At 62.1% G+C, this 57,671-nt stretch carries 39 protein-coding genes and 1 pseudogene (2 of these 40 only partly in view); 25 read left to right on the top strand and 15 right to left on the bottom strand.

Features of this window, described 5'->3' with window-relative positions; all coding sequences use genetic code 11:
* The 5 genes from ACFVTG_RS02585 to ACFVTG_RS02565 all read left to right on the top strand — a co-directional run.
* Positions 1-227, top strand: partial view of a DEAD/DEAH box helicase family protein gene (locus ACFVTG_RS02585; RefSeq protein ID WP_390277702.1) — the end only. Its footprint begins 3,190 nt before the window's first position; the window shows 227 of its 3,417 coding nt (coding positions 3,191-3,417); its start codon lies off the left edge, out of view; the stop codon is at positions 225-227.
* 48 nt (positions 228-275) lie between these two features.
* Positions 276-1,019, top strand: coding sequence for a hypothetical protein (locus tag ACFVTG_RS02580; RefSeq protein ID WP_390277700.1), 744 nt, complete (start codon positions 276-278; stop codon positions 1,017-1,019).
* A 269-nt stretch (positions 1,020-1,288) separates the two neighbouring features.
* Positions 1,289-2,101, top strand: coding sequence for a Hachiman antiphage defense system protein HamA (locus ACFVTG_RS02575; protein WP_390277698.1), 813 nt, complete (start codon positions 1,289-1,291; stop codon positions 2,099-2,101).
* A complete protein-coding gene (locus ACFVTG_RS02570) occupies positions 2,098-5,064 on the top strand; it encodes a DEAD/DEAH box helicase (RefSeq protein ID WP_390277696.1) in 2,967 nt (988 codons plus the stop codon). The genes ACFVTG_RS02575 and ACFVTG_RS02570 overlap by 4 nt, the downstream gene beginning before the upstream one ends.
* 651 nt (positions 5,065-5,715) lie before the next feature.
* Complete coding sequence (locus ACFVTG_RS02565) at positions 5,716-6,003, top strand: helix-turn-helix domain-containing protein (RefSeq protein ID WP_390277694.1); 288 nt, start codon at positions 5,716-5,718, stop codon at positions 6,001-6,003.
* 357 nt (positions 6,004-6,360) lie between these two features.
* Here ACFVTG_RS02565 and ACFVTG_RS02560 read toward each other — a convergent pair whose 3' ends face one another.
* Positions 6,361-6,705, bottom strand: coding sequence for a hypothetical protein (locus tag ACFVTG_RS02560; protein WP_390277692.1), 345 nt, complete (start codon positions 6,703-6,705; stop codon positions 6,361-6,363).
* A gap of 271 nt (positions 6,706-6,976) precedes the next feature.
* Here ACFVTG_RS02560 and ACFVTG_RS02555 point away from each other — a divergent pair, with 271 nt between their 5' ends.
* From ACFVTG_RS02555 to ACFVTG_RS02530, 6 genes are all read left to right on the top strand, one after another.
* Complete coding sequence (locus tag ACFVTG_RS02555; RefSeq protein WP_390277690.1) at positions 6,977-7,747, top strand: TnsA-like heteromeric transposase endonuclease subunit; 771 nt, start codon at positions 6,977-6,979, stop codon at positions 7,745-7,747.
* The gene (locus ACFVTG_RS02550) at positions 7,740-9,794 is read left to right on the top strand and encodes a Mu transposase C-terminal domain-containing protein (protein ID WP_390277688.1); all 2,055 of its coding nucleotides are present in this window, start codon (positions 7,740-7,742) and stop codon (positions 9,792-9,794) included. The genes ACFVTG_RS02555 and ACFVTG_RS02550 overlap by 8 nt, the downstream gene beginning before the upstream one ends.
* On the top strand, positions 9,791-10,846 hold the full coding sequence (locus tag ACFVTG_RS02545) for a TniB family NTP-binding protein (RefSeq protein WP_390277686.1): 1,056 nt from the start codon (positions 9,791-9,793) through the stop codon (positions 10,844-10,846). Before ACFVTG_RS02550 ends, ACFVTG_RS02545 begins: the two co-directional genes overlap by 4 nt.
* A gap of 15 nt (positions 10,847-10,861) precedes the next feature.
* On the top strand, positions 10,862-13,051 hold the full coding sequence (locus ACFVTG_RS02540; RefSeq protein WP_390277941.1) for a zinc-ribbon domain-containing protein: 2,190 nt from the start codon (positions 10,862-10,864) through the stop codon (positions 13,049-13,051).
* Between the two features lie 167 nt (positions 13,052-13,218).
* Complete coding sequence (locus ACFVTG_RS02535) at positions 13,219-13,650, top strand: hypothetical protein (protein WP_390277684.1); 432 nt, start codon at positions 13,219-13,221, stop codon at positions 13,648-13,650.
* Positions 13,651-14,285: 635 nt separating this feature from the next.
* Positions 14,286-18,116 carry an AAA family ATPase gene (locus ACFVTG_RS02530; protein WP_390277682.1) on the top strand — a complete coding sequence of 1,277 codons (3,831 nt, stop codon included), beginning with the start codon at positions 14,286-14,288 and terminating at the stop codon, positions 18,114-18,116.
* A gap of 461 nt (positions 18,117-18,577) precedes the next feature.
* Here ACFVTG_RS02530 and ACFVTG_RS02525 read toward each other — a convergent pair whose 3' ends face one another.
* From ACFVTG_RS02525 to ACFVTG_RS02515, 3 genes are read right to left on the bottom strand one after another with little or no spacing between them, the layout of a single operon-like run.
* A complete protein-coding gene (locus ACFVTG_RS02525) occupies positions 18,578-21,487 on the bottom strand; it encodes a TIM-barrel domain-containing protein (RefSeq protein WP_390277680.1) in 2,910 nt (969 codons plus the stop codon).
* Positions 21,484-24,819: a TIM-barrel domain-containing protein gene (locus tag ACFVTG_RS02520; RefSeq protein ID WP_390277678.1), complete on the bottom strand. Its 3,336-nt coding sequence runs from the start codon at positions 24,817-24,819 to the stop codon at positions 21,484-21,486. Before ACFVTG_RS02520 ends, ACFVTG_RS02525 begins: the two co-directional genes overlap by 4 nt.
* Before the next feature lie 30 nt (positions 24,820-24,849).
* Positions 24,850-26,052 carry an ROK family protein gene (locus ACFVTG_RS02515; protein ID WP_390277676.1) on the bottom strand — a complete coding sequence of 401 codons (1,203 nt, stop codon included), beginning with the start codon at positions 26,050-26,052 and terminating at the stop codon, positions 24,850-24,852.
* Positions 26,053-26,227: 175 nt separating this feature from the next.
* On the opposite strand from ACFVTG_RS02515, the gene ACFVTG_RS02510 reads away from it, so the two are divergent.
* The 8 genes from ACFVTG_RS02510 (at position 26,228) to ppgK (ending at position 35,954) form a co-directional block, all read left to right on the top strand.
* The gene (locus ACFVTG_RS02510; protein WP_284756323.1) at positions 26,228-27,442 is read left to right on the top strand and encodes an ROK family transcriptional regulator; all 1,215 of its coding nucleotides are present in this window, start codon (positions 26,228-26,230) and stop codon (positions 27,440-27,442) included.
* Positions 27,439-28,404, top strand: a complete 966-nt coding sequence (locus ACFVTG_RS02505; RefSeq protein WP_284756325.1) for a sugar ABC transporter permease — start codon at positions 27,439-27,441, stop codon at positions 28,402-28,404. The genes ACFVTG_RS02510 and ACFVTG_RS02505 overlap by 4 nt, the downstream gene beginning before the upstream one ends.
* Positions 28,397-29,212 (top strand): carbohydrate ABC transporter permease, encoded by an 816-nt coding sequence (locus ACFVTG_RS02500; RefSeq protein WP_284756326.1) that lies wholly within the window; start codon positions 28,397-28,399, stop codon positions 29,210-29,212. The genes ACFVTG_RS02505 and ACFVTG_RS02500 overlap by 8 nt, the downstream gene beginning before the upstream one ends.
* A gap of 41 nt (positions 29,213-29,253) precedes the next feature.
* On the top strand, positions 29,254-30,504 hold the full coding sequence (locus ACFVTG_RS02495; RefSeq protein ID WP_390277673.1) for an ABC transporter substrate-binding protein: 1,251 nt from the start codon (positions 29,254-29,256) through the stop codon (positions 30,502-30,504).
* A gap of 96 nt (positions 30,505-30,600) precedes the next feature.
* Positions 30,601-31,788 carry a glycoside hydrolase family 15 protein gene (locus tag ACFVTG_RS02490; RefSeq protein WP_390277671.1) on the top strand — a complete coding sequence of 396 codons (1,188 nt, stop codon included), beginning with the start codon at positions 30,601-30,603 and terminating at the stop codon, positions 31,786-31,788.
* The gene (locus ACFVTG_RS02485; RefSeq protein ID WP_390277668.1) at positions 31,785-34,037 is read left to right on the top strand and encodes a TIM-barrel domain-containing protein; all 2,253 of its coding nucleotides are present in this window, start codon (positions 31,785-31,787) and stop codon (positions 34,035-34,037) included. Before ACFVTG_RS02490 ends, ACFVTG_RS02485 begins: the two co-directional genes overlap by 4 nt.
* Before the next feature lie 40 nt (positions 34,038-34,077).
* The gene (locus tag ACFVTG_RS02480) at positions 34,078-35,076 is read left to right on the top strand and encodes an aldo/keto reductase family protein (RefSeq protein ID WP_390277666.1); all 999 of its coding nucleotides are present in this window, start codon (positions 34,078-34,080) and stop codon (positions 35,074-35,076) included.
* A gap of 65 nt (positions 35,077-35,141) precedes the next feature.
* On the top strand, positions 35,142-35,954 hold the full coding sequence (ppgK, locus tag ACFVTG_RS02475) for a polyphosphate--glucose phosphotransferase (protein WP_390277664.1): 813 nt from the start codon (positions 35,142-35,144) through the stop codon (positions 35,952-35,954).
* On the opposite strand, the gene ACFVTG_RS02470 is transcribed toward ppgK, so the two are convergent.
* The 8 genes from ACFVTG_RS02470 to ACFVTG_RS02435 form a co-directional block, all read right to left on the bottom strand.
* On the bottom strand, positions 35,923-36,591 hold the full coding sequence (locus ACFVTG_RS02470) for a DNA alkylation repair protein (RefSeq protein WP_390277662.1): 669 nt from the start codon (positions 36,589-36,591) through the stop codon (positions 35,923-35,925). The two genes, ppgK and ACFVTG_RS02470, sit on opposite strands and share 32 nt — an antisense overlap.
* A gap of 117 nt (positions 36,592-36,708) precedes the next feature.
* Positions 36,709-38,346 carry a DUF222 domain-containing protein gene (locus tag ACFVTG_RS02465; RefSeq protein WP_390277660.1) on the bottom strand — a complete coding sequence of 546 codons (1,638 nt, stop codon included), beginning with the start codon at positions 38,344-38,346 and terminating at the stop codon, positions 36,709-36,711.
* Between the two features lie 82 nt (positions 38,347-38,428).
* The gene (locus ACFVTG_RS02460; protein ID WP_390277658.1) at positions 38,429-41,605 is read right to left on the bottom strand and encodes an efflux RND transporter permease subunit; all 3,177 of its coding nucleotides are present in this window, start codon (positions 41,603-41,605) and stop codon (positions 38,429-38,431) included.
* Position 41,606: 1 nt separating this feature from the next.
* Positions 41,607-42,071 carry a hypothetical protein gene (locus ACFVTG_RS02455; protein WP_284752706.1) on the bottom strand — a complete coding sequence of 155 codons (465 nt, stop codon included), beginning with the start codon at positions 42,069-42,071 and terminating at the stop codon, positions 41,607-41,609.
* Positions 42,068-45,271 (bottom strand): efflux RND transporter permease subunit, encoded by a 3,204-nt coding sequence (locus tag ACFVTG_RS02450; protein ID WP_390277656.1) that lies wholly within the window; start codon positions 45,269-45,271, stop codon positions 42,068-42,070. Before ACFVTG_RS02450 ends, ACFVTG_RS02455 begins: the two co-directional genes overlap by 4 nt.
* Before the next feature lie 275 nt (positions 45,272-45,546).
* The gene (locus ACFVTG_RS02445; protein ID WP_390277654.1) at positions 45,547-46,539 is read right to left on the bottom strand and encodes a hypothetical protein; all 993 of its coding nucleotides are present in this window, start codon (positions 46,537-46,539) and stop codon (positions 45,547-45,549) included.
* Between the two features lie 424 nt (positions 46,540-46,963).
* Positions 46,964-50,077: a PAS domain S-box protein gene (locus ACFVTG_RS02440; protein ID WP_390277652.1), complete on the bottom strand. Its 3,114-nt coding sequence runs from the start codon at positions 50,075-50,077 to the stop codon at positions 46,964-46,966.
* Between the two features lie 140 nt (positions 50,078-50,217).
* Complete coding sequence (locus ACFVTG_RS02435; RefSeq protein WP_390277650.1) at positions 50,218-51,108, bottom strand: ribonuclease Z; 891 nt, start codon at positions 51,106-51,108, stop codon at positions 50,218-50,220.
* Between the two features lie 104 nt (positions 51,109-51,212).
* Between ACFVTG_RS02435 and ACFVTG_RS02430 the strand changes: the two genes are divergently transcribed.
* Both ACFVTG_RS02430 and ACFVTG_RS02425 read left to right on the top strand, forming a co-directional pair.
* Entirely contained in the window at positions 51,213-52,196 is a 984-nt protein-coding gene (locus ACFVTG_RS02430) for a dienelactone hydrolase family protein (RefSeq protein WP_390277648.1), read from the top strand.
* Positions 52,197-52,223: 27 nt separating this feature from the next.
* Positions 52,224-52,898: a DNA alkylation repair protein gene (locus tag ACFVTG_RS02425; RefSeq protein WP_390277646.1), complete on the top strand. Its 675-nt coding sequence runs from the start codon at positions 52,224-52,226 to the stop codon at positions 52,896-52,898.
* On the opposite strand, the gene ACFVTG_RS02420 is transcribed toward ACFVTG_RS02425, so the two are convergent.
* From ACFVTG_RS02420 to ACFVTG_RS02410, 3 genes and pseudogenes are all read right to left on the bottom strand, one after another.
* Entirely contained in the window at positions 52,871-53,593 is a 723-nt protein-coding gene (locus tag ACFVTG_RS02420) for an S-layer homology domain-containing protein (protein ID WP_390277939.1), read from the bottom strand. The genes ACFVTG_RS02425 and ACFVTG_RS02420 overlap by 28 nt on opposite strands.
* 240 nt (positions 53,594-53,833) lie before the next feature.
* A pseudogene (locus tag ACFVTG_RS02415) lies at positions 53,834-54,343 on the bottom strand (polysaccharide deacetylase family protein); the annotation flags it as partial.
* A 96-nt stretch (positions 54,344-54,439) separates the two neighbouring features.
* The gene (locus ACFVTG_RS02410; protein WP_390277644.1) at positions 54,440-55,591 is read right to left on the bottom strand and encodes a YhcG family protein; all 1,152 of its coding nucleotides are present in this window, start codon (positions 55,589-55,591) and stop codon (positions 54,440-54,442) included.
* A 207-nt stretch (positions 55,592-55,798) separates the two neighbouring features.
* Here ACFVTG_RS02410 and ACFVTG_RS02405 point away from each other — a divergent pair, with 207 nt between their 5' ends.
* The 4 genes from ACFVTG_RS02405 to ACFVTG_RS02390 all read left to right on the top strand — a co-directional run.
* Complete coding sequence (locus ACFVTG_RS02405) at positions 55,799-55,993, top strand: DUF1918 domain-containing protein (RefSeq protein ID WP_059389323.1); 195 nt, start codon at positions 55,799-55,801, stop codon at positions 55,991-55,993.
* A gap of 88 nt (positions 55,994-56,081) precedes the next feature.
* On the top strand, positions 56,082-56,570 hold the full coding sequence (locus ACFVTG_RS02400; RefSeq protein ID WP_390277642.1) for a DedA family protein: 489 nt from the start codon (positions 56,082-56,084) through the stop codon (positions 56,568-56,570).
* Between the two features lie 32 nt (positions 56,571-56,602).
* The gene (locus tag ACFVTG_RS02395) at positions 56,603-57,406 is read left to right on the top strand and encodes a thioesterase family protein (RefSeq protein WP_390277641.1); all 804 of its coding nucleotides are present in this window, start codon (positions 56,603-56,605) and stop codon (positions 57,404-57,406) included.
* On the top strand, positions 57,406-57,671 hold the beginning of the coding sequence (locus ACFVTG_RS02390; protein ID WP_284752716.1) for a lipoate--protein ligase family protein. The gene runs 511 nt beyond the window's last position; only the first 266 of its 777 coding nucleotides appear in the window; the start codon lies at positions 57,406-57,408; its stop codon lies beyond the right edge, outside the window. The genes ACFVTG_RS02395 and ACFVTG_RS02390 overlap by 1 nt, the downstream gene beginning before the upstream one ends.

The following is a 57,671-nucleotide window of genomic DNA, read 5'->3' as shown; positions in this document are numbered from 1 at the left end:
TGTCTGAGTTCGTGGAGGACAAGACTCTCAATGCGAATCAGCTGCATTTCGTTGACATGATCGTCCAGCAACTCACCGAGAACGGCGTCGTGGACATCGGCGCGCTGTACGAGTCTCCATACAGCGACGCTGCCCCTGCTGGGCCGGAGAGCTTGTTCCCGGAAGAGGATGTGGATCTGCTGGCCGAGGCGCTGAACCGGGTGCGCGTTTCGGCTATGGCGGGGTAACGGCGCCTTGCTCAAGCCTGAAGCAGTTTGATTGGGAAGGAAGTTTCTGTGGAAGCTGTGCCGGGACTTGCCATGTCCATGGTCGGGAAGCTGCTTGAGGAAGTCTCGTGGGAACACGCCACCAGTTACCGTCAAGGCGGCCGGGGACGCGAGAACGTACTGAGCGCAGAAGTGATGATGGCCCTGGACTTACTTCCTCGCGATCGCTTCCTCGGTGCCGCAATTCGTGCCGCCAGGGGTGCCGAACGCGCTAGGAATGTCCTGATCAGTGAGATCGAAGAGGCCGAACTTCGTTTCCTGCCCGGGGATATGACGCTCACCCCGAGCCGGGCAGGAAATGACCAGCTGGTGGTGCAGCCAGACGCTGTCATTACGTCTCCGAGCTCTTTTGTCCTCGTTGAGGCCAAGCGCGTTAGAGCAAGTTCATTCCAGCCGGAGCAGCTGGCAAGGGAATATGTGGCAACGTTGGCGCATGCCGGAACTCGTATTCCTTTGATTTTGCTGCTTGGTGCAGAGCCTCCGGTTCTGGTTCGAGGCCGAGGCCGGATGAGCCTCGAACAGGCCATCTCGTCGGAACTTGAGTCCGTTCTGTTTCGCGCCAAGAACGAGCAGCTAATGATGGACCGGATGGTTGATCAGATTCCCGAAGCATTCTGCTGGATCACCTGGGCGGAACTATCTGCCGTGATTGCCAGTCAGGCTGCGGGCTTCTGGACGACGGACCCATCTGTCGACGCCTCTGTCCAGCGCCTCGCGAAATCCATAAGTTCGTCGATTGCGTGGCACGCGTAGGTCGCCTCAGGATACGAAAGACAATTCCTCTCCTATGGCAAAACTCTGCGGAATGGAAAAGCCGGACGTTCGAACGCCGAGGCCCGGATCTTTCCTAAGGCGGGGGGGCAGGCGAACGCTGCTACTGTGGCGAACGCGGTTTCCCAGCGTGCCGCAGGAATTCACCGTCGGCCGCTAATACACTTGGTTGGCAATGGCATGCGAGTTTGCTTTTGCAACTCGGCTCGTGTCCACGACCGCCGGGCTAACGGCGGTCAACGAGGAGAACTGTGCAAGAGCTTGGGCTTGACGTAGGGGCTGTCAAGGCCATGTTCGTGGCGGTTCAGGAAACCCCGTATCTGCTGCTAGAAGTCCCCGCAGAGCATGCCGCGCAGCTGGCGGAGCAGCTCAACGTTCCGGTTCGCCGCTATTACGTGTCCGATGCAGCTCTGCAAGAGAGTCACAAACGAACTGGGCTCCTACAGACGGACCTATTGCGCGCAAAGCTGCCAGACAGAGGCTCCGTCATGTCCGGTGACTTTGGAGAAATCCTTACCGCTATCTTCCAGGCAACCACCGAGTACCCGGTCGAGGTAATCGATCCGAAGAAGTGGCGCCTCAAGCAGGATCGCACCAAGCCCGCGCCTCATTCCGACGTCGTGCAGTTCATCTTGCCGGCGTGGCCGGAAGCAACGACGCAGGATCGTATTCTCTGTGCAGAGGTTAAGACGAAGGCGACAAACGGAAGTTCCACGCCAGTTGTGTCGGCTATCGCTGATTCGAGGAAGGACCGAGATGGGCGCCTGATCAAGACGCTGACGTGGCTGCGTGAGCGCGCGCTATACGAAGACCTCGGTACGACAAGCATCGAACAAATCAATCGGTTCATCAATGCAATCGACCACCCCGTGGCCACGCATGATTACAGGGCGGTTGCTGTCATTTGCTCCAGTCTGGTCGTAGCCGAAACTGCCGAGGTCAAGCCGCCCGGGGCAGATGAGTGTGCGTTGATAGTCATATCCGTCCCCGACTTGAAGCTCAACTACGAGGCCGTCTTTGATGCCGTCCTTTCAAGTGCGGGCGTTGTGGGAGTCGATGAATGAGAGAGTCACTTCGCAGGTGGGTCGCTGACATAGAGACGCGCTACAGCATCGAGGATTTCGCGCTGGAATCCCATCTCAGGCAACTCAACTACCTTGACGGCCGGTCGACCGATCTTTACTTCTCGCTCGTGGGAGAACTTTTCGATCGAGTACGTGACCGTTCTGAAGACCAACGCGGTTGGGCAACACTTGGGAACGCCCTGGCCTCTATTAGCCGCGATCTCCAAGGAGTCAGTCGATCGGACGCCCTGTTCTTCTCTGCGGCAGCCTTTTACAGCGGAGGATATTCTGCCTCTGCATACTTGACAATGCGACAGACCTCTCCGAATTCCTGGAACGATGAAGCACACCGGGCTTGTTATGACCTCCTGGCACGTCCGTCTGAGCCGGCCTCCAAAGTCGTACGAGATCTAATCTCGGCCGTTCGCGAAGGCACTCTGGAAAGCGTTGAGCGTGCCGTCGTGGACGCAGAGCGGAACGCCGAGGTTGCCTTGGTAACAGGGCCAGACGAATGGATCCCGCGGAGGCTTTTTGCCGCGCTGGTCCGGCAGTTCGGCACCGTGAATCTTAGATCAGCTCTCCCTGATGGTGGCTCGCAGCGTTGGACACCCTTGGTCCAATCGTTCTTGGATCGACGGCCGCCGGTTTGGGAATTCTTCCCCTCGCAGGTCGAAGCAATTGATGCGGGATTGCTGACAAGTACCGAGACATACTCGCTCCAAATGCCGACAGGTGCGGGTAAGACAGCGTTGACGGAGACTCTGCTGTTCAGCCACTTGACCACAGCCAGTCCCGACAGCAAAGCGGTGCTCTTGGTGCCGTATAGAGCTCTGGCGAGAGAGCTTAGGCATTCGCTCGGACGTCGACTTTCGCGTCTCGGGCTGCCAACAAAGACCATCTACGGCGGTACGGTTCCAAGTCTTGAAGAGAGCGAGGACCTCGAGAACGTCCGGGTCCTCATCGCGACTCCCGAGGCGTTGACCGGCCTGCTGGGGGCCCACCCGGAGATCCTTTCGCAGCTGTCCCTCATTGTCTGCGATGAAGGACACCTGCTAGACGGCGGGTCCCGAGGCATAGGCCTTGAACTTTTGCTGGCTAGGCTCAAAAGCAGGGTCCAGAGGCCGCGGATGGTCTTTGTCTCTGCGATCGTTCCCAACGTGGAAGAGATCAATACGTGGCTAGGTGGCTCCGACTCGACTGTCGTGCGGAGCGATTTCAAGCCAGCCGTGGCCGAGTACGCCGTCCTGCGCCCGGTCGGAGCCGGCACGACGTTGTCAGTCGGTCTCGAACTGCAAGAACTTTCAACGACTCTGCCCGCGCACACTTTGTCGGAATTCCTTCAGCGATCAGATTTCCAGTACGTGAAGCGCGAAACCGGTCGGCTCAACACCTACCCATACAGTTCCGCGAAGACGCAGGCGGTCGCAGCCGCTCGGAAGTCGCTCGCACTGGGTACCGTGGCAATATTCGCAGCGACGAAAACGGGCGATCAGGGCGTGTTGGCGCTTGCGAATGAGCTGATCAAGCAAATCGAATCAGACCTTCCTCTGCCTGCACCCGTGGAGTACGTCCGGGACCGATCCGAGGTAGATGGAGCGGCGGCGTACCTTGCTCAGGAGTTCGGCAGTGGTTGGACCGGCACCAAAGCACTGCTTGTGGGTTTGGTCGTACACCACGGTGATATTCCACAGGAGGCGCGGGAGGTTCTGGAAGAGCTAGTCTCCGCACGTCGTATACCGATGGTTATGTGCACGAGCACGTTGGCTGAGGGGGTGAACCTGCCCATCCGAACGCTAGTGCTGTATTCCGTGAGACGGGGGTCGGCATCTGGTCGGCCGGTCCCCATGCTCGCCCGCGACATCAAGAATCTTGTAGGGCGCGCTGGTCGCGCCGGGAACTCGACCAAGGGTCTCGTGATCTGTGCAAACCCGAACCAATGGGATGATGTCCTTCCGGTTGCCGCCGGACAGCCGGGTGAACGCGTTGAGGGTGCACTGATCGACCTCTTGAGGCGATTGCAGGCTGCGCTGACGCGTGAAGGGCTGGACCTCACAAACCAGATCCTTGAGGACGAACCTGAACTTTTCCCGCTGGTGGACGGAATTGATTCCACCCTTGTCGAACTGATCCATGGTGAGCTTGGCCAGGAGGAGTTTCTAGAGATCGCGGAGTCGCTCGCTTCATCGACGTTCGCCGCGCAACAGATCGACGATAGCGATAATCAATTGCTCCAGGGGGTGTTTACACTCCGTGCGAGCCGTGTCTACGAACTGCAGTCCTCAGGTCGCTTGTCATGGATCCGCGACACAGGAGCGAGACCCCGCATTCTCGACTCGGTGCTGAACGATCTCTATCCCACACTCGCTACGTGGGACTCCGTCGATTCGCCGCTAGATGAGCAGTTGCTTGACGCTGTACTTGGGTGGGTTTTCCATCAGGGTGACTTTCAACGAGAACTGGCTGCCGCGTATAGACGCGAGAAGATTCCTGATGCGGCTTCATTACGTGAACTCGTCACAGCCTGGCTGGACGGAAGGTCATTCGCGGAGATGGCCGAGGTGACCGGGCTCGATATCGACACGCTGCTTCGAGTACACGCGAAAGTCGTTATGCACGCGCTTGTGACGCTCGTGGAGCAGGGGGTTGCTCTGCTCCAACGGGTTTCGGCTGAATCTGGCGCCCCCGTGTCTGACTCTGTGGTTTCGCTGCCGGGCTACCTACGATTTGGAGTGTCCACTTCTTCGGCGCGTGCGCTCATGGCCGGTGGGCTGAGACACAGGCGATCCGCGGTGGCTCTTGGAAATCACGTCGAGATGTCGTCCGCGGCCAACATATTCGCTAGCCCTATGGATATTGCTCGCCAGCTTCTGCAGGATAGCGACGACTGGAACCGGAGGCTCGGCACATATGTGTACCAGCGAACGCTCCAAGACGTGACGGACGAGGGCCCGTCTCAGAGGTAGTGAATCCTGCCGGGAGTCCGTCTTGACAGCTCGCTGTTGGTGCACCTCGCGGTCTGATAGGCCTAGGTTACGAGGATGCACCTGAAGCGGAGTCAGAGTTCTGGAGCTATTGGTGCCTTTATAGCCTTTTATATCTTTTATAGCCTTTATACTTTTGCGGCCGTGGGATCGTACGGGGTCACCTGGTGGCTGAGCTGTTGGTGTCCGAGTGAAACGCTTGGGCGTCAGCGCCAAGGCTGGTTGCAGCCGGTCGCGACTTACGGTGGCTCGCCCTCATCCGTATCCAAGGCCCGACAGATCTTTGGGCCATTGATCGACTCCTTTCTGGTACGACTGTGCTCAGTGCACGTGGGTGCAATCCTGTGCCGTCACGGTTGCCGAGCGTCACCCTCCGGCACTGATAACTCAATCTCTAGATATCGGGTAGCAAGGCCCCGGACGTCGGTTGCCCTGATGTCTTTGCCTTCGTCGTACCAATGTGGGACGAAGGCAAGAAACCGCCATAAATCCTGCACCGAAACCGCCTCGGTCAGATCCAAAACCACGTGTATAGCCATTGAGACACCGCCGGTTGATTACCTAGGGGCTAGGAGGTGATTCACCTCACCTCCTATGTATCACTAGTGGAGCAGACAATCATGCTGTCGTCTAGTGACATGGAGTGTGCCCATTCGTCCTTCGCAGACCCCCGACGCCCGCCTGGAGAAGTGGACCGCTAGGCGGACGCAGGTCGGCGGCCGGATCCGCTACCTCCGACTCGAGCGTGGGCTTAGCCAAGAAGCACTGGCGTTGGAGGCGGGCGTGAGCAGAAATATGATCATCGGTGTTGAGTGGGGCCGCAAGAGCATTGCCTACGAACGATTATGGGACTTGGCGGATGTTCTGGAAGTAGACGTAGCTGAACTTTTTAGGCCTGTCGTTCCCAATTCCGACGCCTAGGCCATTCACGCCCCGGGTTCGCTAGGCAGCGCTTGCCTGCGGGCGTGCGAGGGCCTTCCCCAAGCTCCACTCAGGGGTGATCATTGGCGTGGGTCGGTGATACACGGACGCCCGCCAGTCGGTTGTTGCAGGGGCCGCTCGGGGACCGCAGAATGTTCCCGCCCCGAGCCTGTCCTCGGAAGTTGCGTGTTAATCTCGGTACCGAACGAGCCCGTGCCGTGTATCGCCGGCCTCGCGGGTGCTAGACCTACTTTCAACCGTAGCCGGGTCGATCCGCACCTACGGTTCACTGTTGCGTTCAGCGCTCTGAGATCTGCCGATGGTCCGATGAGTGGAAACGTCCAGGTTCGAAATGACCTATTTGTGCACAGTTTCGCCTAAAAGGGGATGAACAATTTCTCCGAGTAGGCGTTCGGCATCCGAGACGTCCTCTAGTCGCATTACGGCTTCACCTCGAAGCACCTTGGCCATGCGGTCGTAGCCAATGCCTGTGAGCGCTGCGTAGCTGCGGATGCTATGCCCTTTGTCCCGGAGTCGGCCTGTGATCTTCCGCGCCAGGTCATGTTGAAGACGAGCTGCGTTGATCCGGGAAACTTCCAGCTCTGTGGTGCCGTCCAGCCACGTGATCTCCGCATCCTTGCCGAAATTTAGTCTGTCCGATGGAACGGCCATGAGTCGGGGGTGGAAACGGGGGTCGCTCATAGCTACACACTATGCAGTTTCCCGTCAAAAGGTGCATCCGTTGGCCGCATCCGGGCGACCCTGAACCTTGTGGGCCCTCTAGGCCCTTTCTTTGAGGGGGTGAAGTGCTTCCGGTTCGGCGACGCCGCCGCCGGCCGCCGGATGCTTTTCTCATACCCCGACCAAAAGGCTTGTGGTGGGGAATCTGCGCCGAGTCGCCAAGAGTATATGTCTAATAGACATATACTGTGGCGGGCGACCAACCGCCCAGCCTATGTTGCAGAGGTAGGACATGAAGACGAAGAATCTACGTGGAACAGCGGACCCATACCGAAATCTAGTTAATGCTTCGGACCGTGCTGTCATTGCGTGGACGGATCTCAGCGGTGTGGCGCGTACTTCAGTTGCGGACCAGCGGTGCCTGCAGCACGGTCTAGAGTCCGCCCGAATCCTGCGGCGACCCGTGAAGTACCAACACCGCCGTAACTACGAGGGTTACTACTGGTGTTCAGGTAGCGGTGAAAGCGTCTGGTACGAGTCAATGACGGAGTATTCCGCGCTGATGCATCTCGACCACACTCTGAATTTGATCAAGGTGGCGGCGCAGCCCTTGTGCATTCTGTTCACCGACGGTACCCGCCACTACCCGGACTATTTCGCGCTACATGAATCCGGCAGGCAGGTCCTATACGACGTGCGCCCTGCGGAACTTGTGGATGAAAAGGCGGAGATACAGTTCGCCAAGACAAGGGAAGTCTGCGCGAAAATTGGTTGGGGCTATGAGGTCCTCCACGGGCTCACCGGGATGCCGAGACATAACCTTGAATGGCTGGCCGGATATCGACATCCATATATCGACCTTGGGCTCCAGATGCGCACCCGCATCCTTGATGAAGCCTCCGAGCCCTCTCCTTTGGCGCAACTGGCTGTCGCCCTTGATTCGACGCACCCGGTCAGATTCTTACCGGGCATATATCACCTCCTCTGGCGAAGGGACCTTACTTATGACCCGTCCAGACCTCTCGGATGGCACACGATCGTTGAACGGAGAAAGCGTGGATAGCGTCCAGCTAGGTGAAATTTTGAGTTTTGAGGATGGGGATTACATCTTCGAAAGCGTCCACGGGGCAATCCTTGGTCTGCGAAATACTCAGACAGGTGAACGAATGTCCGTTCGTGTCAGTGCGTTGCCTGCCCTGCTGACCGCACCACAGCAGTTTACTGTCGAGAACCCCGGCCCGCGCTCTCTTGAGTGGGCAGCGCCACAAGACTCAGAGCGTGTAGTCATGCTGGCTGCCCATCTGGAGGAAATGACGTACGGGACACCGCTAGACGGACTAGAACGGCGATCCGAATACGACACTGACATAACGTCTCTAGCGCAGCGGATTGGCAGCAAGGTCATAGAGCTCACTGGAATGGGAATCAAGTGCTCGAGGCGAACTCTGTCGAGATGGGACCGCGATTACAGGGAGGGGGGCTATGAAGCGTTACTGGATAAACGACAGGAGCGCCGCGACGAGCCTCTGGGCCGCTTGGATGAGAGGGTAAAGGGAGTCCTGATCAGCGTGATAGCCGACCAAACGAATCGGTCGACTGGATCGGTGGCTCGACTCATTCACAGCTTTAAAGCGGAGCTGATCAGAACCTACCCCGGGCAAGACATCCAGGTTCCCTCAGACCGAACTTTGAGACGCCTAATCGATGCTTTATCCCGGGGAAAGTACACCACCGGGAACGCACCAAACCGCCGGACCGCCGCCAACGCGCCCAAGCGCATGTTCAGCCCACGGCCAGCCATCGCACCCGGACACGAGGTACAGGTGGACTCCTCACCGTTCGATGTGATGGTCGTGATCGGAATCGACCAGGAGAGCGGAAAACTAAGGGTCGGACGGGCAAATTTAGTCATCATGCTGGACAAGGCAACGCAGAGCATCATCGCCACCAGCGTGCGACTTCAAGGCGTCAAGGGAGTGGACCTGGCCTTCATGCTTGCCCAGTGCCTGACTCCTCGCCGGCTGCGGCCCGAAGGACTGGTCGCATTCAATGAGTACGAGTTGGCCGAGATGCCATGGGCAAAATTCCTCTCTGCGGATGAGGCTGCCAGATTTGAGACGACCCGGCCATTCATCAAGCCTCAGCGCATCATGAAAGACAATGGCTCCGACTATGCATCTGCCGTTTTTGAGTCAGCCTGCAGCCAATTTGGGATCGACACTACAAGTGCGGCCATCCACACGCCCACCGACAAGCCAAATGTGGAGAGGGCCTTCCACACGATCAAGACCAAGTTCGCTCAGTACCTGCCGGGTTATACCGGTGGCAGCGTTGACCACCGCGGAGAGCATCCCGAGAAGGAGGACCTGCTCGACGTATACACACTGGCGGAACTGTTCGAACGATGGGTAGCGATTGTCTGGCAGAACATGCGGCACGAATCCCTCCGCGACCCCCTCGTGCCGTCTATCGTCCATTCTCCAAACTCGATGTACATGGCGATGTTCCCGATGACTGGGTACGTGCCGCTGCCCCTTTCCGCAGACGACTACATCGCCTTGCTCCCTACAGAACTGCGAACCATTCAGATGGACGGTATTCAGATCGACTACCGGCGCTATGACGCGCACGATCTTCACCCCTACAGATTGCAGGGCTCGCCTGACGCCAGCCGGGGCGGAAAATGGACGGTCCACTACAACCCGCACGATCCCAGCGCGGTGTGGATTCGTGATCCGGAAGGAAGCGGTTGGATCCAGTGCGACTGGATGAACCGTGACGCGTTCGCCCGGCCCTTTTCCGCCAGCATCCGCCGCGCCGCCCGGGAAATTACCGCTGCCCAGGGCGTCCTGGGAGACGAGGCGAGCACCAAGGCTGCGATTGAGCTGATTGGGCACACAGCGGCGGCACGCAAACGCCACGCGGTAAAACAGGCACGCCAAGAGTCCGCGCGGAACCTCGCATTACTGTCAGGGGCGAAGCTGCCTCTCCCGGTTGTGCTGCCTGTGGTAAAGGTAGTCGAGGAACAAGACGTCGACGACGTCGACGACGTCGACGAGGAGTACGACGAGATCGAGATGTTTGACCCGATGAAGGGGCTGACAGATTGATCTTTACCGAAGTCGACGCTGTCAGACTGGATCGGCACGAGGATTTGAATGCGCTGTTGGCCGCCAAGCCAGCCAAGCCTGAATTGCCTAGCTTCGAGCTGCATGCTGCCCTTCCCAGGCAACAGCGCCAGGACTTGGACACCCGACGGCTTGACTATCTGGCTGGTGGGCTCACGGCGTCTACACCTCAGGTCCTAACTCTCATCAAGAATGTCCGCCTTGCTGTGCTGGGCAACAGGGGTCGCGCCTCCGGCCGAACCGGCGTCATGGTGTCGGGTCAATCCACAGTTGGCAAGACCACGGCATGCATTGCAGTCATGCGCGGCCTCCGAGCCATGTACTCGCATCAGCATCCCGAATTCGAAAGCCGAGGCGAGATCCCGGTGGCTTACGTCGAAGTGCCCGCTGGCTCTTCGGCGAAGGCAATGATCGGAAGATTCGCCCACTTCTACGGACTTGAGTTGCCCAGAAGATGCACGCTCGAGGAAATACTCAACGCTGTCGTCACGGCCATGCGTACTTGCTCCACGCAGCTGGTAGTAGTTGACGAATTGCAGAATCTCAGCCGAGTAAGCCAGGGAAACGGTGAGTCGGTCGACGTACTCAAAAGTCTGTCCAATCAAGTTCCGTCGACATTTGTGTACTCCGGTATAAACATCCACCAGGGCGGCCTGCTCCTGGGGGAGCGGGGCAACCAGATTAGTCGACGTTTCACACTGCTCGAAATGCACCGTTATGGCAACGCCACGAAGGAGGAGGTGAAGGCCTGGAACGGCATCGTCATGGCCTTCTCGAAACAGCTGCCGCTATTGGCTCATGACCCGGAATCAATACTTAGAGATGCTGCATGGCTTCACAAGCGTAGTGGCGGCAACATCGGGACTCTTCAACGCATTCTGGTGGGTGGGGCACAATTGCGAATCCTCGATGGCGACCCCGGAAAAGAAGCTCTTACACGCGAGTTCATGGAAGCAATTCCCGTAGACATGGTGGCGGAAAACGATGGTGCCGTGCTGCAAGAAAGCCCCGCCTTGCGGCAGCTGGTGGGCTGAATCGTGGTCCCCGACATGAGCCGAGCGTTTCCCGTCAGGATCCGCCCCCGGCATTTGGAGACACCGGAGAGCTATGGACGACGGCTGAGTCTAGCAAACGGTCTGCCCGCAGACTCCTCAACAAAAGCAGCCCGCCAGATCGCCGGGGAGTCCGAAGCTCCGGTGCTCAGCGGAGCAATCGCCCAGTGGTGCGAGATCAAAGGAGACCTTCAGGCCGGGCACTTCCAGCGTCAAGCCCAACGTGCCAGCGAGGGCCTCCCAACGCGCACAATGTGCCGACTCTGTGCCTACGGTGAGGCCGTAGAGCAATTCGGTCATGCAGAATCATACTGCTGCCTACGGCACGGTTTATGGACCGGTTCGCAGACAGGTTCCCGCCCTCAGACTCCCATCGATGATCAGGTCCGAGCCTCCGAAATCCGGTACCGCCGGTTGCGTCGTTCCGGCCGGGCGCCTATCGCCTTGGTGCAGGAACTGGCCGTCATCGTGAACCGGCATCATGATGAGTATGGAATCGAAGACAGACTCGATACTTCCAACTACTGCGAAGTAGTCGATCTTGCCCAGCTTCTGACGAACCGGTCCTTTCAACGGGATCTCCTTCGACCTACACTGACGTTCGCCCAGGCACGCCGGCTGCTCGAAGTAATGGTCGCCGCGCAGCTAGCGGGCAGCGGCGTGATTCTCATTGACGGACTGTGGAGGCTGCTTCGACCTGCTTTCCTGGCGGTGCGTGACAAAGTTGACGGCCGGAACCACCCGGCACCAGCCATCTGCCGACTTCTCGGCATCGATCCGGGATGCTTGGCAGGTACGACCGAGATCCATCGACCACTGGAACCATTCAACCGCTACCTTGACATGCTTGCGTCCTCACTTGCCGACTCGTGGGCAAATGCTTGCGAGCTGACGTTGGTGGCAGGGCAGAATGACCGTCCCCGTGCCGCATCCAAGCAGGATGTCTGGATAGCTTCCTTCATATGTAAAGAGGGCCACTGGCACAGACGCACTCTGAATACTGCGTTCAGCGCGTTGAAGCACGGCCGGGACGGCTGCCCATACTGCGCCGGCCTTCGTGCGCTGGCTGGATATAACTCCATGACTGAAACTCACCCACGCCTGGCCAGCGAATGGCATCCGACCATGAACGGAGACACGACGCCGTCGCATGTCACCGGAGCAGGCAACTCGTCGTCCTATTGGTGGATGTGTCGCTCCGGACATGCGTGGCAAGCCACGCCCAATAACAGGGCGAAAGGACAAGGTTGCCCTTACTGTTCGGGACGGAGATGCCTGCCGGGGTTTAACAGCCTCGATGTGACCCACCCGCGCATTGCTGCAGAATGGAACCATCGACTCAATGTAAACAACGTACCCTCAATGATCACGGCGGGCAGCGGTGCTCACATCGAGTGGATCTGTCCCCGCGGCCACGAGTATGCAGCACCGCTGGTAGCCCGGACCGGGGCCGGAAAGGGATGCCCAATCTGCGCCAACTTGAAGGTCTTAGCGGGATTCAACGACTTGGCCACCTCGCATCCACACATCGCAGAACAGTGGCACTCTACCCAGAACGGCACTGTGACACCCCAAACCGTTGTGGCTGGATCCGGCAAGAAATACTACTGGCTCTGCCCAGCAGGCCACGACTACCTTGCCGCGGTATCAAGCCGAACGAACGGAAAAGGCTGCCCTGCCTGTGTAGGACAGCGCGTAATTGTCGGGTACAACGACCTGCGCACAACGCATCCACACGTCGCGACAGAGTGGGACTATGAGAGAAACGGGGATCGCACCCCTGAAGGCATCATCGCCGGAAGTGCTTGGATGGCACAGTGGATTTGTCCGCTTGGACACAGCTACGCAAAACCGGTTAACAAGAGGGTCGTTGGCTCGGGCTGCCAATATTGTTCCAACCGCAGGCTCTTGCGGGGTTTCAACGATCTGGCAACGAGATACCCAGAAATCGCCCGGGACTGGCACCCTGAAAAGAATGAGTCATTGGCGGCCAAAGACGTAGTTCCAGGCAATGCCAAGCGATGGTGGAAGTGTTCCGCTGGCCACGAACTCTCGGGAACAGTGCCGAACAGGATCAAAACCAAGGGCTGCTCCCGGTGCACTCCAGACAGACGCGTCCTCAGGAGTGAATCATCAGCTACCCGGCAAGGCACGGATGCTGATCGCCAAACGCGTGGAGTTCACTGACCACCCGGTTGGCCATGCAGGGCGAAGGCAGGCCAGAATGGCCATCGAGCGAATTCGAATAATCCGAGGTGCAACATCCTGGGGTCTGTGTGACCTACTACGGGAAGCTTGTGCGCCTGTGGCGAACCTGCAATCCGAAAGCGGGCGTTGCCTGATAATACTCAAGCGTGAATAAAACATATGAACTCCGCACCCTTGACCAGATTGACGGGCTGAACCAACCTCAGCCTATGAAGCCCATGTGGACGGAGTATGCGTGGCCAGAGGCCAAGGGCTTGCCCAAGGATCGCTTGGATAATGAGCAGCGCCTCGCCGCGGTCCGAATCGACAAAGGCAAAGACGTTGACGGATGGTGGGCGCTCGATGACCTGCTCCGGGTCGTTGCTGGCCTGCAGATTGTCAAGACCGCCGATGACCGTTGGACCCTGCTCAAACCTGCCGACCTCGTTAAGGTCATGACGGTTTTCAGGCTCATCGGGGCGGACAGCCACCTCGAGGTTTGTCTGCCTCCCGAGTACCAGGAAATCTTGCAAGCGTCCCCGCAGGCCGCCGACGATCAGGTCAGGAAGGCGGTTGCCCTACAACAGACAGCCGCCTAGGCCTAAGTAGATTGTGAGCAGCCGCCGGTCTACTACCGGTGGACGCAAGCCCCGCCGGTCGGCCCCCGGGGCTTGCGGCCGGCCGGCGGGTCATCATTGAGCGTGTACCGTACCTCGGTCGCTTCGTCGTCTTAAGGCTTCTCGAATAGGCCGGATCAGTTACCCATGTCGAGGTCACGACCTTTCAGCCGTATTGGAACCACCGCACACCTGCTCACTGTCGCCTCGGGGTATACATGCCCCGAGGAACCCTTCAGATCCGTCCAAGCTTCAGACGATTCTTGCCACTCGTCGAGTCATTCCGGCGGCTTTGTACCGGGCCCGTTCGGATTCGTCACCGGTGACCTGCCTAGCGGTAGACAGCGAGCCTTAGTGGGTACACCGTGGTCGATCGTGTCGACCGCCGCCCCCGGTGATAGCCCTATCGGTTCGCCTCTTCCTCGCAATGTTGAGCCTCCTACGCAGGCTGTCCCGGCACAGAGCGGGCCCATATCGAATGCGACCGCAAATTGTTCGCTAAGCTCTGCGGGAGGCGGATGCGTACATATTGTGGTCCACGATGTCGTGACGACCTTGCCGCTTCCGCCAGCACGTCCGAGCATCAGGCAACTAGTCAGTAGTAAGGGAAGGTAGCCATGGCCAGCGTCCAGCACCTCTCAATGCGCGTCCCATGGCGAGATCGGGCCTGGGACGACCGCGTATGTGACTCACCTCTGGGGAACTCTTCCTGCACCCTTCTAACGAATATCGGCGCTAACCGTGACGACCTCTACGAGCAGGCCAACGCCGGTGCGACCATCAACACCCTGGATTCGAACCGTCTGCCCTGCCTCAGCGAGCGGGCGGCCTTCATGTCCCCGAACGGCTATCGAACGGTGAAGACCCATCCCTACGCCTCCAACGCTGCACTAAAGGGAACCTTGCATCCCACGCCGGTAGACGTTCCAGGCTACGCATTCGAGGCTGTGCCCTACCGATGGCTGAACCGCCGCACCCTGTACGAGGAACTGGGCGCTAACAGCGTCCGGGGATTCAATGCTGAAGCCGAAACTGCCGCCGATAAAGCGCTGGGCTGGAATGGCGCTGCGTGGGTGATGGACGGAGAAAACCAGCAGGCGGTGATCCGGGAGTTCTTCGACCCGGTCGCGGCCGGCGAGTCACTAGTATTCATGTACCTCAAGCACTCTCCCTTCCAGGAAGGAGAACAAACCGGTCGACTCTTGGTAGGTGCCGCCCTGATCTCCCAGGTCATGCCTCCACCGATGTGGGCGCAGAGCGGGAAGCCGCCGTTCAGCTCCTCGATGTGGGAAACCATAGTGACTCACAGCTTGCGCCCCGACATGGCCGATGGGATCCTCCTGCCCTACCAGGAGCTGGTGGCGCTCATGGACGCGGGCACCGACGTCTCCGCAGCATTGGCATGGGCCCCAGAGGGCCGCGACATCGAATTCTCCTATGTCACCGAGCACGTCAGTGACGACGCCGCGATTCAAGCCCTAACAGGCCTGTTGTCGGCGGCAAGATCCTGTCGGAATCTCGGTGCGGCGCTTCCGGACTCCGCCGTGGCATGGGTTGAAACTCAGATCGAGCGACTATGGCAAATGCGTGGACCGACTCCCGGGCTGGCCGCAGTGCTCGGTCACCTCGGGGTCGAACGACCGAACGTGGCCGCACGCGCAGTGATGGCAGCGTGCGGAGAGGAGGGCGACCCGTGGGGGCTCCTCGCGTCAGGATTCGCCGACCGCAAGAGCTTCTCCAGTGCCTTGCAACGTGTGGTCGGACCATCGGTCGGGCTGGTCTGGACGGGTTTGGACCAGGAACATAAAGATGCGCTCCGGCTTCTCTCAAGCCTGGACCTCAGCCAGGCTCAGGTGAAAGTCCTAATGGAGGACGACACCGCGGTCTCTCTTACGCTGGAGGAGCTGCTGGGCAACCCTTATTCGGCCTCGATATGCACGTATGGTCAGGAAGAACACGTCCCGTTCACTACCGTCGACCGCGCCTGCTTCCCCCCGGGTCATGTGTCCTGGGAGACTCCGCTGCCGGAGATGGCGCGCATGGGAGACAACCTAGACCCGCGTCGGATTGAGGCGCTCCTGATAGATGTCCTGGAGTCCCGCGCCATTCAGGGCGACACGCTTCTCCCGCAGGCAGAAGCCTTAGACCTAGCGACCAGCTACGAACTCACGCGACCGCCTCAGCTCTCCGGCACGGTCCTCAAGGGTTTGGGCCTTGACCGGGCATCGCTGCAAGAGAAGCAAGACGCGGGGGAGTGGTCGGCCCTACTCGGAATCGATCTGGCTGACGGCACTCCCGGTTTAAAGTGCATGCGCCACGATGACATCTCTTACGTCATTCGTGAATGGGTCGCTGCCCAACGTGCCAAGCCTGATTACGGGGAACTCGAAAATGCCCGCGAGCTACTTGATAGATCACTCGATGACAACGTTGCAGTGCCGACGTCGAGGGAAGTCGACGAAACGGAGGAACGCGCGAGAGCTGAGAAAGCCGCAGGGCTGTCCCAGCTGTTCTCCTCATCTCTGGGCGTGCTCATCGGGCCGGCAGGCACTGGCAAGACGACGTTGCTGCGTGCACTCGTGGGACTCGACGGCATCGCTAGGGGGTCCGTCATCCTCCTCGCACCCACCGGTAAGGCCAGAGTCCAACTGCAGACCAAGGTGGGCCGACCAGCCCACACTTTGGCGAGCTTTCTGACACATACTGGTCGGTGGGATGGCGCGCGATACCGGGTCACTGACGATCCTGGCACACGCGTGCAGGCGGATCTCGTCGTCATTGACGAAGCCTCGATGCTCACCGAGGAGATGCTGGCCGCGACTCTTGATGCCGTCCGGGACGTTAAGCGGCTAGTGCTTGTCGGTGACCCGCGCCAGCTACCGCCGATCGGTCCGGGGCGCCCCTTCGTTGATCTCGTGACCGAGTTGCGGCCCGAAGAGTTCTCCGGCGCAGCACGTGTGGGCGCCGGCTACGTGGAGCTGACCGTAACGAGACGCCAATTGCCGGGTGGCAACGACGGCGTCAGGCACGACCTTCAGCTTGCGAGCTGGTTCGGTGAGCGTTTCGGTGGTGCCGCCGAGGAGACGGTCTGGGAGGACTTGCGAGACCGCCCTTCGACGCCCACCCTCACGTACGAACCCTGGGGACCTCGCCCGGCGGCCGCGGTGCTGACGGATGCGCTGGAGCGCTATCTGCCAGGGCTTGCCAACAGTGAGGATTCGGAGCGCGGGTTCGCACTCACCTACGGTGGGACAGAAAGTGGCCAGTACCTGAACTGGGAACTGGGGGCAGGGAAGCACGCCGATGCGTGGCAGATCCTCTCGCCCACTCGTTCGCGGGCCTTCGGGGTCACCGAGCTTAATCGGCACCTCAAGCGCACGTACCGTAGCCAAGATCTGGGCTTCGCCAAGGGATACCGCGCGTGGAACATACCCGAACCTCTGGGCCCCGAGCAAATCACACGCGGTGACAAGGTTATGCAAACCAGGAACACGCGCATGAGGGGTTGGGCGCGCGATAAGGCCGTCGAGAAGTTGGATTTCATTGCCAACGGCGAGATCGGCGTGGCAATCGGCCATCTCATCTCCGCCAAGAAACAACCGAAGAAGTCGCTTCAGCTGAACGTAGAGTTTTCTTCCCAGCCCGGAGTCACCTACTCCTACCGGCCTACTTCGAGCGACGACCCAAGGTTGGAGTTGGCCTGGGCCGTTACGGTGCACAAATCCCAAGGATCGGAGTTCGGAACCACGTTTCTGGTACTCCCGGCTCGCACGAATGTTTCTCGGGAACTCATGTATACAGCGCTCACGCGGCAGCGCGACCACGTCGTGATCCTTCACGAGGGAACTCTCGAGGAGTTACGCGAGCTAGCACACCCGTGGCGCTCGGAAACGTCTCGCCGACTCACCGACCTGTTTGCCCCGCCTCAGCCGGTCACCATAGAACTTCGAGGTGAGTCTAGGCGCTTCGAACGCAAACTCATGCACGTGACGACCAATGGTGTCGCGGTGGCGAGCAAAAACGAGGTCATCGTTGCTGGGATCCTGGACGAGCTTGTTCCCGGACATTGGGAGTACGAGAAGCCGTTCACGGGCTCGGATGGCCGAACGGTCCTGCCGGACTTCACTATCACCCTGCCGGACGGGCGGACAATTTACTGGGAGCACGCGGGCATGCTTGACCTCCCCGATTACTCCCGTAAGTGGGCGCTGAAGAAACAGTGGTACGTCGATCAGGGAATCGCACCGCACGGCGCGAGCAGCGGGACGACGGGGGTTCTGATGTGGACGGACGATCGCATGGGCGCTGATGCTCAAGCGTGGAAGAGTCAGGCGCAGGCTGTCTTCGGAACCAGCATATTCACCCCGATCCCAAGCGACCCTGACTCCCGCCGGGGTCGCCGTGCTCCAAGAAAGGTCGTACCCTCCGGTCCTGGCGACAAGCCCTGAAAATACGCCTCGCAGTATTCCTCACCGTCGATCTCGTCACGTACCTGCTTCGCATGTGGGCACTTTGGTGCCCACACCTCAAATCAGCCGCACGTTGTGGTCTTGAGCGCTGCCTGGCAATGCTGGCGTCGACGGGCATCATTTGTTCGCAGACCGGCCGGCCCTCGATGGCCCGGTCAAGAGCGGGCTTCGGGAAAGATGCCAACTTGGATGGCAAAAGTGCGTGGTGCGGCACGTCAGGAAACCGCAGAGTCAGGCGGATATGTTTTCTGCCGTGTGGCCAGCTTGGCTGTCATCTCACATTTGTGAGATAGAAGATGAGATAGATCCACCAGAGGGTCGCTCCGATCACAGGAGCGGCCCTCTGGCGTTGTCCGTCTTCTATTGTTGGCGGGCGGTCACGGCCTCATGGTCGTGTATGCCGGGTCGCCGGCCCTAAGGACCGTGCCGGTCCCCGGGCATCAGAACCCTCCCGACGTCGAGCCGGCAGATCCTGAGGATGGGCTCGTGAAGGTTGAGTTGGAGCCCGGCTGCCAGGTATCTGCGGATGCGGGGTAGTTGGCTTCCTGGCGTTTGATGCATTTCCATTCGATGGCGGTGTTCGGTGGGAGATCGCTGATCGTTCCGGTCCAGGTGGGGTAGGACGTGGGGTCGAGCTTGACGGCGCTGGCCGGTGACCAGTTCCCCAACCCGGGGACGTTGCCCACGACGTAGACCGACTGCCCGCTGGTGGTGGTGCCGTTGGTGCAGGTGAAGCTGGCTGATACCGGGGTCTGGCCGAGGGTGAACTGGAAAGACTTCGCGGTCACGACCGCGGTGCTGTCGGATTTGGCGACGACGAGATTCCCTCCGGCGTTGTACCAGCCGCTGGCGGCGGCATCGAACGCTGCCTTGTTCGCGTACTGGGTCAGCGGCATTCCGTTCAGCGTTACGGCGGAAGCTTGGGTTTCGTCGGTGACGAGCTGGACAACGTTCTGGCGGCTGTCCGGCGCTCCGGCGTATGTGCCGGATGATGCGGCAATGTTCACGGTTTCAGTGGACCCTGACAGTTGCTGGGTGATACCGGTGAGGCGTTGCGCCCCGGCCTGGTAGTTGACCGACTTGCCGTCGTCTTCGGTGAGGGTGAAGGTGGAGGCGTTGGTGTCGGGATAGACCTGGGCAACGAGCTCGTTGCGTGTAGTGGCGTCGGTCCGGGCGCCGGTGACGTTCATCGTTTTGTCATCGACGTACATCTTGGGCAGGATCGCTCCGGCCTTGGCGAATGCGGGGAGCTGGAAGGCTCCGTTGTTCCATTCGGGAAGGTTGTTCACCCACTGGCCGGTGCTGACGTACTTCTTGTTCGTGTGGTAGTCGTACCAGGTGCCGGCAGGCAGGTACATGTTCCTCTGCCGTTCGCCCGATGCAGCGACGACGCCGACAAGCATGTTCGGTCCGATCATCTTCTCGCTGCCCATAGTGCGGACGTTGGGGTCGTTCTGGTAGTAGTACACCAGCGGCGGGGCGAGGGGGTCTCCGGTGCTGTAAGCGTTGTGCGCCACGGAGTAGTAGTAGGGGGTGAGCTCGTAGCGCTGGCGGAGGTTGGCCAGGTTGCTGGGGACGTCGCCGATCTTGTCGGGGGCTGTCTGCTGGCAGTTGCAGGTGTTGTCGGTATGGGGGCGGATCGGGACGTCGAACCATGCAGAATTCGCGAACCATTGAGTGTAGATCTCGTTGATGTCGGACCCGGTGATGGCCTCGTCACGGTGGAAGCCGCCGATATCGGAGCCGAAGTAGTCGATGCCGGACATCGACATCTCCATCTGGACGTTCGTCTGGTCTGCGAGGGCGGTCATGCGGGTGGCGATGTCACCGGACCACATGGCCGCGCCGTCGCGCTGGATGCCAGCGGCACCGGAACGGGAGAGCAAGAAGGGGCGCTGGGTTGAAGAAGCGGTGGAGTACCCTTTGGCGACACTGTTGGCCCATTCCAGGGCATACAGGTTGTGGTAATCGGCGTGGGCGTGTTTGCCGGGCAGAAGGCCGGCGGTCCAGTCGTTGGAGTCATACATTTCGGGTTCGCCGAGATCGAGCCAGTGGCCGAGGATGCCCATGTTGACCAGGGGCTGTTCCTTGGTCGCGGCCCAGTAGGCGCCGGCGGCCGGCTGGGTCCTGTCGATCATGCTTCCGCGGCCCCACCAGTCGTTGGCGGTGAGGTAGACAGGGTCACACGTGGGGCAGCCGGCACGGGCCAGGAAGCCTTGATTGGCCAGGTTGGTGTACTCGGGGAGTCCCTTGCCGATGTAGGACTCTTCGATGGTCATCAGGCCGATGCCCTGGTTGTCTCGGTAGTCGGCGACCTTCGACGCGGCGTTGGGGAAGTTGGTCGGGTCGAACTGGAGGGTGCCCATCTTGGTGTTGTCGGAGCCTGCTGTGACACCGCCGAACCATTGCAGGTCGAGCATGAATCCGTCGACGGGGAACTTGTCGGCGCGCAGGCCGGCCAGGGTGTTGTCGATCTCGGTCCAGTTCTTGTACCCGTATTCGGAGTTCCAGAGTCCGAACGCCTTCTGCGGGGGCACCGGCGGGTGGCCGGTGAGGTTCATGTAGCTCTTCCGCAGCTCGGGCAGGCTGGGGCCGGCCATGACGTACCAGCGCAGCTGGTCACCGTAGGTATCCATGGTCCAAGGGTCTGCGGTGAGGTTCCAGTCCTGCTTGTAGACCTGGTCGACGAAGAGTCCGTAGTTAGCATTGTTGGCGCCTACGGCGAAGAGGACGGGGATCTGGGTGTTTCCGACTGGGCCGTTGTCGACGTCGTAGTTCATGGTGTTGCCGTAGGCCCCGGGGGAGGTGCGGTCGACTCCGACCCTGTCGCCGTCGGCGTTGCCGCCGGTGAAGAATTCTTCGCCGAGGCCGTAGGCGTTCTGCATGGAGGACTTGGTGAAGGACAGCCCCTTCCACGCGGCCGTCAGGTTCCGTGGGCAGACGGTGTGCAGCAGCAGGGCCGGCGTGCGGGTAGTGTCCGTGACGTCGGCGCACATCGTCGTGGTGTTGACGCTGACCTGGATGTGCGCGCTGCTGGCGGTCGAGGCGGTTTGGGTGAAGGCAGTGGGGCCGGCGTAGCTGGTCGAGGCAACCTGGTCGGTCGTGGGGATGGCCACTCCGGTGCCGGGCCCGGATCCCGTGCCCATTTCGAAGTGGACGAGGTCGTCGCTGAGGAATTCCGCGACCAGGTAGTCGCCGGCTCCGGTGAACTGGGCGCGTTGGATCCCTGCCGCGTGGGCCGGGACGGCGGTCACAAACGTTGCCCCGGCGGTTGAAGCGAGCAGCAGGAGCACTCCGGAGAGGATCCCGCTGAGGCGCTTTCGGCGCCGGTCTCGGCGTGGGGCGGTCATGGCCTGCCCACCGTGAGGTTGTCGAGGTTGATGGCGGCTGTGTTGGCCGTGTCATAGGAGATTTTCACCGAGTGCCGTCCCGAGGTCAGCGTGGTGCTGATGGTTGCGTTGCCCCATGTGTCCCAGTTGGCCAGGTTGGGCAGCGTCAGGGTTCCGATGGAGGTGCCGTCGACGTAGATGGTTCGGGTGGCTGGTCCGCCTGTGGCGTTGGCGTAACGGAAAATGAGTTGGTGGGTGCCTGTGGCGTTGGCGCTGATGTCGAAGGTGAGGGAGGAACCGGCAGCGGTGAAGCCGTCGACGAATCCTGTGCCGGTGTATCCGGCGTGGTTGGTGTTGGTGGTGGTTCCGGTTGCGGTGGCGAATTCCGCTTCGTATGCGCTCTTGTTGACCCCGGAGAGGATGACGGTGCGGGTGGTTGTTCCGGAGGCGACCTTGATGAGGGTGAACTGCTGGACAGGATCCCAGTACCAGCCGGTGGCGGCGGCCGTGAGGCCGCTGAGCGTGCTGTATGCGGTCAGCGCGGTTCCGTCGACTGTGACGCCGCTGGGGACAGTGGTGTTGACCTGGAGTGTTGCGGTGGTGGCGAGCGGTGGCACGGTGGCGGCGACCTGATGGCTGCCCCAGTTCTCGGCGCAGGTGACTTGTTTGACGGTTCCCGCGGCGTCGTCGAAGTAGTCAGCCGAGGTGGATCCTGCGGGGTAGATCCGGAAGACGAGGTTCGTGTAGTTGTAGACGTCGTTGCCGATGTTTCCGCCGTATTCGTAGTTGGCGTTGAGGTTCAGCGGGATGATGGCGCCGTCGCGGGCGTAGACCGGGATAGTGGAGGTGTCGGCGATGTAGGTCTTGTTGCCGGGACCGGAGGCCTTGCCGCCGTTGGTGACGTCGTGCCATTCCCCGCCGGGGAGGTAGAGCGTGACCGAGGTCGCCCCTTGAGTGGTGATGGGGGCGACGAGCAGCTGGCGGCCAAACATGTACTGCATGTCCAGGGGCGCCGCCGAGGCGTCGCCGGGGAAGGCCAACCGCATGGTCTGCAGCAGGGGCAACCCGGTTAGGGAGGCGTTCTTGGCCTCCGTGTAGATGTAGGGGATCAAGTTCATCCGCGTGTTGGCGAACTTGCGGAACGTGGGGATCACTGTCGCGTCGCCCGTTCGGGCCTGGACGTTCCAGGGGGTCCGGGCCTCTGAGGGGCTCGGATCGGACTTCTCGGAGTGGTACTGCATCATCGGGGAGTATGTCTGCTGGGCCGCTGCCCGGAGGTAGAGCTCGCTGCTCGGGAAGGTCCCCGTGAAGCCGGCCATGTCCCACGCCCAGAAAGGAATCCCGGACTCTCCGCCGCTCAGGCCTGCGCGCAGGGCCTGCTGGAAGGCCGAGAACGTCGAGGCCTGATCGCCGGCCCAGTAGATGGAGTGGGCCTGTGCGCCCGCGGTTCCACCGCGGCTGAACAGGACCCCGTCTCCGTTCTTCTTGGTCTGGACATAAGTGCCGTAGGCGCCGGTGTAGGCGTTGGTGTACGCGTTGTGCATCTCGTCGCCCTTGCGGCCGTCGGAGAAGGAGGCGTTGCGGCCGAAGACCATCTCGCCGCCGTCGGTCTTCATCCCGTCGATGCCGACATCGTCGAAGAGGTAGGCGCGCTTGCTCATCCACCAGGCGGTCGCCGCGGCGTTGGTGAAGTCCGGCATGGTGCTGTCGCCGAACCATTCCCCGGTGGGGATCCGGTATTGGCCGCCGGCTCCGTCTCCGATCAGGTAGCCCTGCGCGGTGGCGTAGCTCTGGTCGTTGAGATGCTGCTGGGGCGCGGTGGCGGGGTTCGTGTCGAAGTCCTGCTTGAGTACGGGGATCTGCCACAGGACGACTTTGATGTTCTGGGCGTGGGCGGCGGCGACCATGGCCTTGGGGTCGCTCCACTCGCCGCCGGACGGGAAGGTGAGGTCGGTGTAGGCCAGGGCGCCGCTGCCGGGCTTTGCGGTGTAAGTCGCACCGTGCCAGACATAGAAGGTGGCCTCGTCGCTCCACTGCTCCAGCACCAGGACACTGTGCGGGATGTTGTTGCTGGTGACGTTGGCGAGCTCGTTCGTGACCTCGGTCTGGGTGTTCCACTCGTTGGCGGACATCCACAGGCCGAAGGCCCATTTCGGGGGCAGCCACGGGCGTCCGGTGAGGGAGGTGTAGGCATCGAGGATGTTTCCCTGGGTACCCGTGAGGAAGTGATAGTCGACGGTGGAGTCGAGCGCGCCGCCGGTGTCGACGGTGAAGCCGACCATGTCGGAGAGGTAGGTGCACACGTTGAACAGTGAGTAGCGCGTACTGGGAACGTACACCCCGTAGCCTGCGGAGTTGGTGAAGAACGGCACCGACATGTAGGTGCGGTGGGTAGGGCCTTGGTCCTGGTACTGGTTATAGACGTAGTTGTCGACGTCGTGGCCGCGCTGGTCCAGGTAGTCGTATCTTTCGCCGAAGCCCTCGAACCGTTCTCCGGCAGGGGTCAGCCAGTGGTCCTCGATTTTGGTGACCGTGGTGGAACCGTCACTGGCCCATCCCGTGTTCCGAAATATGGCCGGGTCGTACTGCTGGGCAATCAGCGTGGTGCTGTCGGCCTTGTAGACGGAAACTCGGTAGGGGCTCTTCTGGATCTTCACCTGCAGCGCGCTAGTGGTCAACTGCAGCGTCGTGCCGGTGTCGGTGACGGTGTAGCCCGTGGCGCCTGTGATATTCAGGCCGGTGCCGTGGGGTGCGATCTGTACGTGGAAGCGGTCTGGTGCGGGGAAGGTGTAGCGGATCTTGGGGGAGAAGCTGCCGGAGGTGTCGCTGACAGTGACATCGACCGAGGTGCCGTTGTCGGTGTAGCCGCTGACGTTGCCCGTGCCAGACCAGTCGGTGACCGCGAAGCTGAACGGGCCGCTGGTGATCGCGCCTGCGCCGTCGACGTTGGCGTGGATGGTGTACGTGATTTGGTCGCCCCTCGCGAAGGAGCCGAGGTTGACCTTCCAGTAGCTGTTGTTGCCATTGTTGTAGTCGAAGGAGCAGCCGACGTCAGTCTGGGCGACCCCGTTCTTCGTCCAGGAGACCCAGCATGTCTGTCCGGGAGAGATCGGCCATGTGGTCGAGTGCAACTGGACCGTCTGGGTGGACATCGGATCGCGCGGACCGCGTTCGCTCGGCGTGGTGCTGTAGAGCTGGTCGTAGCCGGTGGGCCCGTGGAAGACGCCGCTGAGGGTGTCAGCTTTGGCCGATTCTGCGCCGAAGACCGCCGGTAGCAGGGCCAGGGGCACAGCGCCCAGGATGCCGAGGACGGCTGTGCGGCGGGATATTGTCGGCGTGACTGAAACGGACATCGTTGCCCTGCTTTCTTTTGAGAGTGAAGCTCACCCAGCGGAGCGGCCGATGAGGGTCGGCTCGTCGCTGTTCAAGCGGAGGTTGGGTTCGAAAAGCTCGTTGAGCAGGAGGCTTGCGGCTCCGCGTGCCCAGGCCTCGTCGTCCCAGGCCTCGGCGTGGATCGAGAGTCCGTCCTGCAATCCGTCGAAGACGGTCTCGTTGAGCGCGCGGCGGAACGCGGGCATGATGAGGTCGAGATTATGTGTGCCTTCGCCGGCCAGGAGGAGCCGGTCGGGGTTCAGGATGTTGACGACGTTGCCGACTGCCCGGCCCAGATGCTGGCCGGCCTCCGCGAAAACGTGTGCTGCACGCTGGTCACCGTCCCGGGCCATCGTGCCGCCCTCGTCGACCGTGACGGGCCGTCCCAGCTCGCCGGCGAGGGATACCAGGAGGGCCGGCTCGCCGATCACGGCCTCCAGGCAGCCGCGGCCACCGCACTCGCATTGCGGGCCTTCGGGTACCACCTTCATGTGGCCGAGCTCGCCGGCACCTCCGCGGCTGCCCCGGAACAGGCGTCCGTCGAGGACCATGCCCATGCCGACGCCGCGTCCTATGGTCACAACAGCGAAGTTCTTCACGCCCCGTCCGGCCCCCCAGCTCTGCTCGCTCGCCACCAAGGCGTTGACGTCGTTGTCGATGAGAACCGGCAACCCGATCGCCTCTGAGAGCCGTTTGGCGAGTGGTTCGTTGTGCCAATCAAAGTATGTGGCGTGGCGCACGCTTCCCTCGTCCCGGTCGATCACCCCTCCCATGCCAAGCCCTACGCCGAGGATCCGGCCATGGCCGGCGGGAGCAAGCGCCTCGACTGCGCTGACGATGCCTGCCACTACCGCGCCCGGTGTCGGGAACTCAAGGGCGGCGTCGGCTCGGGCCACGACGTTTGCGTCGAGATCTGTCAGGACGCCGATGGCCTGGTTCTCGGTCAGTTTGATGCCGACGACGTAGCCGGCGCGCGGCCGCAGGCCAAGGAGCACTGGCGGCCGCCCTCCCGCCGATGTGCCAGTGGCCCGCTCTTCGACGAGGCCTCGGTCTATGAGCCGCGATGTGATGGCAGTGACCGTCGGGCCGCTGAGGCCCGTGCTCCGGGCGATGTCCGCGCGGGAATGGAGCGCCTCGCCGCGCAGCTCGGCGAGCACGAGGGCCTCGTTGATCTCCCTGATCAGCCCTTTGTTGCCCGCCCGGTCGATTCTCACAGCGCATGCCACCTTTCTGAAGTGACTAAATTAAGTTGCCGAACAAACGCTAAGTGAGTGCGGGGCTTCTCCGCAAGGGGAATTTTCTGGTGCAGTCATTGTGCATAAGCGACCCCTTGACGTGAGCTGCATCATAGTTCTAATCTTCATTTAGTCGTAAATAAAGGAGAATACAATGGTTCGGCCGAGCGGCAACGCTGACGTTACGCGGTCTGCGATCCTGGCATTTCTTGGTACCTCCGGAGGAGCGTCCCGGGCTGACTTGGCGAGGGCACTTGGCGTCTCTCCGGCTCTCATGACCCAGCTCATCAAAGAGCTCATCGCCGATGGCCTCGTGAGGGAGCTGTCAATGTCTCCCTCCAACGGTGGTCGTCCTGCCCGGATGCTGGGCCTGGCCACCGCCGCCGGGCGCGTGGTGGGTATGAAGATCTCGAAGGATCATGTTGCCTTCGTTGAAACGGAACTTAGCGGGCATGTGGTCCGGTCAGACAACAGGGCATACGACGCTTCCTCGATCACCTCGCTTTCCGACGTCGTCTCACTCGTCCATTCATTCGTTGGCGAAGACCGTGTCACCCCCCTTCTGGGAATAGGTGTCGGTGTTCCCGGATCGGTGGACGCGCAAGGTAGTGGTGTTGTTGATTCAAGCCTCCTGGGCTGGCGGCAGGTACCGCTTGGAGCGGTTCTGAGCCGGGAACTCCATGTTCCGGTCCTGGTGGAGAACAATGTCAACGCCCTCGCTGTAGCCGAACGGCTCTATGGGTCGGGCCGCGAGCATGCCGAGTTTCTGGTTGTGACGATCGGCGAAGGTGTTGGCGCGGGATTTGTTACCGGCGGTGCAGTCGTGCGCGGCAGTAGGGGCGGTGCCGGCGAAATCGGTCACATACCCGCAGTTGCGGATGGCCCTCTTTGTACCTGCGGTAACCATGGATGCATTGAGGCCCTGATTGGGGAAAAGACACTCGTCGCGCAGGCGCGGCAATCCGGAATCATTTCGTCGTCCGCCACTATGGCAGATCTGCAAGGGCGCGCAAACGACGGCGACCCCCGAGCCCAAGATGTTTTCCGGGGAGCCGGTCAGCCGCTGGGTCGAATCGTCGCGGGTCTCGTGCAGATCCTGGATCCGGAGATTGTGATCGTCAGCGGGGAAGGAACCCGGGCGTGGCGCCACTGGGCAGCAGAATTCGAGCGATCTTTCAGGGGGGCCTTGACGGCAGACCGCCGGAGCATCCCCGTGATCGTCGAGTCCTGGGACGACGAGGCCTGGGCGCGCGGAGCCGCTGCGCTCGTGGCGTCTGCGCCCTTCTACAGCGAAGAAAGTTCAGGTGAGCAGGGGAGACGGGTTCGTGCCCGGCTCACCCATGTACCGGCGGAGGTAGCAGGACTGTGACCGCTCTACAAGACTCGAGGTCCGGCAGCCCCGGACCCACGGCAACAACGAAGCGCCACCGAGGACCCGAGGTTCGGCGTAAAACCACCGGCACGCGTCTCAAATACGGGCTGACTGTCGCCGTTTTCCTCATTCCGAGCGCGTTGCCTCTATTGTTCTTCACCATCATTCCCATGTTTTCCGCGTTCTGGATCAGCCTGAACCAATGGAATCTAGTCGGCCCGATGAAATGGGTGGGCCTCGGGAACTACGGCAAGCTCATCGGCGACCCCGGCACGCAGGGCGCCTTCCTGCACACCATCTACTACATCGTCGGATACCTGCCGCTTGTGTACATCGGCGGTCTGGCCATAGCGCTTGCCCTCAATTCCCGAATCAGGGGACGCAGCATGATGCGCGGCCTTTACTTCCTCCCCGTGGTGACCAGCTGGATCGTCGTTGCCCTTGTCTGGCGATGGCTACTGAATCCCAGCACGGGAATCGTCAACTGGCTGCTTGGACTCATCGGGGTGACAGGGCCGGGGTGGTGGACAGATCCGGCATGGTCCATGCCTTCGATCATCGTGGCTTCCGCGTGGAAGGACCTTGGCTTTGTCATGGTGATTCTGCTCGCCGGTCTCCAAGCCATTCCGGAGGACTTGTATGAGGCCGCGACCGTGGACGGCGCCGGCCGGTGGAGGCGGCTGTTCAGCATTACGCTTCCCATGCTTTCCCCCTCGACTTTCTTTGTCATTGTGTTGTCGCTGATCAACGGATTCCAGGTCTTTGACCAGGTCTATGCCATGACCGGAGGCGGCCCCAACAACTCTTCCCAAGTGGTGGTCCAGCAGATTTACGACCTCACGTTCCGTTACGGAAGGGCCGGCGAGGCATCGGCCCTGTCATGGCTACTGTTCCTCTTCATCCTGGTCATCACTCTGATTCAGGTGCGCGGTCAAAAGAAATGGGTGCACTATGCGTAAGCAGCGTCCCTCGATCACCCTGAACATCCTCGTCCTCGTTGGCGCCCTCATGATGGTCTTCCCATTTCTTTGGGCATTCGTAACGTCCATCAGCCCCGGCGCAGGCCTCTCCGCGACACCGCAACTTATCCCGGAGAACCCTTCACTGTCCGCGTACGCTGAGTTGCTCCAACGGCTACCGTTTGCCCAGATCGTGCTCAACAGCCTGATCCTTGCCATCCTCACCACGGTGTTCCAGCTCATCACCAGCTCACTGGCCGCCTACGTCTTTTCCAGGATGCCGTTCAAAGGGCGCAACGCGGTGTTCGCCGTGTATCTGGCCACCATGATGATCCCGATGCAGGTGCTGGTCGTCCCGTTGTTTGTGGAAATGAAAAGCCTGGGCCTTATAGATACCTATCTCGGCGTGCTGTTGCCGGGGATCGCCAGCGCCTTCGGCGTGTTCCTCCTACGGCAGGCCATGAATTCCGTGCCGCAGGACCTGGACCAGGCCGCGACATTGGATGGGGCTGGACACTTCCGGATCTTCGGCCTCATTGTGCTTCCCCTGGTCCGTCCGGCGCTAGCCACACTGACGGTGTTCGCATTCCTCAATAGCTGGAACAGCTTCCTCTGGCCGCTGATTATCCTGCGTACTCCCGCAATGAAAACCCTCCCCGTGGCGTTGGCGGGACTGCAAGGCCAGTACACCACCCAGTGGGACATCGTGATGGCCGGATCAGTGGTCAGCGTCCTACCAATGCTCGCCCTCTATATCTTCACCCAGAAGTACATCATCCAAGGGGTTGCGGGCACCGGACTCAAATAGACCGGATTGGCCAGTTTCCTCACCTATCAATGGAGATACACATGAACAAGAAGCCCCTGGCATCGCTGGGTCTCGCTCTCACCGCAATCCTGGCCATGTCAGGCTGTGGATCGGCGGCGAGTTCAAATGTTTCAAGCACTGAAAAAGTAACCATCAAGTACTCAAACTTCATCTCCAACGGTGGCAACGAGAAGAACCTGGACACCATCGTTCAGGCCTTCGAGAAGGCCAACCCGAACATCACAGTCCAGGTCACTACCTTGCCCTACAAGGACTACACAACGGCCCTCCAGACAGACCTGGCGGCCGGGACGCAAGCCGATACTTTCGACATTGAGTACGCGAACCTTCGTTCCTACGTGGCCAATGGGGCGGTCGCACCTCTCGAGGGAGTTGACGGTTCCAAGTACAAGCAGTCCCTGCTGCAGTCCTACCAGTCAGACGGCAAGCAGTACGCATTGCCCAGTTCCTTCTCCGACGTCGTCCTTTACTACAACAAGGCACTCTTCGACGCCGCCAAGGTCGCCTACCCCACAGCTAGTTGGACCTGGGCTGATGAAACGGCCGCTGCGAAGAAGATCACGGACAGCGCCGCGGGTGTCTATGGAGACTTCCAGAACGTGAGCTTCTACGAGTTCTATAAAGCATTGGCCCAAACCGGCGGCAAATTCCTCAACGACGACGGCAAATCCGTCGCCTTCAACTCGCCCCAGGGCATCAAAGCGGCCGAATGGCTGGCAGGCAAGAGCGGAACCACCATGCCTACACCCGCCCAAGGCGCCGGAACCCCGGACTTCGACACGAAACTGTTCAAAGACGGCAAACTTGGCATGCTCCACAGCGGCATCTGGGTGGCCAGCAGCTTCGCCGATTCACCCAAAAGCTGGGACATCGCCGTCGAGCCCGGAGACACGCAGAAGGCAAGCGCGGAGTTCTCCAACGCCATTGGGGTTTCTGCCAACTCGAAGAACAAGGCCGCGGCCCAGAAGTGGGCCGAATACATGACCAGCTCAGACGTCATGGCACAGACCCGCATCAGTGCAGGATGGGAACTTCCCGCCACCTCCGATGACTCGGTCCTGAAGCCCTATCTCGCAAAGGACAAGCCGGCAAACCGCAAGGCCATTTTCGACGCCCTTGACAACGTCGCCCTCCCACCGGTCATCGGCGACAACCAGCAAAAAATGGTCGACATCATCAACAATGCTCTTGGCGAAGTCGAAGCGAAGCGCTCCAGTGCGGCCGATGCCCTGAAGGGTGCCGCGGACCAAATCAACGCGCTGCTGAAATAACCGGGCACAGCCCGAACAAGGCCGGTGAGCGGGCCGCGGTAACACCGTGAGCTGCTGGCGGCACGGCGACCCGCTCACCATCTGAAAGAGAAGCCAATGATCGACAAATCAATGCAAGGTTCAACGGTAACGCCGGACGGAGATCCCGCTGTTCGTTCGATAGTCCAGGCCGGCATCCGGCTCATCTTGGAACAGCAGACCCCTGGGGGCGCCTACCCGGCAAGCCCGTCGTTTTCCGCCTACGCCGGGTACTGCTGGTTCCGCGACGGCTCCTATATCGCTGACGCCATGTCCGCCGCCGGGCACATCGAATCCGCCGAACGGTTCTTCGACTGGTGCTCGAACGCCTTGACTTCCCGTGCGGGAAGGATCCGTCGGATCGTGGCTGAGAGCCTGGCCGGCAGGCCGGTGGCCGGCGACCAAATGCTGCCCACGCGTTTCACTCTCGACGGGGCCGAAGGTAGCGATGAGTGGTGGGATTTCCAGCTCGACGGATACGGCACCTGGCTTTGGGCCTTGGCTGAGCATAGCGCCCGCCATGACCGGCCACTCGAACGCTGGGCTGAGGCCATTGATCTCACAATCGACTATCTTTCTGTCTCCTGGCAACGGCCCTGCTATGACTGGTGGGAAGAGTCGGCCCAGCACGTGCACGTGAGCACTCTGGGTTGCATCGCCTCCGGATTGGCCAGCATCGCCCAAACCGGGCTGATCGAGGAGTCACTCTCAGAACGGGCCGCCTCGACCGCGCACCAGATCCGCCGTCGAGTCCAAGACGAAGGTGTCCAGGACGCCCATCTCACGAAATGGCTGGGAACAGACACGGTAGACGCCAGTCTCCTCTCGCTGATTGCTCCGATGAACTTCCTGCCCCCGCACAGTCCTTTGAGCGCGGGGACCATCGCTATCATCGAAGAGCAGCTCACCGTCGACAACGGCGTTCACAGGTATCTTGCCGACACCTATTACGGCGGCGGCCAATGGCCTTTGCTTAGTTGCTTCCTCGGCCTGTCCCAGGCCGCTTCCGGAAACCGAACCAGAGCCCATGAGCTCCTGGAATGGGCCGCATCTACCGCCGGCGGGAACGACGAACTTCCCGAACAGGTTGAGCGTCACCTTCTTGACCGCAATTATCTTCAACCCTGGAACGAGCGCTGGGGTTCCTCGGCAAATCCGCTGCTGTGGAGCCACGCCATGTTCATCCGTCTCGCCATTGCCCTCGGGGTCCCGTACGACACCGACGTTCCGGCTCCGGCTCCAACAGCGAAAGAGAGCGCCAAATGATCCGTCACAAGCCATTCGGTTCCGGCCACCCGTACGTGGACGACACCGATCAGCGCAGCCCGTCCCACCCGGTCGCGGGGGAGCCTGTCACCTTGGGCGTGCGAACCTCTCCGGAACTGACCGACGTGATCTGCGAACTCGAAGTCACCGCTCGCGACGGGACAGTCACGAAACTGACCGAAATCCTCGAACGAGTACCGGCGGCATCGCGCGGACAAGTTATCGATGGCGGCCACCTGGCATCCGCCCAGGCCAAACTCGCCCGTTCAGCCAGCGGCTGGCAGCTGACCCTCGCGCCAGCGGAGCCCCAGACAACATACAAGTACCGCTTCACGGCGCAGACCCAAAGTGGCAGCACTCAAAAGACGCAGTGGTTCAGCTATAGCGCCGCTACCTGGGCGGCCGCCAGCCAGGCTGTTAACGTCATTGGAGCTGACCGCGTGATCGCCGACTCCGTTGAGGTGCTACATGACGGTGTCCGGCCTTTGCGTGTTCGTTTCGCGCTCCCGTTGGCCTTGAACGAGCGTGTCACCGGCTTTGGAGAACGCTTTGATGCCCTCGATCACCGGGGGTCCAAGCTGGACGCGGTCGTCTTCGAGCAATACAAGAGCCAAGGAGCGAAGCGGAAGACTTACTTGCCGATGCCCTTCGCCCATGTAGTAGGCGGCGATGGCTGGGGATTTCACGTCGAAACTTCCCGACGTACTTGGTACGACATCGGTGCCTCTGACGAACACCGCCTCGTCATTGAAGCCGAAGTCGGCCCCGAACCCCTGAACGGGGACACACTTCTGAACCTGAGGTTCTTCGAAGGAACGCCGACGGCGGTCCTGAAGTCCTTCCTGTCCGTCGCCGGCAGCGCCAAGGAGCTTCCGGACTGGGTGTTCAAGCTCTGGGCGAGCGGAAACGAGTGGAATACCCAGGCAGAAGTCATGCGACAGATGGATCGGCACCGGGACACCGGGATTCCGGTCGGATCCGTCGTCATCGAAGCGTGGAGCGACGAGTCCACATTCACGGCGTTCCGCGACGCTGAATACGAGCCGAATCCAGATGGTTCACCGCACCATCTGAGCGACTTCACCTTCCCGGAGCATGGTGCCTGGCCGGATCCGAAGGCCATGGTCGATGACCTTCACGCCCGGGACATCCGGGTGGTTCTGTGGCAGATTCCGCTCATCAAAATGCGGCCCCACCCACAAGGACAAGCCCGATTCGACGCTGAGGCGGCGATTCGTGAAGGCCGGCTCATCCGTGAGGAGGCCCCGGATGGCAGCCTGCGACCCTACCGTAACCGAGGGTGGTGGTTCCCGCTCAGCTTGATGCCGGACCTGACCGATCCTGAAGCCGCCCGATGGTGGACTGAGAAGCGACGCTATCTCGTCGAAGAAATCGGCGTCGATGGGTTCAAGACCGACGGTGGCGAACACGCCTGGGGCGAAGAGCTCACGTATCTGAACGGAATGCGCGGAGACGAGGGAAACAACCTCTTCCCGGTCGCCTATGCGAGGGCTTATGGCGATCTGCTTGAATCTGCAGGAAAGGCCCCCGTCACCTTCAGCCGCGCGGGATTCACCGGTTCCCAGGCACACGGAGCATTCTGGGCAGGGGATGAGAATTCCACGTGGGATGCGTTCCGTTGGTCCCTGTTCGCCGGACTCTCCGCGTCAGCATGCGGAGTCTTGTACTGGGGCTGGGACTTCGCCGGTTTCTCCGGCGACGTCCCGAGCGCAGAGCTTTACCTGCGTTCAGCCGCTGCAGCCGTATTCGTGCCCATCATGCAGTATCACTCCGAGTTCAACCACCACCGGAAGCCATCGAGGGATCGGACTCCGTGGAACATTCAGGAAAGAACCGGGGATCAGACTGTCATCCCTGTCTTCCGTGAACTCGTCGAACTGCGCGAACTCCTCATTCCCTACCTGGCTGAGCAAGCCCGCAAGGCTATCGACACCGGAGCCCCCCTCATGCGCCCGCTGTACTTCGACCACATCAAAGACGAAGAGGTATGGAAGCACCCCTTGCAATGGATGCTCGGCGAGGACCTTCTTGTTGCTCCCGTGACCGATGAGGCGGTCCGTACCTGGACGGCCTATCTTCCCGGCGGCAACTGGGTCGATGCCTGGACGGGAGAAAAATACGCGGGCCAGCGAACAGTCGAGGTATCCGCGCCGCTGAACCGCGTTCCTGTCTTCGTGAGGGCCGGAGCTTGGAACGAGATGAAGAACGTTTTCCTTCCGACGGCGTAATCAAAGAACTGAACGGGACCAGCTACCTCGAAGGAAATCCTTGGAATACAGAAGACTTGGCCGAAGCGGCATGTATGTCAGCGAGATCGCGTATGGCAACTGGCTAACGCACGGATCGCAAATTGAGGACGACACCGCAGCGCAGTGCGTGCATGCTGCGCTCGACGCCGGCATCAGCACCTTCGATACCGCTGATGCGTACGCCGAGACGCGTGCAGAAGCCGCCCTCGGTCTAGCGCTTTCCGGCGTTCGCCGCGAAAGCGTGGAGATCCTCACCAAGGTGTATTTCCCGACAGGGCCCGGAAAGAACGATCGCGGACTCTCTCGGAAGCACATCATGGAAGCTATCCATGGAAGTCTCCGCAGGCTCAAAACCGACTACGTAGACCTGTACCAAGCCCACCGGTTTGACTACGAAACACCCCTTGAGGAAACGATGCAGGCGTTTGCTGACATCGTGCGCGCCGGGAAAGCCCACTACATCGGCGTCTCGGAGTGGACGGTGGATGAGATCCGGTCAGCAGCTGCGCTGGCCAAGGAGCTCAATATCGAGCTGGTCTCCAATCAACCCCAGTACAACATGCTGTGGAGGGTTGTTGAACCAGAAATCATCCCGGCCAGCGAAGAGCTCGGGATAGGCCAGATCGTGTGGTCGCCTCTTGCCCAAGGAGTGCTGACCGGCAAATATCCACCTGGAAAGGGCGCCCCGGCCGGTTCCCGCGCCACCGACCAAAACGGAGGCAAAGACACGATGGCTAGGTGGCTCGGCGATGACGTTCTCACCAGGGTCCAGCGCCTTCAGCCCTTGGCAGCAAGCGTGGGGATTCCGCTAGGAACCCTCGCCCTGGCATGGGTGCTTCAGAACCCGAATGTATCTACCGCCGTCGTCGGAGCCTCGAAGCCAGAGCAGATCAAGGAAAACGCAAAGGCCGCCGGGCTAACGCTGGAGGACGCACTCCTGAAGGAGATCGATGAAATCCTCGAACCCGTCATCGAACGCGACCCTCGCAAGGTCGATAGCTGCCACAGCAGGGCTTGAGCACCACTAGGGGCGGCAGCGATAACAAGCTGCCGCCCTTTAACAGATCAAAGAATCGGACCAACATGGCTGAAAACATGACAAGTGCGGGTCATTTCATTGGCATTGACATCGGTGGAACCGGCGTCAAGGGCGGAATCGTCAACCTCGAAATGGGCGAAATCCTGGGAAACTGCGTTCGTCTAGCCACGCCCCGACCAGCGGATCCAGAGTCTGTAGGAGACGTTGTCCGGCAGCTCGTTGACGAACTCGCCGCAGGTAGTGAAGCGGGACTTGATTCAACCGTTGGCGTAACCTTTCCGGGCATCGTCCAGCACGGCATGTCCCGATCTGCGGCAAATATGGACAGGACCTTCATCGATTTCGACATCGGCTCCCATTTCTCGGATCGCATTCGGCGGCCGGTCGCCGTCGTGAACGACGCCGACGCCGCAGGACTCGCGGAAGCCCGCTACGGCGCCGGCGGGGGAACCCGCGGCACCATTTTGGTCATTACCTTGGGCACGGGGATCGGATCAGCCCTGATTTTCGACGGAAACGTCGTGCCCAATGTAGAGCTCGGTCACATTTCCATCGATGGTTACGACGCTGAAACCAGGGCATCCGCCGTCGCCCGTGAGCGCGACGGATTGGGCTGGCAAGAATACAGCGTTCGCTTGCAACGCTACCTTTCTGAACTCGAGTTCATGTTCTCGCCCGAACTCATCATTTTGGGTGGAGGGATCTCTCAAAGAACCGACGAATACTTGCCTCTCCTCACGTTGAGGACTCCAGTGGTCCCGGCGAAGCTCAGGAATGATGCCGGCATCGTGGGCGCCAGCATTCAGGCAGCATCAACCACGCCTACTAATCGCTCTGTCGGCGCACCATTTCAGTGATCCAGATGGGCGCGAACGGAGACGTGCAGTTCGGGGGAGTCGGGTAATCCTTGAGCACACCCAGGCGCTCACCGATGTCGATGGCGCGGGCGCGGTAATCGGCATGTTCGATCCCGATCTGGGCCAGGCAGTGGTTCATGGCCCATTGCAGGCGGTCCGGGGCGTCCTTCATTTCGGCCTCGATGACGTCGAGCAGTCCTGGAAGGTCCAGGCCCTCGGGATTCTTTGCCGCGCGTTCAGTGGTCAGTGCCCAGCCGGCACTCGCGACCACTGGATCCGGATCGGCGAACCAGGCAAGGCGCAGCTCCTCGCAGTGCGGGTTCTTCTTCACCACGTAGTTGACGAGCCAGTCGTGAACTTTCGGAGTGCGCGCCTGGCGCATCATGTGGTCCAGCTCATCGCGCTGGAACGACTTCGGGCGGCAGATCAGGATCGCGAGCAGTCTGGCCGCCGTGTCTTCCGTCGCCCAGAGCTGGTGTGAGAGTTCCTGCTGCGTCTTCAACCGCTTCGCGAGCGCGCGCAGTTTGCCGAGGTTCACACCGTGATCGTCACCGTGCTTCTCGTTCACTTCGCGGGCTCTCGGGTCCTCGAGCGCGGCCAGCTCGGCAACCAGTTCATCCACCGTCGTCTCGGTCACCGCAGCCTCCTGTTCATCACTTGTGGGGTTGAGCTTACTAGCAGGCGTGGCGGTGCAGCGCCGTCACGAAGGCGTTCGGAGACGGCTGCCCGGTGTCCCCCCTGGACTCCCACCCGGTCATGTGGCGTGGTACGCGGCGCATTCCGGGAAGGGGTCGTTCGGGAGAGCTGGCTCGCCGGGCCAGCCTGGATCGTCCATGTCGTCGGCGTCGGCGTCGGCGTCGGCGTCGGGGTCGGGGTCGGGCCATGGGTGTGCGGCTGTGAAGGTGTGCCAGTCGGGGAAGGGGTCCGGGGGCAGTTCCGGTTCGGGTTCCTGGCCGGTCGGGGTGTGGTGTGGCCAGTGGGGTGGTTCCCAGTCCTGGTGTTCGCTGGGGTAGTGCCGGTGTGAGGGTGAGGTCCACCCGGGTGGACTGTTTTTGCCGGCGGGGGTGGGGGTCCATGCGGTGCGGTGTTTGAGGCGGTGGTGTTTGGGGCAGGGTTGGCCGAGGTTGGTGATGCCGGTGGTGCCTCCGTGGGCCCAGGCCAGGAGGTGGTCTGCTTCGTTGTCCAGGGAGTGGTTGTTGCAGCCGGGGAAGGGGCATTTGCCGTCGCGGAGCCGGAGCCATTGGCGCTGGGCTTTGGTGAGGCGGTAGCTGGTGCGTCCGATTTCCAGCGGGGCCCCGTCCCGGGGGTCGGTCAGGACCCGGTGGAAGGACTCGGCGCCCTCGGCGACCAGTGCCCGGGCCATGGAGGGCGGGATCGGCCCGTACCCGTCGAGCACGGCCGGTTCGTCGGTGGCGCCCAGGAGGGACAGGACCGGGACGGTGACCAGGACCTGCGCCCTCGGGGACGGGACACGTCCCGCCGTGCCCGGTTCCACGCCTCCGGCGACCGTGCCGCTCAGCCCCGTGCCGCCGTCGGGCAGTCCGCCGTCGACCGTCGCGGAGCCGGTGTTGGTGAGGAGCCAGGTGGCGGTGATGTCGGCGCGGAGTTGGGCGAGGGTCCGGGTTTCGTGGGGGCCTTGGAGGGTGCGGGCTGCGGCGGTGCTCCGTTCCCAGATCCCTGCGGCGGTGGCTGCGGGGAGGTAGGCGGAGAGCCAGGCCATGCCGTCGCGGTCCGGGAGGTATTCGACCCGCCGGTCCTGGGCGCTTTTAGTGTGGCGTTCTTCGATGCTGACGGGGTGGTGGCGTTCGCGCCAGATGCGTGCCTTGGTGCGGAAGCGGGAGGGGACGAGGTCCCCGGCGGGGCAGCCGCGGGCGGGGTTGGGTGCTCCGGGGTCCAGGAAGTGTGCTTCCAAGGCGGCCGTTGCGGCGGGCCCCAGGGCGCTGGTTTCGTCGATGATGATCCGGGCGTGTTGCCAGGAGATCGTCCCGGACTGCAGGGCCTTCAGGGTCAGTGGCAGCCCGGTCGTGAGGGACCGGGCTTCGGCGAGCAGGGTGCCGGCGGTTCGTTCGCTGATGGTCAGGACGCAGGCCACCTCGGCGATCAGGGAGAGCTCCTGGGCGGTGGACTCCTGCGGTGAGGGTGCCGGTGGCGCGAGGGCCCTGGCCGCGTGGGCGTAGTCCGCGGCCAGCTGCGCTTTCAGGGCGGCGGTCCGGGCTTCCAGCCGGGCCACTTCGGCGAGGCCGTCCAGGCACTCATCCGCCAGATCCCGGAGCGGATCGGCGGTCTCGGAAGAACCGGCGGCGCGGGTGAAAGCGGCAAGCACGGCGACGGACGCGGCAACGGCCTCCACGGCCGCGCTGCTCTCCGCACTCCACGCTGTCCTTCCATCCATACCCACAGCATCGCAGGAGGCACCGACAATTTAGTCCCGCCGCCGACGGGCACGAGGCCAGACGAACGCGAGATGCACTCGGCTAGCTAGGTTCCTGCGCTCGGGAAGGAACCATTCGCCTGAATCTCCGGAAAGGGAACGTGAGAGCCTCCCGTGAATCACGGGACCCTGCTTTTGCGAAGCGGAGGTAGAGCGAAGGAACAATGAACAAATTGAGCAGTGTGGATGTGACAAGTCCGCCCAGAATGACCACGGCCATGGGATGTTCGATTTCGTGGCCCGGGATATTGCCCATGACCACCAAGGGTACGAGGGCAAGTCCGGTAGCCAAGGTGGTCATGAGGATCGGGGAAAGCCGTTCCGCAGCTCCGCGCAACACGAGGGCGCGGCCGAAGGCTTCATCCTCGTTCCTTTCCAGATGCTGGCAGTGGCTGATGAGCAGGATCCCGTTACGCGCCGCGATGCCCATCACCGTGAGGAACCCGACGAGTGACCCTAGGGACAGGACCCCTCCGGTGATGTAGGCTGCGAAAACTCCGCCGACGAGGGCTATGGGAAGCGTCAGCAGTGCGAGTAGGGCCAGCCGCCAGCTCCGGAACGATGCTTGCAGGAACAGGAAGATCAGGGCAAGGGCAGCCACGGCGAAGATCGTCAGGCGTTCGGTGGCCGCCTGGCGTTCCGTGTACTCGCCGAGGAGCTGGACGCTGTAACCCGGCGGCAGGTTCATCTCTTCGAGGCGTTCCTGTAGCGTGCGGACAACGGTCCCGAGGTCCGCGTCCTTTTCGATAAAGGAGCCGACCTCGACTCTGCGGGAACCGTTCGTGCGGTCAATGAGGTTGGGTGTCGCTTGCACACTGACAGCGGCGACGTCGGCCAGCCGGACTCGCTGTCCGCTGGGGGTGTCGAGCGGCAAGTCTTCAATGCTGGTGACGCTGGCGCGGGTCTCCGGAGTGCTCCAAACCTGGACGTCATAGGCACGTCCGTCCCGGAAGACATCGCCGACCTCTTCCCCGGCGACGAGCGTCGCGGCTGCCCGCCTGACATCGCCGGGTTTCAGCCCATACTTCTGGGCGGCGGCTAGGTCCACCTTGACCGTAATCTGTGGCACCTCGACTTCCAGGGAAACGTGGGGTTCATTGGTGCCCTGGATGTGGTCAAGGATGGATTTGATCTTCTGGGCCTGGTCCCGAAGCACGTTGAGGTCATCGCCGTAGACCCGGACCAGGATTGGTTCGCTGGCGCCGGTCAGGACCTCTTCGATTCTCTCTTTCAGGTAGGTCTGGACGTCACGGTGCAGGCCCGGATAGCCGTCGACGACCTCCTGGACAGCGGCCACCGTTTTTTCGTAGTCGGCGTGGCGGTCGATGCTGATCCAGTTTTCCCCGGCGTTGACGCCGACGATCTCGTCTGCGGTGAACGCCTGGCCAATGTGTGTTCCGCAGTTCAGGACTCCGGGCACCTTGAGGAGCTCCTCGCAGCCCCGCTGTGAGATGCGGTATTCCTCCGCCGCAGATGTTCCGGGCTCCGAGACCCAGTGCATCAGAAAGTCCCGTTCCTTGAAGGTGGGGAACAAGGACTGGCCCAGCAGGGGAGCGATCGCCAGACCCACCAGTGCGATGGCGCCGAAACCGGCGTAGCCGTAGCGGGGCCGATTCATGGTCCGGGACAAGGCGGCGTGGTATCCGCGTTTGAGCACCCGGACCAGGGGAGGATCGCGCTGCTCCAGTTTCGCGTTGCCGAGCAGAATCAGGGCCAGCGCAGGGGTCACCGTCAGCGCGACCAGCATCGAGGCGAGGACGGCCAAGGTATAGGAAACGGCGAGCGGCCGGAAGAAGACACCGGTCAGTCCGTCGAGGAAGAAGATGGGAAGGGCCGCGACGACGATGATCAACGTCGCGTAGACAATCGGACTTCGCATTTCCAGGGAGGCCCGGAGCACCACCGACGCCGTTGATTCCTCGCTGCCCACGGCCCGGTGTTGCCTGAGCCTGCGCATGATGTTTTCGACGTCGATGATCGCGTCGTCGACGACGACACCCACCGCGATGACCAGCCCCGCCAGGACCATCGTGTTGATGGAGCTGGCCGTGAAGTACAGCACGAGCGCCGCCGTCAGCAGGGAGAGCGGAATGGCCACGAGACTGATCAGCGCGGTGCGCCACTGGAAGAGGAAGGCGCCGAGGATCATGACCACCAGCAGGCAGCCCAGGAGCAGCGCGAGGCTGAGGTTGGAAATCGCCTCTTCGATGAAGCTCGCCGGACGGAAGATGGTGGTGTCGAAAGTGATTCCACTCAATCCCGGCTGGAGCTGGCGGAGGGCATCCTCAACTCCCTTCGTCACGTCGAGCGTGTTGCCCCAAGGGAGTTTTTCGACGATGAGCATGAGCCCGTGCCCGTTGTTGATGACCGCATCGCCGATGAGCGGCTGGTGGTCCTCCACGACCTTGGCAACGTCGCCCAAATGAAGCGCGACGCCGTCCTTTTCCCTGATGGTGACCTGCGCCAAGTCCGCGGGGCTGGAGACCGCCTGGACATGCCGGACGCCCATTCTCTGGTTCGGACTGTCGATGAAGCCGCCCGTGCCGATGAACCGGCCGGGAGAGTACTTCAGCAGCCCGGCGTCCACGGCGCCGGCGGTGACTTCCATGACCTCGTTGAGCGAAACGTTTTCAGCCTTGAGCCGGTCCGGCTGCACCTGGACCTGCAGCATTTGGAGCCGCTCACCCCAGATGGCGACGTTGGCCACCCCGGGTACGCGGAGCAACCGGGCGCGGATCGTCCAGTAGGAGAGCATGGACATCTCGATCAGGGACCGGTTCGAGGAGGTCATGCCGATCTTCATGACGCGGCTCGTCGAGGACAGGGGCTGCAGCATGACCGGCGGAGCCGCCCAGGTGGGCAGTGCAGAGGTCACCGCCGCCATCCGCTCCGAGACCAGCTGGCGGGCGTTCAGCAGATCGGTACCCTGCTTGAAGACAAGTACGATCGAGGACAGCTGGGGCACGGATTTGGAGCGCAGCTCATCCAGGCCGGGCATGCCGCTCAGCGAAGCCTCGATCGGGACGCTTACCAGCTCTTCCACTTCCTGCGCGGTCAGGCCCAGGCAGGCAGTCTGGATCTCCACGCGCGGGGGCGCGAACTCCGGAAAGACATCGATGGACGCTGAGCTCAACTGCACAGAGCCCAACAGCATCACCGCGCAGGCCAGTGCAACAACCACGGTCCTGAATTTGAGGCTGATGCCTATGATCCAACGCATCTCAGTGGGCCGTATCGAATTCCTCGCCGAACAGTTCTTCGGCCCCCAGCGTTACCACCTCCGTGCCGACAGGCGGACCCTCTTTCAGCAGGGCGGCTTCGCCGGCGATGCGCTCGATGTTGACCGCCTGGCGGACATACACTCGGGGCTCCGGATTCGTGTACACCCAGGTCCTGCCCTGGCTGTCGTACAGGATCGCCCCGTAGGGGACGGTGAGCTTCCCCTGCGGACCGGACGCCGCCATCCCTGTCTTTAGCCCAAGACGTTCGACGGCGCGTTCCGTCAGGGTGATGCGGTGCAGGTCCGTCCCCGGGACTTCTTCCATGGTCGCAGGGGCATCCGCGCCAGGCACGGCTTCGGCTTGCGGCTGGGAGCAGGCCGGCAACGATAGCGTCATGAACGCGGCGACCACCAGGGCGATGAGGACCTTCGTGCCGCGGCCCTGCTGGGAAGCTAACTTTTTCATGATGCACCCTCGTTCTGCGCCCGGAGCAGCGAATCGTTCCGGGTTGCGGTCCTGGGCGCCCGCTCCGGTCCGAATCGAAGCAAAAGTGCGGGCAAGACAAATAGCAGGAAAGGAGTCGTGGTCAGTAGCCCGCCCCAGATAATGACGGCGAGCGGTTGGATGATTTCAGTTCCGACCACGCCGCCGAAGAGCGCGAGCGGGAGCAGTGCAAGAGCCGTCATCAGGGCCGACATCAGTACGGGCATCAACCGATCCCGCGCGCTTCGGACGACGAGCGCGGGCCCGTAGGCCGCGCCGGCCTCGGTCCGCAAGCTTTGGGCGTGCCGTATCAGCAGGATGGAACCACGCACGGCGATACCCAGTACGGCGGAGAAGGCAGGAAGCGAGACCAAGGAGTTGACTCCGCCGGTCATTTGGGCAGTGAGAACCCCGCCCGAGAGCGCCGCAATAAGGCCCAGGAAGACCATCGCGCCTAGCCGCCAGCTTCCAAGCGCCGTCTGGAGGAGCACGAGGATGCCGGCCGCAGCGACCGCCGCCAGTAGCCAAAGCCACCGGGCGCTATTCTGCTGCTCTGCGTACCGGGTGAGGATTTCCGCATGGTACGAGAGCGGGAACTGGAGCTGCCGGAGGCCCTTCTCGATGTCCTGCTGCACGTCGTTGAGCGCGCGCCCCTGAATTTCAGCCTTCACATCGATCCGGCGCGAGGTGTCATCGTGGAGGATGACCGCCTCGTTCCCGACCATGTTTACCTGCGCCACGTCGCCGAGGCGTACGTGCCCGCCGCTGGGGGTGTCGATCAGCAGCTCGCGGACGCTGGTAAGGCTGTTCCGGGTCGACGGCGTTCCTTTGACGATCACCGAAAAGACCTTTTGTTGCTGGTAGATGTTGCCGACTTCGATTCCCTGCAGCAGGGCAGCGGCCGCGCGCCTGACATCGCCTGGGATGACGCCCGCCTTCTGGGCCGCTGCCAGGTCAACCTGGACCTCGACGATGGGTTGTTGGGCGGGCGCGTCGACGTGGGGATTGACGACGCCGTCGGTCCGGGCCAAAATCTGCCGGACTTCATCTGCCTTCTGGCGGAGCGTGGCCATATCCAGGCCGTACACCCGGACGGTGAATCCGGCGTCGGCGGTCTCGCGGATCTGCTCGATCTTCTGCTGAGCGTATGTGGATACTTTGCTGGTCAACCCCGGGTACCCATCTACTACGTGCTGGACGGCCGCTGCGGTGTCGCGGTAGGAGGCATCCGGAGAAACTGTCACCCAGAGCTCCCCAGCGCTGATGTCACCCACTTGGTCCGAAGTGATGGCGCGCCCGACGTGTCCCCCCACATTGGCCACTCCGGGAAGGGTCCGGAGCTCTTGGGCGGCCGCATCAGTGATCCGGCTCATTTCCTGGTCTGATGTGCCGGCGATCGTACTCCACTGCACCACGAGGGTCTTGTCCGGCAGGACGGGCACTGTCGGACTGCCTGTGGCCAGTTGGGGCGTGAGGGCAAGTCCGGCGATGGCGACGGCCGCGGCGCCAGCGAATACCCACCGGGCCTTTCCCGCCCCGCGGGATAAAGCACGGCCGTATCCGCTGCGGACCCTGCCCACGGTGCGTCCTTCCCTTGCAGTGGTCCGGCGGACGGGCAGGACGAAGACCAGCGCCGCGGTCACAGTCAGCGCCACGATCATCGCGACGGCAAGCGTGAGCAGATAGGAAAGGAGCAGCGGACCGAAAAGCGCTCCGTCCTCGCCCGGCACGAAGAACACGGGCAGCACGGACAACGCCATGATCAGCAGAGAGTAGAGAATCGGCGTTCGCACTGCCCGGAGGGACCCCGATATCAAGGTGTCGCTCGACTCCGCGGCGCCGGACCCGACGCCGGACCCCACGCCGGCCCCGGCGCCGGACCCCACGCCGGACCCGACGCCGGCCCTGCCAGCGCGGACTGCGCCATAGAGGTCTTCGGCGACGTCTCCAACGATGACGGCCAAGGCCAGGACCATGCCGGCCAGGACCATGGTGTTCATCCCGGTGCCTCTCAGGTACAGCACCAAAGCTGCCGCCGTCAGTGAGACCGGAATCGTGACCAGGCTGATGACCGCGGTGCGCCAGGACCGGAAGAACGCGCCAAACATGGTGGCTATCAGGACCAGCGAGACAAGCAGTGCGACACCAATTGTGCCGACCTCTTCTTGGATGAACGCTGCCTGTCGGTAGACGGTGGTATCGATCGTGACTCCGGACAAGCCCGGCTGAAGGGCATGGAGCGCCTCGTCGATGCCCCGGGTCACATCCCTCGTGTTCGTCTCTGGAAACTTCTCGATGACCAGGAGCAGTTCGGCATCCTTGCCGGAAAGTGCATCGCCGATCAGCGGCTGGTGATCGGTCACGACGCGGGCGACGTCGCCCAACACCAGCTTTCCGGCCGGCCCCTCCAAACTGACTTGGCCGAGATCCTCGGGCGTGGTGATCGGCAGGACGTGCTGCACTCCGAGCCGCTGGTGGCCGGTCTCCAGGAAGCCGCCGGTGCCGGGTGTGGACGCCTCAAGGTAACTCAAGGGCGACACCCACACGGCGTTACCGGTGGTGGTAATGACCTCGTCCAGCGTCACGCCCTTGGCTTCGAGTTGCTCAGGATCGACCAGGACCTGCAATTGCTGGTCTCGGAGGCCCCAAATAGCCACGTTCGCGACGCCGGGCACCGCGAGGAGGCCGGGCTTCATGGTCCAGCGGGCCAGGACAGACATGTCAATGGCAGACATCTCTTTGGAGGTCAGCCGAATCATCATGACCCGGCTCGTCGATGAGAGCGGCTGCATCAGGACCGGTGCGGCAGACACGTTCGGCAACGCGCGCGCCTGTGTCAGGCGCTCGGACACAAGCTGGCGGGCCCGAAAAAGGTCGGTCCCCGGTTTGAACACCATCTGGATGGATGACAGGCCGGGGACGGATTTGGAATGAATGGCTTCCACCCAGGCCACACCGTTCAACAGGTCCGCTTCCATGGGGGAAGTGATCAGCTGTTCAACTTCCGCGGCGGAGAGCCCCAGGGCCTCGGTCTGGATTTCAACCTGTGGAGGGGCGAATTCCGGGAAGGCATCCACTGCCATGCCCGGCAGGCTCGTGAAGCCGAAACCCAGGATCCCCACTGCCAATGCCAGGACCAGAAACCGGAACTGGAGGACCCACCGGAGGATCGTGCCCATCATGGCCGGTCACCCGGTTCCGCGGGAGCGATGGTGGAGAAGCCGTAGCGGGGAGGAGACACTCCAGAATCGATTTTCCGTAAGTGCCTGATGAAAAAGTTAGATCCCCGATACCTGTCCACCACGCGGCTCCTTGGAACTGTGCCAAAGCGCCCCCAGACGTGTACGTCAATAATGAGCCTCGGGCAAACCCCGGGTCAACGCTCCATGCAAGGATTCTCAGGAGAATAACAGGGAATTTTTCATCTTTTCACAAGTGATAGTGGTACACGCAAGAACTAGCCGCCGGAGCCCGGCGTCGCAACCTCGGCGCGGGGCGTTGTGCCGTAAACGCTTGCACTGATCTGGTAGGCGTGCCCGTCCAATTCCAGTGCCTGCTGATTGATCTCACTCAGCTTGGAGTCTGCGAGCGCCTCCGCTTTGATGAGGTCCAACGACTCTTGGTCCGCACCACCAACCGCTGTCACTTTCACCAGCCCCGTGCCCGCTGAATAGAGCTTTTGCTGGTGGCCCACAGACGGTTCCAGCGGATTGTATTCATCGACGACCAGCACATCGTCATAGCATGCGGCGGGGACGCATACCCGCTCGTGCTGCTTGAAGACAGTTCCGCAATCCAGGAATCCCACGTCGGGTGCGTGGGCCTGGACGTACCCGGGGGTACCGGTCACCGGTTGATCCTGCATGGCGATCCCCGCCTGGGCCTTGGAAATCCCGCTAATAAACGTGCGGGGCGCGCCGGTGAAAGTGCCGTTCTCGTACTCTTCCGGATACTCCCCGAAGAGCCAGACCGCTCCCTTCGCCGTCTGGGCAAAGAAGGCCAGTTCGGATTCCACCAACTGCCCGTCGAAGTAGTCCCGGTCCCACATTACGAGGGTCTTCACGCCGTCAATCACCTTCGTCAGTCCTGTCACGGAGTGGACGACCGTGCGCTCGGAGGTGCCATCGGCACTCTTGACCGTGCCCTTCGTCGTGTACTGCATGCCGGGCTTCAGCGGAAACCACTTGTTGTCTATCCTCGGAGTCGATTGGAAGGCGGAGCGGTCATAGTGGATGGCCGACCCTGCCCCGCAGTACTCTGCGGCGTCGGAGGTCACTGTCGGGGTCGCAGTCGGCGAGGCTGACCCCGACGCCGGCCCTGTCGGTGCCCCGTTTGACGTGGCCGGGGAAGGCGTACTGTTTGGCCCGGAACACGACGCCACCGCGGACAGTGCCAGGAACAGGACGAGCGTGGAACCCCAGGCGGTTAGTCGCTTACTTGGCTGGAACATTTTCGGTGTCCTTCACAACAGGCCAACGTAAGGAGGACTGGGACAGCGAAGAGAGCTCGGCACCCGGGGGAGACCACGTACTTGCCCCGCTGTTCTCAAGCCGCACCGCCCACGGTCCAACTTTTCTCAATTGTGCTCCGGCAGGCGCAGAAAAAGAACAGACCCGCGCACAAACCTGAAGTGGTGAGTACGGGTTCCCTTGGGCAAGCTGGGGGGCCGGCGGCGTCTGGGGTAGAGAGCCCCGAGCCCCGGGCTCCAGGGGCCCTCCCGCCGTCGGCCCCGTCCAATGCCGGTCCCGGAGGGCCGGCTGGTCTATCTCAAGCCGCGGAAGTGTTCCTGTGTTAATTCAACATCTTTCGCGGCCCTAAGGCACGAGTGCCGCCTACTCGTTTTCCAGGCATGATTGGCTGGACACGCGGGCGGCCTACGTAAGCAAGGCGTTCTCCAACTCCTTGTCCACCCGTGCCAGCTCGGCAAGGAGCCGGGTCAGCAGCTCGGCCCCGGACTCGCCGCCGTCCTTGCGTCCAAGATTCTCCAATTCCTGGCACAGGGATGCAGCGCCGGTGGCCCCGATATTGGCCGCCGCACCCTTGAGCGCGTGGGCTGCCTGTTCGAGTTCCGCTCCGCCGCCATCTTCCAACGCCTGATGAAGGGCAGCCACGCCGGAGGGAACGCCGCGCCGGAACGCTTCGGCCGCCGCGGGCAAGAGCCCAAGCCCATCCGCCGGACCCAGTTCACGAAGTACCGCGAGACGTCCCGGGTCAACGGCCGGTGCTTCAGCTTCGGGGGCAGCCTCGCTGGGAACCCACGCCTTCAGGGCATCCTCCAAGGCAGCCAGATCGACTGGTTTGCTGAGGTAATCATCCATGCCGGCTGAAAGGCAGCGCTCGCGGTCTTCGTCCTGGGCTCCGGCGGTCATGGCGATGATGGGCAGCCGCGCGGAGTGGTTCTCCCGTGCTCGAATGCGCTTGGTTGCTTCGAAACCGTCCATGACGGGCATGTGGCAATCCATGAGCACCGCCGCATAGGAGCGGGCGGCGATGGCGGAGACAGCCTCGGCGCCATCGGCGGCCACCTCGGCTTGGTAGCCCAGTTTGGCAACCATTTCACAGGCAACGAGTTGGTTCACCTCGTTGTCTTCCACCACAAGTATCCTTCCTTTGGAAGGCGTGTCCGGACTCGGGGGCCGGGCAAGTGCGGACGCCTGTTCGGTCGCTGCATTGCCCGCAACGAGCCGCATCAGGCGGTCGTAGAGTTCCGAGCCGCGTACGGGTTTCGTGAGCCATTCGCTGATTCCCGCATCAGTCATATCGGTCTTGGATACCTGGGACGCGGACGTCAGCATCATGAGACGGATTCCCCGCAGGGCCGGGTCGCCGGAAAGCTCGTGGGCAAGCTCGAGGCCGTCCATGTCCGGCATGCACATGTCGAGCACGGCAATGTCGAAGGGTTGGCCAGCGGCGGCTGCCGTCCGTGATCGATCGAGGGCCGTGCGTGCGTCGGCTACCGCGTCCGGCCGCAGCCCCCACGTGTCCAATTGCGATTCCAGCACAAACCTGTTGGTGGCATTGTCGTCGACCACCAACACACGCAGACCCGCCAGTAGGCTCGGGACCGGGGGTTCGGGAAGTCGTCCGGGTTCATTAGCCAGCGGCAATCGAAGGGAGAACCAGAACGTGCTTCCCTCGCCGGGCGTACTGCTCAAACCGATTTCCCCGCCCATCACTTCCGTCAGACGCCGGCAGATGGCCAGGCCCAGCCCGGTTCCACCGTACCGACGCGTGGTGGAGGCATCCGCTTGGGAGAACGAATCGAACAAGCGCAGATGATCCGCGGCGTCGATGCCGATGCCGGTGTCGCTGACCTCGAATCGCACTAGCGCGGTTCTTGCGTCCTGGTCCGCGATGTTCACCCTGATGGCGACTTCACCGGACGCGGTGAACTTTACGGCGTTCGAAGCCAGGTTCAACAGGATCTGCCGGATCCGGCCGGCATCGCCGGCCAGCTGCGCGGGAACATCGGGGTGGCAGTACGCAATGAGTTCCAGGCCCTTGCCCTGAGCTGCTTCTGCCAGGAGCCCGGCGACTTCCTCCATCAGCAACTGCGGATCGAAGGGGGTGATGTCCAGGTCGATTTTCCCCGCTTCCAACTTCGAGAAATCCAGGATGTCGTTAATCAAGGTCAACAAAGCTCCGGCGGCGGTCTGAACCCCTTCGGCGTATTTGCGCTGTGCTCCATCCAGGGGTGTGTCCAACAACAGCGTTGTCAGCCCTATGACTCCGTTCATGGGGGTACGGATCTCATGGCTCATCGTCGCGAGGAACTCGGACTTCAACCTGCTCGATTCCAGGGCCGCCTCCCGGGCGCCCAACAGTTCCGCCTCAGCGGCACGCCGGGCAGTAATGTCCTGCCCGATGGTCGCAATTCCGATGACCCCGTGTTCGCCGTGGATCGGGGAGACCGTCAAGGACACGGGGACGACGGACCCATCCTTGCGCATCCGGTCGGTCTCGAAGCTGCGGGCCTGTCCGCCATTCAGGACAGCGGCCAGCACCTCGTCCTCGGCCTGGAGGTAGGGCGGAACGAGGAGCCCGACGTTCTGCCCTGTCGCTTCAGCCGCAGTGTATCCGTACAGCTTCTCCGCCCCGGGGTTCCAGCTGGTGATGAGGCCCTCGGGCGTCATGCCGATGATCGCGTCGGCCGAGGACTCAACGATCGCGGCCAAGCCCTCCACTTGGGCGAGGGCCTCCCGCGCCTGGTGCTGTGCGCGCTGGCGGGAAGTGACGTCACGGAAACTCCAGACCCGTCCCACGATCTCATCCCCGACCAGTTGGGGCCGGGAATACCGCTCAAACGTCCGCCCGTCACGGAATTCCAACATATCCAGGCTCTCCGCCCCCGGATCGGCGTACAGTTCCTGGACTTTGCCTATGAAGCCGTCGGGATCCGTGAGCTGATCCAGCACGAAAGCCAACAGCCGGCCGTCGTCGTGGGACTCCATAAGATCCGTGGGGATGCCCCACAATTCAGCGAACCGTTCATTCGAACCCGCAATGCTACCGTCTGCCCCGACAACCAGAATGCCGTCCGCTGTGGACTCCAGGGTGGCACTGAGCAAAGAGAGCGCATCACGGAGTTCTGCGTCAACGCGAACGCGGTCACTTACCTCGCGGATGGAGGCGACGAGCTGCAGGCCGGGTCCGACGCCGAGGGGAGCGAAGCTGACCTCAATGGGAAACTCGGTGCCGTCGCGGTGGCGGCCGAACAGTTTCAGGTCGGTCCCGGCACGGCGTATTCCCGGATCACTGGCAAAGAGGTCCCGGATGGCGCCACCTTGGCCCATGAACCGCGCCGGAAGCAGCAACTCATAATGCTTGCCGAGCAGCTGGCTACGCGAATAGCCGAATAGCTGCTCTGCGTAGGCATTGCCGAACGCGATCTGACCGTCCGCGTCGATTACGAGCAAAGCGTCCGGTACGGCCTCAACCAGGCCCCTGAAAGAGCCGACGTGATCCAGCGGCTGCTTTTCGTTTGTCATTTCGGCCCCCAGAGCTGAATAGATGACAAGCCCGCCCACATCGGCGGGCGCCTGGGTGTGCCGGTGTGGCCCTCCCCACGGACAGATTATCCGGGAACCGACTCGAAAGCATCACAAAAATGCCATGTACTTCCGGGCGACTACAACCACCGCTGCCGCTTCGGGAAGGGAACCCGGTCCAGGTCGTTCGCGGCCATGACGGCAGCTTCGCCGGACCGCGCGCGGGCCTGCTCCGCGAGCAGTCCGACGTCGGTGTAGCGCGACGAGAAATGGGTGAGAATGAGCATGCCTGCGCCGGCGGCGGCAGCCAACGCCCCCGCCTGCCCGGCGGTGAGGTGGCGGTACTGCGCCGCAAGGCCGCCGTCGTCGTCGCTGAAAGTGGACTCAGCCACGAGAAGGTCCACGCCCTCGGCGAGTTCCTCCGCCCCCGCACATGGCGCCGTGTCCATCACGAAGGCGAAGCTCTGTGCGGGCCTCGGCACGCTCACGTCTTCCAAGCGCACGCCGCCCAGGCTCCCGTCCCGCTGCAGGAGGCTGATATCCGATCCGGTAATCCCGGCCGCCGCAAGCCGCTCCGGCAGAAGGCTGCGGCCCTCGGGCTCCACAACCCTGTAGCCGTATGTCTCGATTCGATGGAGCAGCGGGCGCACCTCCAATCCCGCGGCGATAGGACCCGCGCCGCCGTGCGGATGAAGCCGAAGGTCGATGCCGGGAGACGCAACAGCCACGAGGGCGCGGATCATGTCCTCACCGGACGCGGGATAGTGCAAGTGGATTGGATGCTCCACCCGGTCCAGTGCCATGCGCGAAAGCACGCCCGGCAGCCCGAAACAGTGGTCGCCATGGACATGGGTAATGCAGATACGCGTGATCTGGCTGGCCGAGACGCCAGCTTGGATCATTTGCCGCTGGGTGCCTTCTCCCGGATCGAAGAGCAGGCCCTCGCCATCCCAATGGAGCACGTATCCGTTGTGGTTGCGCGTCCTGGTAGGGACCTGGGAGGCGGTGCCGAGAACCACGAATTCACGCATGGAACCGAGTGTCTCACTACTTGGCGGCTCCACCCATCATCTTGGGCACCCTTGCCCGGTGACGGGCTTGGGAGGAGGATATGCGGCAAACTCAGGAGGCTTTCGTGACACAGCTTGGCAAATTTGAGAAGTACCTGGTCGAGGAATTCTTTGACGACTACCGTGCCGGAGACATGTCCCACGGTACGTTCATTCGTCGGGTGGCGTTCATCACCGGGAGCATGGCCGCGGCTTCCTCGACGATGCTGCAGCTCGGATGTGCTCCGCATGAGGTCCCGCGAAGCACCGATCCCATGCCAAGCCCCATGGCTTCGTCGGCCCGGCTGCCAGGGGAGGCGACGACGGCGGCCGCCGGGCCAGTGCCGGGGGCGAAGAGTCCCCTTTCCGTACCTGAGGGCGTGTCCGGCCTTGTGACGGCCACTGTCCGGTTCCCCGCCGGCGGAACCGGGATCAGCGCCTACCTTGCGAGGCCCGAGGGGGGCGATGCGGGACCGGCGGTGCTCGTCTGCCATGAGAACCGCGGACTTACCCCGCACATCCAGGACGTCGCGCGCCGTTTCGCCAAGGCCGGGTACGTCGCATTGGCACCGGACCTCCTGAGCCGGGATGGAGGCACGCCGGGCGTGGATGCCGACGCAGTCCCCGGAGCGCTGACACGGGCAGGAGCTGAGCGCCATGTTTCGGACTTTTCCGCGGGTTTCGATTACCTCCGGTCATTGGATTTCGTGGACGGCGAGCGGATCGCGATGAATGGCTACTGCTTTGGGGGTGGCATCACTTGGCAGGCCGCGACCGAGATACCCAGGCTGAAAGCCACGGCGGCCTTCTATGGCCCTGCGCCCGAGCTGGAGAAGGTTCCATTCATCAAACCGGCCGTCTTTGGCGTCTATGCCGAACTCGACCAGCGCATCACCGGTGCGATGCCGGCACTCAGGGATGCGCTCGCAGCCACCGATGTCCGCCACAAGCTCACTGTCTATCCCGGCGTCGACCATGCATTCCACAACGACACCAGCGAGCGGTACAACGAAGCGCAGGCGACAGCCGCCTGGCAGGACACGCTGGCCTGGTTCGGGGAGTACGTCTGACCAGACGCTTTGCGAAAGAATGTTCGCATGAGTGACGCAGGCGGGTTTATCGATGAGGCCCTGCGCCGTGAAAGCTCGTGGATCCGCGCTGAAGAGATGCAGACCCGGCTCGGAGGCGGTCTCCGTTGCTACGGCTCCTCAGTCGGGGCTATCCGTGGAACGGTCCGCGACGCCCTGCGCCGCCACCCGGGACTCCCGCACGACGAGGTCACTGCCTTGAGCTCGGAATTGTGGGAGGCGCCCGTCTTCGAGCTCCGGCTCTCGGCAATCGTGTTGTTGCAGTCAAACGTCCATCTGCTGACGAATACCGACCTGACGCGCCTCGAGGGTTTTGTCCGTGAAGGAAGGCTGCGCGAACTGGTCGATCCGCTAGCCGTCGACGTTGTTGGACCCTTGATCGCCGGGCTGGATGGGCAGCCGAGGGTGCGTGCTGAAGGCGTGCTGGATCGTTGGACGCAGGAACCTGACGAGTGGCTGCGGCGCGCCGCCCTGATGTCGCCCCTGAGGGCGCTCTGTGCCGGGGGAGGCGATTGGGACGCGTTTGTGCGCCGCGCCACAACCGCTTTGGACACCGCCCGGGAAACGGGCAGGCAGGCCGAGGTGGTCAGGGAAGGGGTTCACGCCATGCTGAAAGAGGTTGCCAAGCAGCGGCCCGAGCTGCAATTCCCAGGGGCTCAGCTCCTCGGGAAACTGGTGTTGTAGCGGTACATGAAGGCCGCCATGGCATCCCGGGCGACTGCTGTAACTGGCCGATAGGTCCTGGTGCCGTTTGTTTCAGTCCACCCCGTGGAGATTCCCGTGGAGGAGAGCCAGGTTATTTCCTTGTAGAACGCAGTCTGCGGTGTCACGTCGGTGAACGGTGATGCCGCAGGGGCAGTGAACGCCGGGCTGCCTGCGAGACGGTACATGAAGGCCGCCATGGCGTCGCGGTTCACAGGCTGAAGCGGGCGGTAGGTCTTGATGCCGTTTCCTTCGTCCCAGCCGGTGGAGATGCCCTGCGTCGCGAGCCACGTGATTTCTTTGTAGAACGGAGTTTGCGGCGTCAGGTCGGCGAACGGAGAAACGGCCGGGGGCGTGAACGCCGGGCTGCCTGCGAGACGGTACATGAAGGCCGCCATGGCGTCGCGGTTCACAGGCTGAAGCGGGCGGTAGGTCTTGGTCCCGTTCGCTTCGACCCAGCCGGTGGAGATGCCCTGGGTTGCGAGCCAATTGATCTCGGTAAAGTACGTGTAATTGGTGGGGACATCACTGAAGGGGCTCGACGCCGGTGGTGGCGGTGGGGGTGGCGGCGGGGTCGACTGCCCCAAGGCCTGGGCGACGGTCCGGACGGAAGTGGTGCCGTTGGCCGTCCGCGCGGCCAGCCAGGTGACGAACGTGTCAAAGAGCGTGGGGCTTATGGTCAGCGTGGGATCAGTTCCGACCGCGATGTGGTGGAAAGTCAACTCCAGCCATCCGCCGGTGCTTTCGGCATTGGTGACCAAATCCTCCAGATTCTGCAGGGTCCAGGTGCTGTCCACTTCGTCCGGCGCCTTGGTGACAAGGGGGTTCGCCGGAGGAAGGGTCTCGGCGAACGGGCAGCTTGGGCAGCTGGCGGGTGAGCGGATGTCGCCCAAGCCTCGCGCGCTCGCAAATCCGCAGTTCTTCACGTCAGTTTGAACGGACGCGTTTTCGGCCGCAAATGGATAGGCGAAGTTGTTCACCTGGAATCCCCAGCTTTCGAGCGTCGACTTGCCGTTGCAGATTTCAGCGCTGGCGGCTGCCGAGGTGAGCGTCGTCAGATCCGGGTGTGTAACAGTGTGGCCGCCGATCTCGTTGCCATCGCCTGCGATGGTGTGCAGGTCCGCCTGCGTGAGGTAACCCGGGGTGCCGATCCAGCTGGTCGTGATGAAGAAGGTTCCCACCAGCCCGTGGGCTTTCAACACCTGTTCGGCGGCAAGCTGGTTGCCGTTGCCGTCGTCGAAGGTCAAACTCACGATGGTGGGGGCTGCTGCCCGTGCGGGAACGGCGACTCCGCTGAGGGCTCCCGCGGTGAGCAGCAGGGCACCCAGGACGGCGACGATCCGCTTGTACTTTTTCGGGTTGTTTATCCGACGAAATCCGGCCGCTCGCGGGCCTTGCTTCCTGAAACGCTGACCAAAGTTGCGCATGGTTCCTCCACGAGACGAGGGCCCCCAGGCGCGTATGAATGTAGGGTACGCCTTGAACCCGGCAGGTTGAACACAAATAGCGGGCAAGGGCCGAATTCACAGCTTGCGTTCAGGTTCCACGGCCGGTGCACGTCCCGTGGCCGCGACGTTGGCCGGTTCGTCAGCAAGCTCTGCCTCAAGGAGTTCGATACTTGGCAGGCTTGAAGCGAAATCCTCAGGGAGCGATTCGATGATTTTGCTCTGCCATTCCGAGACGCCGATGGGCAGGTTGATTCCCCGCAGCGCGTACTCGGCCACCACGTTGTTCTTCTCCTTGCAGAGCAGGAGGCCGATGGCCGGCTTGTCATCCGGATGCGCCAGGAGATCGTCCACAGCTGACATGTACATGCCTAGTTGGCCGACAAATCCGGGCTCGAACTTCACAGCCTTGAGCTCGATCACAACATAGCAGCGGAGCTTCAAGTGATAAAAGAGGAGATCGGCGAAGAACTCATCGCCGTTGATTTCCAATCGGACCTGCTCGCCGACAAAGGCGAAGCCTTGGCCCAGTTCCAGGAGGAACTTCTCCACATGCTGGACGAGTTGGAGCTCCAGTTCCCGCTCATTGCGGCGGTCGGTCATGGCGACGAAGTCGAACACATAAGGGTCCCTGGTGGCTTGTTGGGCAAGATCCGAGTCCGCCGGCATCATGGTGGTCTTGAAGTTGGTAATCGCCTGCCCGGAGCGCTCATGGAGGCGCGTTTCGATCTGATGGGCAAGAACGTTGCGCGACCATCCGTGTTCGACGGCGGCCGCTGCGTACCAGAGGCGGGTCGCGGCGTCGTCGAGCTTCTCGAGCAGTGCGATCTGGTGGTACCAGGGCAATGTTGCAAGCGGCGCTTGCAACATTGGGAACTCGGGCCACGCCTGCGCGAAAGTCTTCATGTAGCGGAGGTTCCTTGGCGAGAATCCCTTGGAATCCGGAAACCGGGTTCGTATGTCCGCTGAGAGGCGGGTGACGACCTTCGAGCCCCAGCCTTCTTCTGATTCCCGTTGTGCCAGTTGCCGGCCGATGGACCAGTAGGACGCGAGCAACGTCCTGTTCGCTGCGGAAATGGCCCGTGAACGTCCTGTACTGACTTCCTTGGAGACGTTGGCAAGCAGCTCCGGGTACCAGTCCGGCATGGTCGTTCGCGCCGGGGGAGCCGTGAACGACGCCGCTGCTGCCGCCGTCGTGGTCTTTTCCGTTTTCAGTTCCTGACTTTGCACTGGCGTTCCCTCTTTTGTGGCGGCTATGGCTTTTGTGGCGACTATGTACGGCGACGTGGTTTGTCGAGCGTTTCGTCGAACGTATGGGAGAGGGCTGACAATTTAGGAGCTGCCGGGCGCCACCGCTCGGCCGGTTGGATGGGCCGCGCGCAGCCTGTTCCCACGACGGCCCAACACTCGTAATCTGAATGCTGGGAGGTGGTTCCTGTGGAAGCAGCCCAGGGAGATCGGATCATCATTCATGGCAGGACGGTCGGGGCGTCCGACCGGCACGGCGAGATCATCGAAGTCCGCGGTGCAAATGGTGCGCCGCCGTATTTCGTGCGTTTTGACGATGGTCACGAGACCATCCTTTATCCGGGTGGTGATTTCACGATCGATCGCACAGGCGGCAGCTCGTAGCCGGAGGGACGGCCCACTTCCGCCTTGAGCCAATCCCGCCTTGGGCTAAGGTAAGACTTAGCTGTGAAGGAGACCGGGGAGGGCATGCGTGGACCAGATCCTGGAGCTGCCCTTTGAGGTGGCGCTTGCGGCGCTCTTCGCTGTGGTGATGGTCCGGGTCAACGCGACATACTGGATCGGCCGCGGCGCAGCAGTGGGAATCGAACGGACGCGCTTCGCGCGCGCCTTGCATCACCCCAAAGCAAGCAAAGCGCAGGCGCTGATACAACGCTTTGGCCCTTACGCCGTCGTGCTGACCTTCCTGACCATCGGACTCCAAACTGCCGTCAACCTGGCTGCGGGGGCTGCCAGAATGCCACTCAGCCGGTATCTCCCTGCGGCAATAGTAGGCTCCGGCATCTGGGCCTTCGTCTACGCGACCATCGGGCTCGCGGCGATAGACGCCTGGCTCGCCGTCATGGCGGCCTCCCCTTTGGCCGCCGTTCTCCTGGTCCTCTTCCTTGCCGGACTGGCGGTCTGCCTGGTCTTGTGGCGTCGACGTCGGACGGGTGTGGCGCCAGAAGATACAGTGGTCTGAGTTCCATTACCGGACCGGCGAAAGGGCAGGCGTTGAGTATTGAGCTTCCGGACCTTGCGGAAGGCGATTTCTACTACGAATCGCTCGGGAATGGGCGGTTCCGCTCGACCATCCACGCCCAGGGCGCGTGGAATCCGCATGAGCAGCACATGGCGCCCGCATCAGGGATCATGGCTGATGCCCTGCTCCGCCACGAGCCGCGCGACGACGTCCGGCTGGCCCGCCTCAGTTACGAAATCCTGGGATTGATCCCGGGCGGCGAATTCGAAATCACCACTGCCACTGTCCGCCCCGGCAGGACGATTGAACTGATCCAGGCGGAACTCTCGGCGGCAGGACGCGTGGCTATCCGGGCTACCGCCTGGCGGATGGCCACCAGCGACACGAGTGCCGTCGGCGCCATAGAAGACGTCGCAATGCCGGCCCCGGACGAATGCAAGCCGTGGGACGGGGCGAGCGTGTGGCCGGGTGGCTACATCCGGTCGCTGGAAATGCGCATAGCGGAAGGACACCGGGCCGGCTCGGGCAAAGTCTGGATCCGCACAGAGCATCCCCTCACCGACGCGGCGGACAGCGGCGATCTCGCGAGGCTCGTTGGACTCGTGGACACGGCCAACGGTATCGCCGCCCGCGTTTCGCCCGGAAAGAACAGCTACATCTTCCCCAACCTTGACCTGCAGATCCACATGTACCGCGAACCCGCGGGCGAATGGCTGGGCCTGGACAACATGGTCTCCTTTGGCGATGACGGCATCGGCCTGACGTCCACGGTGCTCCACGACATCAGTGGCCCTTTCGGCCGGGCTGAGCAGATCCTCACGCTGAGGAAGAGCTGATGGTTGAAGACCTCACCCGGACGCAGCGCACGCTGACGGTGGTGCGTCAGGAAGAATCGCTCGGCGTCGCTGAAGACCTGGACTTCGGAATTGAGCTCCTCAACCGTGCCCGCAGGGGGCAATTGGTGCCGATGCTCCGCTTGTACCGGCCCCGTCCTACCGTGGCGTTCGGGCAACGCGATGCCAAGCTGCCGGGATTCCAGGCTGCGTCGGAGGCCTGCAGGGACCTCGGTTTCGAACCCTTGATCCGCAAGGCCGGCGGCCG

Origin of the sequence: Arthrobacter sp. NPDC058127, assembly GCF_042884555.1 — a bacterium.
In the GTDB taxonomy this organism is placed as follows: Bacteria; Actinomycetota; Actinomycetes; order Actinomycetales; family Micrococcaceae; genus Arthrobacter.
Note: the sequence above shows the minus strand (reverse complement) of the source record. Positions and strands in the feature narration are given on the sequence as shown.

What these genes read in the sequence shown, in the direction of transcription:
- ACFVTG_RS02570 (WP_390277696.1), top strand. Translation starts at nt 2,098, where the DNA reads ATGAGAGAGTCACTTCGCAGGTGGGTCGCTGACATAGAGACGCGCTAC.
- ACFVTG_RS02560 (WP_390277692.1), bottom strand. Translation starts at nt 6,705, where the DNA reads ATGAGCGACCCCCGTTTCCACCCCCGACTCATGGCCGTTCCATCGGAC.
- ACFVTG_RS02555 (WP_390277690.1), top strand. Translation starts at nt 6,977, where the DNA reads ATGAAGACGAAGAATCTACGTGGAACAGCGGACCCATACCGAAATCTA.
- ACFVTG_RS02540 (WP_390277941.1), top strand. Translation starts at nt 10,862, where the DNA reads ATGAGCCGAGCGTTTCCCGTCAGGATCCGCCCCCGGCATTTGGAGACA.
- ACFVTG_RS02530 (WP_390277682.1), top strand. Translation starts at nt 14,286, where the DNA reads ATGGCCAGCGTCCAGCACCTCTCAATGCGCGTCCCATGGCGAGATCGG.
- ACFVTG_RS02525 (WP_390277680.1), bottom strand. Translation starts at nt 21,487, where the DNA reads ATGACCGCCCCACGCCGAGACCGGCGCCGAAAGCGCCTCAGCGGGATC.
- ACFVTG_RS02520 (WP_390277678.1), bottom strand. Translation starts at nt 24,819, where the DNA reads ATGTCCGTTTCAGTCACGCCGACAATATCCCGCCGCACAGCCGTCCTC.
- ACFVTG_RS02510 (WP_284756323.1), top strand. Translation starts at nt 26,228, where the DNA reads ATGGTTCGGCCGAGCGGCAACGCTGACGTTACGCGGTCTGCGATCCTG.
- ACFVTG_RS02500 (WP_284756326.1), top strand. Translation starts at nt 28,397, where the DNA reads ATGCGTAAGCAGCGTCCCTCGATCACCCTGAACATCCTCGTCCTCGTT.
- ACFVTG_RS02495 (WP_390277673.1), top strand. Translation starts at nt 29,254, where the DNA reads ATGAACAAGAAGCCCCTGGCATCGCTGGGTCTCGCTCTCACCGCAATC.
- ACFVTG_RS02490 (WP_390277671.1), top strand. Translation starts at nt 30,601, where the DNA reads ATGATCGACAAATCAATGCAAGGTTCAACGGTAACGCCGGACGGAGAT.
- ACFVTG_RS02485 (WP_390277668.1), top strand. Translation starts at nt 31,785, where the DNA reads ATGATCCGTCACAAGCCATTCGGTTCCGGCCACCCGTACGTGGACGAC.
- ppgK (WP_390277664.1), top strand. Translation starts at nt 35,142, where the DNA reads ATGGCTGAAAACATGACAAGTGCGGGTCATTTCATTGGCATTGACATC.
- ACFVTG_RS02465 (WP_390277660.1), bottom strand. Translation starts at nt 38,346, where the DNA reads ATGGATGGAAGGACAGCGTGGAGTGCGGAGAGCAGCGCGGCCGTGGAG.
- ACFVTG_RS02460 (WP_390277658.1), bottom strand. Translation starts at nt 41,605, where the DNA reads ATGCGTTGGATCATAGGCATCAGCCTCAAATTCAGGACCGTGGTTGTT.
- ACFVTG_RS02455 (WP_284752706.1), bottom strand. Translation starts at nt 42,071, where the DNA reads ATGAAAAAGTTAGCTTCCCAGCAGGGCCGCGGCACGAAGGTCCTCATC.
- ACFVTG_RS02450 (WP_390277656.1), bottom strand. Translation starts at nt 45,271, where the DNA reads ATGATGGGCACGATCCTCCGGTGGGTCCTCCAGTTCCGGTTTCTGGTC.
- ACFVTG_RS02445 (WP_390277654.1), bottom strand. Translation starts at nt 46,539, where the DNA reads ATGTTCCAGCCAAGTAAGCGACTAACCGCCTGGGGTTCCACGCTCGTC.
- ACFVTG_RS02440 (WP_390277652.1), bottom strand. Translation starts at nt 50,077, where the DNA reads ATGACAAACGAAAAGCAGCCGCTGGATCACGTCGGCTCTTTCAGGGGC.
- ACFVTG_RS02435 (WP_390277650.1), bottom strand. Translation starts at nt 51,108, where the DNA reads ATGCGTGAATTCGTGGTTCTCGGCACCGCCTCCCAGGTCCCTACCAGG.
- ACFVTG_RS02425 (WP_390277646.1), top strand. Translation starts at nt 52,224, where the DNA reads ATGAGTGACGCAGGCGGGTTTATCGATGAGGCCCTGCGCCGTGAAAGC.